The organism is Flavimarina sp. Hel_I_48, from assembly GCF_000733945.1.
Taxonomy (GTDB): Bacteria; Bacteroidota; Bacteroidia; order Flavobacteriales; family Flavobacteriaceae; genus Leeuwenhoekiella.
Window position 1 is genome coordinate 3,592,539 of sequence record NZ_JPOL01000002.1, and the last position, 57,671, is coordinate 3,650,209.

At 37.1% G+C, this 57,671-nt stretch carries 49 protein-coding genes (2 of these 49 cut by a window edge); 27 read left to right on the plus strand and 22 right to left on the minus strand.

Annotated elements, in window-relative coordinates; genetic code table 11:
- Positions 1 to 1,186 carry the 5' portion of an endonuclease MutS2 gene (locus P162_RS15570; protein WP_031428675.1) on the minus strand. Its footprint begins 989 nt before the window's first position, so only the first 1,186 of its 2,175 coding nucleotides appear in the window; the start codon lies at positions 1,184 to 1,186; its stop codon lies beyond the left edge, outside the window.
- Positions 1,187 to 1,247: 61 nt separating this feature from the next.
- On the opposite strand from P162_RS15570, the gene ung reads away from it, so the two are divergent.
- Positions 1,248 to 1,913: a uracil-DNA glycosylase gene (gene ung / locus P162_RS15575; protein WP_031428676.1), complete on the plus strand. Its 666-nt coding sequence runs from the start codon at positions 1,248 to 1,250 to the stop codon at positions 1,911 to 1,913.
- A gap of 153 nt (positions 1,914 to 2,066) precedes the next feature.
- On the opposite strand, the gene P162_RS15580 is transcribed toward ung, so the two are convergent.
- The 6 genes from P162_RS15580 to P162_RS15605 all read right to left on the minus strand — a co-directional run bounded on the left by P162_RS15580 (position 2,067) and on the right by P162_RS15605 (position 8,166).
- On the minus strand, positions 2,067 to 2,924 hold the full coding sequence (locus tag P162_RS15580; protein WP_031428677.1) for a substrate-binding domain-containing protein: 858 nt from the start codon (positions 2,922 to 2,924) through the stop codon (positions 2,067 to 2,069).
- 3 nt (positions 2,925 to 2,927) lie between these two features.
- Positions 2,928 to 4,973, minus strand: a complete 2,046-nt coding sequence (ppk1, locus tag P162_RS15585; protein ID WP_031428679.1) for a polyphosphate kinase 1 — start codon at positions 4,971 to 4,973, stop codon at positions 2,928 to 2,930.
- 71 nt (positions 4,974 to 5,044) lie between these two features.
- Complete coding sequence (locus P162_RS15590; RefSeq protein WP_031428681.1) at positions 5,045 to 5,917, minus strand: nucleoside phosphorylase; 873 nt, start codon at positions 5,915 to 5,917, stop codon at positions 5,045 to 5,047.
- Positions 5,918 to 5,922: 5 nt separating this feature from the next.
- A complete protein-coding gene (locus tag P162_RS15595) occupies positions 5,923 to 6,855 on the minus strand; it encodes a DUF1835 domain-containing protein (RefSeq protein ID WP_031428683.1) in 933 nt (310 codons plus the stop codon).
- A gap of 13 nt (positions 6,856 to 6,868) precedes the next feature.
- Entirely contained in the window at positions 6,869 to 7,201 is a 333-nt protein-coding gene (locus P162_RS15600; RefSeq protein WP_031428685.1) for a translation initiation factor, read from the minus strand.
- An 8-nt stretch (positions 7,202 to 7,209) separates the two neighbouring features.
- Positions 7,210 to 8,166: an isopenicillin N synthase family dioxygenase gene (locus tag P162_RS15605; RefSeq protein WP_031428687.1), complete on the minus strand. Its 957-nt coding sequence runs from the start codon at positions 8,164 to 8,166 to the stop codon at positions 7,210 to 7,212.
- Positions 8,167 to 8,306: 140 nt separating this feature from the next.
- On the opposite strand from P162_RS15605, the gene P162_RS15610 reads away from it, so the two are divergent.
- The 4 genes from P162_RS15610 (at position 8,307) to P162_RS15625 (ending at position 11,966) form a co-directional block, all read left to right on the plus strand.
- Complete coding sequence (locus P162_RS15610) at positions 8,307 to 10,313, plus strand: thiamine pyrophosphate-dependent enzyme (protein ID WP_031428688.1); 2,007 nt, start codon at positions 8,307 to 8,309, stop codon at positions 10,311 to 10,313.
- A 250-nt stretch (positions 10,314 to 10,563) separates the two neighbouring features.
- Entirely contained in the window at positions 10,564 to 10,725 is a 162-nt protein-coding gene (locus tag P162_RS15615; protein WP_031428689.1) for a DUF1328 family protein, read from the plus strand.
- A gap of 36 nt (positions 10,726 to 10,761) precedes the next feature.
- Positions 10,762 to 11,244, plus strand: coding sequence for a lipocalin family protein (locus P162_RS15620; RefSeq protein WP_031428690.1), 483 nt, complete (start codon positions 10,762 to 10,764; stop codon positions 11,242 to 11,244).
- 20 nt (positions 11,245 to 11,264) lie between these two features.
- Positions 11,265 to 11,966, plus strand: a complete 702-nt coding sequence (locus P162_RS15625; protein WP_031428692.1) for an OmpA family protein — start codon at positions 11,265 to 11,267, stop codon at positions 11,964 to 11,966.
- Positions 11,967 to 12,049: 83 nt separating this feature from the next.
- On the opposite strand, the gene P162_RS15630 is transcribed toward P162_RS15625, so the two are convergent.
- The 8 genes from P162_RS15630 to P162_RS15665 all read right to left on the minus strand — a co-directional run bounded on the left by P162_RS15630 (position 12,050) and on the right by P162_RS15665 (position 20,294).
- Complete coding sequence (locus tag P162_RS15630; RefSeq protein WP_031428695.1) at positions 12,050 to 12,685, minus strand: acetyltransferase; 636 nt, start codon at positions 12,683 to 12,685, stop codon at positions 12,050 to 12,052.
- A 187-nt stretch (positions 12,686 to 12,872) separates the two neighbouring features.
- On the minus strand, positions 12,873 to 13,901 hold the full coding sequence (locus tag P162_RS15635) for a sugar-transfer associated ATP-grasp domain-containing protein (RefSeq protein ID WP_031428696.1): 1,029 nt from the start codon (positions 13,899 to 13,901) through the stop codon (positions 12,873 to 12,875).
- A 54-nt stretch (positions 13,902 to 13,955) separates the two neighbouring features.
- Positions 13,956 to 14,981, minus strand: coding sequence for a sugar-transfer associated ATP-grasp domain-containing protein (locus P162_RS15640; protein WP_031428698.1), 1,026 nt, complete (start codon positions 14,979 to 14,981; stop codon positions 13,956 to 13,958).
- Complete coding sequence (locus tag P162_RS15645) at positions 14,978 to 16,024, minus strand: sugar-transfer associated ATP-grasp domain-containing protein (protein ID WP_051907963.1); 1,047 nt, start codon at positions 16,022 to 16,024, stop codon at positions 14,978 to 14,980. The genes P162_RS15640 and P162_RS15645 overlap by 4 nt, the downstream gene beginning before the upstream one ends.
- Before the next feature lie 44 nt (positions 16,025 to 16,068).
- Entirely contained in the window at positions 16,069 to 17,172 is a 1,104-nt protein-coding gene (locus P162_RS15650) for a sugar-transfer associated ATP-grasp domain-containing protein (protein WP_051907965.1), read from the minus strand.
- 17 nt (positions 17,173 to 17,189) lie between these two features.
- Complete coding sequence (locus tag P162_RS15655) at positions 17,190 to 18,236, minus strand: sugar-transfer associated ATP-grasp domain-containing protein (RefSeq protein ID WP_035917134.1); 1,047 nt, start codon at positions 18,234 to 18,236, stop codon at positions 17,190 to 17,192.
- Between the two features lie 242 nt (positions 18,237 to 18,478).
- Positions 18,479 to 19,093: a sugar transferase gene (locus P162_RS15660; protein WP_031428706.1), complete on the minus strand. Its 615-nt coding sequence runs from the start codon at positions 19,091 to 19,093 to the stop codon at positions 18,479 to 18,481.
- Between the two features lie 40 nt (positions 19,094 to 19,133).
- Complete coding sequence (locus P162_RS15665) at positions 19,134 to 20,294, minus strand: glycosyltransferase family 4 protein (RefSeq protein ID WP_031428708.1); 1,161 nt, start codon at positions 20,292 to 20,294, stop codon at positions 19,134 to 19,136.
- Between the two features lie 366 nt (positions 20,295 to 20,660).
- Between P162_RS15665 and P162_RS15670 the strand changes: the two genes are divergently transcribed.
- The 7 genes from P162_RS15670 to P162_RS15700 all read left to right on the plus strand — a co-directional run bounded on the left by P162_RS15670 (position 20,661) and on the right by P162_RS15700 (position 27,827).
- Positions 20,661 to 21,782, plus strand: coding sequence for an NAD(P)/FAD-dependent oxidoreductase (locus P162_RS15670; RefSeq protein WP_031428710.1), 1,122 nt, complete (start codon positions 20,661 to 20,663; stop codon positions 21,780 to 21,782).
- A complete protein-coding gene (locus P162_RS15675) occupies positions 21,779 to 22,480 on the plus strand; it encodes a methyltransferase domain-containing protein (protein WP_031428712.1) in 702 nt (233 codons plus the stop codon). The genes P162_RS15670 and P162_RS15675 overlap by 4 nt, the downstream gene beginning before the upstream one ends.
- Entirely contained in the window at positions 22,456 to 23,529 is a 1,074-nt protein-coding gene (locus P162_RS15680; protein WP_031428713.1) for a type III polyketide synthase, read from the plus strand. The genes P162_RS15675 and P162_RS15680 overlap by 25 nt, the downstream gene beginning before the upstream one ends.
- Positions 23,530 to 23,584: 55 nt before the next feature.
- Complete coding sequence (locus P162_RS15685) at positions 23,585 to 24,391, plus strand: enoyl-ACP reductase (RefSeq protein WP_031428714.1); 807 nt, start codon at positions 23,585 to 23,587, stop codon at positions 24,389 to 24,391.
- 122 nt (positions 24,392 to 24,513) lie between these two features.
- The gene (locus P162_RS15690) at positions 24,514 to 25,548 is read left to right on the plus strand and encodes a threonine aldolase family protein (RefSeq protein WP_031428715.1); all 1,035 of its coding nucleotides are present in this window, start codon (positions 24,514 to 24,516) and stop codon (positions 25,546 to 25,548) included.
- A gap of 30 nt (positions 25,549 to 25,578) precedes the next feature.
- Positions 25,579 to 26,451 carry a retropepsin-like aspartic protease gene (locus P162_RS15695; RefSeq protein WP_031428716.1) on the plus strand — a complete coding sequence of 291 codons (873 nt, stop codon included), beginning with the start codon at positions 25,579 to 25,581 and terminating at the stop codon, positions 26,449 to 26,451.
- 23 nt (positions 26,452 to 26,474) lie between these two features.
- Positions 26,475 to 27,827 (plus strand): Gfo/Idh/MocA family protein, encoded by a 1,353-nt coding sequence (locus tag P162_RS15700; RefSeq protein ID WP_031428717.1) that lies wholly within the window; start codon positions 26,475 to 26,477, stop codon positions 27,825 to 27,827.
- A gap of 285 nt (positions 27,828 to 28,112) precedes the next feature.
- On the opposite strand, the gene P162_RS15705 is transcribed toward P162_RS15700, so the two are convergent.
- Positions 28,113 to 31,433 (minus strand): malectin domain-containing carbohydrate-binding protein, encoded by a 3,321-nt coding sequence (locus P162_RS15705; protein WP_031428719.1) that lies wholly within the window; start codon positions 31,431 to 31,433, stop codon positions 28,113 to 28,115.
- Between the two features lie 370 nt (positions 31,434 to 31,803).
- Here P162_RS15705 and P162_RS15710 point away from each other — a divergent pair, with 370 nt between their 5' ends.
- The 9 genes from P162_RS15710 (at position 31,804) to P162_RS15750 (ending at position 42,729) form a co-directional block, all read left to right on the plus strand.
- Positions 31,804 to 32,811, plus strand: coding sequence for an SDR family oxidoreductase (locus P162_RS15710; RefSeq protein WP_031428720.1), 1,008 nt, complete (start codon positions 31,804 to 31,806; stop codon positions 32,809 to 32,811).
- Positions 32,812 to 32,843: 32 nt separating this feature from the next.
- The gene (locus tag P162_RS15715) at positions 32,844 to 34,124 is read left to right on the plus strand and encodes a nucleotide sugar dehydrogenase (RefSeq protein ID WP_031428722.1); all 1,281 of its coding nucleotides are present in this window, start codon (positions 32,844 to 32,846) and stop codon (positions 34,122 to 34,124) included.
- Positions 34,125 to 34,470: 346 nt separating this feature from the next.
- Positions 34,471 to 35,994, plus strand: coding sequence for a lipopolysaccharide biosynthesis protein (locus P162_RS15720; protein WP_035917141.1), 1,524 nt, complete (start codon positions 34,471 to 34,473; stop codon positions 35,992 to 35,994).
- A 3-nt stretch (positions 35,995 to 35,997) separates the two neighbouring features.
- Positions 35,998 to 37,275 (plus strand): hypothetical protein, encoded by a 1,278-nt coding sequence (locus P162_RS15725; protein ID WP_031428725.1) that lies wholly within the window; start codon positions 35,998 to 36,000, stop codon positions 37,273 to 37,275.
- 11 nt (positions 37,276 to 37,286) lie between these two features.
- Positions 37,287 to 38,270 (plus strand): polysaccharide pyruvyl transferase family protein, encoded by a 984-nt coding sequence (locus tag P162_RS15730; protein WP_031428726.1) that lies wholly within the window; start codon positions 37,287 to 37,289, stop codon positions 38,268 to 38,270.
- A 6-nt stretch (positions 38,271 to 38,276) separates the two neighbouring features.
- Positions 38,277 to 39,383, plus strand: coding sequence for a glycosyltransferase family 4 protein (locus P162_RS15735; protein ID WP_031428727.1), 1,107 nt, complete (start codon positions 38,277 to 38,279; stop codon positions 39,381 to 39,383).
- A complete protein-coding gene (locus P162_RS15740; RefSeq protein ID WP_031428728.1) occupies positions 39,373 to 40,602 on the plus strand; it encodes a glycosyltransferase in 1,230 nt (409 codons plus the stop codon). Before P162_RS15735 ends, P162_RS15740 begins: the two co-directional genes overlap by 11 nt.
- A 34-nt stretch (positions 40,603 to 40,636) precedes the next feature.
- Positions 40,637 to 41,716, plus strand: a complete 1,080-nt coding sequence (locus P162_RS15745; protein ID WP_031428729.1) for an EpsG family protein — start codon at positions 40,637 to 40,639, stop codon at positions 41,714 to 41,716.
- An 11-nt stretch (positions 41,717 to 41,727) separates the two neighbouring features.
- A complete protein-coding gene (locus P162_RS15750; RefSeq protein WP_081868447.1) occupies positions 41,728 to 42,729 on the plus strand; it encodes a glycosyltransferase in 1,002 nt (333 codons plus the stop codon).
- Between the two features lie 4 nt (positions 42,730 to 42,733).
- On the opposite strand, the gene P162_RS15755 is transcribed toward P162_RS15750, so the two are convergent.
- The 3 genes from P162_RS15755 to P162_RS15765 form a co-directional block, all read right to left on the minus strand.
- The gene (locus P162_RS15755; RefSeq protein WP_031428733.1) at positions 42,734 to 44,107 is read right to left on the minus strand and encodes a phenylacetate--CoA ligase family protein; all 1,374 of its coding nucleotides are present in this window, start codon (positions 44,105 to 44,107) and stop codon (positions 42,734 to 42,736) included.
- Positions 44,108 to 44,323: 216 nt separating this feature from the next.
- A complete protein-coding gene (locus tag P162_RS15760; protein WP_031428734.1) occupies positions 44,324 to 46,261 on the minus strand; it encodes a right-handed parallel beta-helix repeat-containing protein in 1,938 nt (645 codons plus the stop codon).
- A 284-nt stretch (positions 46,262 to 46,545) separates the two neighbouring features.
- Positions 46,546 to 48,327, minus strand: a complete 1,782-nt coding sequence (locus P162_RS15765; protein ID WP_031428735.1) for a right-handed parallel beta-helix repeat-containing protein — start codon at positions 48,325 to 48,327, stop codon at positions 46,546 to 46,548.
- An 810-nt stretch (positions 48,328 to 49,137) separates the two neighbouring features.
- Here P162_RS15765 and P162_RS15770 point away from each other — a divergent pair.
- The 3 genes from P162_RS15770 (at position 49,138) to P162_RS15780 (ending at position 52,386) form a co-directional block, all read left to right on the plus strand.
- Positions 49,138 to 50,157 carry a glycosyltransferase gene (locus P162_RS15770; RefSeq protein ID WP_031428736.1) on the plus strand — a complete coding sequence of 340 codons (1,020 nt, stop codon included), beginning with the start codon at positions 49,138 to 49,140 and terminating at the stop codon, positions 50,155 to 50,157.
- Between the two features lie 5 nt (positions 50,158 to 50,162).
- Positions 50,163 to 51,191: a glycosyltransferase gene (locus tag P162_RS15775; RefSeq protein WP_031428737.1), complete on the plus strand. Its 1,029-nt coding sequence runs from the start codon at positions 50,163 to 50,165 to the stop codon at positions 51,189 to 51,191.
- Between the two features lie 184 nt (positions 51,192 to 51,375).
- Positions 51,376 to 52,386 carry a glycosyltransferase gene (locus P162_RS15780; protein ID WP_031428738.1) on the plus strand — a complete coding sequence of 337 codons (1,011 nt, stop codon included), beginning with the start codon at positions 51,376 to 51,378 and terminating at the stop codon, positions 52,384 to 52,386.
- Positions 52,387 to 52,491: 105 nt separating this feature from the next.
- Here the strand turns inward: P162_RS15780 and P162_RS15785 are convergent, their stop codons facing one another.
- Positions 52,492 to 53,166 carry a ZIP family metal transporter gene (locus P162_RS15785; protein ID WP_316931613.1) on the minus strand — a complete coding sequence of 225 codons (675 nt, stop codon included), beginning with the start codon at positions 53,164 to 53,166 and terminating at the stop codon, positions 52,492 to 52,494.
- Between the two features lie 163 nt (positions 53,167 to 53,329).
- Between P162_RS15785 and P162_RS15790 the strand changes: the two genes are divergently transcribed.
- From P162_RS15790 to P162_RS15800, 3 genes are all read left to right on the plus strand, one after another.
- Positions 53,330 to 54,481 carry a class I SAM-dependent RNA methyltransferase gene (locus tag P162_RS15790; protein ID WP_031428740.1) on the plus strand — a complete coding sequence of 384 codons (1,152 nt, stop codon included), beginning with the start codon at positions 53,330 to 53,332 and terminating at the stop codon, positions 54,479 to 54,481.
- A gap of 142 nt (positions 54,482 to 54,623) precedes the next feature.
- Positions 54,624 to 56,417 carry a translational GTPase TypA gene (typA, locus tag P162_RS15795; RefSeq protein ID WP_031428741.1) on the plus strand — a complete coding sequence of 598 codons (1,794 nt, stop codon included), beginning with the start codon at positions 54,624 to 54,626 and terminating at the stop codon, positions 56,415 to 56,417.
- A 245-nt stretch (positions 56,418 to 56,662) separates the two neighbouring features.
- Positions 56,663 to 57,022 (plus strand): hypothetical protein, encoded by a 360-nt coding sequence (locus P162_RS15800; RefSeq protein WP_031428742.1) that lies wholly within the window; start codon positions 56,663 to 56,665, stop codon positions 57,020 to 57,022.
- 77 nt (positions 57,023 to 57,099) lie between these two features.
- Here the strand turns inward: P162_RS15800 and P162_RS15805 are convergent, their stop codons facing one another.
- The gene (locus P162_RS15805) at positions 57,100 to 57,519 is read right to left on the minus strand and encodes an OsmC family protein (protein ID WP_031428743.1); all 420 of its coding nucleotides are present in this window, start codon (positions 57,517 to 57,519) and stop codon (positions 57,100 to 57,102) included.
- Positions 57,520 to 57,651: 132 nt separating this feature from the next.
- Positions 57,652 to 57,671 carry the final stretch of an amidohydrolase gene (locus P162_RS15810; RefSeq protein WP_031428744.1) on the minus strand. It continues 1,606 nt past the right edge of the window, so the window shows 20 of its 1,626 coding nt (coding positions 1,607-1,626); the start codon falls outside the window, past its right edge — the gene reads right to left on this strand; the stop codon is at positions 57,652 to 57,654.

Sequence of the window (57,671 nt, forward strand, 5' to 3'; positions counted from 1 at the left end):
GGTGGTTTTCTATACTTTGATTATCACCTATATCCGTCAATATTTTATCGAAAAAGCAAAAACGGGAATATTCATGAACAGGGATGAGCAAACCGCTTTGCAGCATTACCTGTAGCAACCCAACGGTCTTTAAGGTAATACTTTTACCGCCCGCATTGGGACCGCTTATGACAATTATACGGTGCTTATCATCCAGACTTATATCCTGTGGAAACGTTTGCTCGCCCCTCTTTTGATTATTGAGCCAGAGTAGGGGATGGTAGGCATCCTTGAGGTGCAACTCGCGGTCTTCACTTATTTTTGGTAAGGTCGCATTGAGTTTTTTGGCATATTTGGCTTTAGCCGAAATCACATCAATGGTGCTCAGCAATCGCTGATATTCTTCCAATAACTCCTGAAAAGGGCCAATAAATGCCGTTAATTCCTTTAAAATCCGCTTGATTTCCTCATTTTCTTCATACTGAAGATTGTTGAGTTCGCGCTGGTGCTGCATGGTCGCTTCCGGCTGAATGTAAACAATGCTGCCCGTTTTGGAATTCCCCAATATCGACCCTTTTACCTTACGCCTGTGCATGGCGGTAACTGCCAAAACCCGAACATTATCTACTATAGATTCGCGTATTTCATCAAGATACCCATACCCCGAATATTGAGAAAGTGCAGCAGAAAAACTGGAATTTATCTTGCCCCGAGTATGGTTTATCGCTGTACGGGTCTGTTGCAAAAGGGGGGAAGCGTCGTCGCGTATCTCACCAAAACGGTCAACCACTTTATTGATCTCGTCTGTGATCACAGTGGTGTATTCTGTATCGCGAACCGTATTAAAGAGCGTAGGATAGATTTCCCTGAACTTCTTAAAGAAAGCAAGATGTTCATTTGCGGTAGCAGAAAGACCAGCTATTTTCCTGAAACTGCCCAGTTCTAAGGTAAAATCTTCAATTTGAAGCATTTTTAGCTCATGATCTATGGCATCAAAACCATGATTGGGAATGGGCTGCTCCTCGTATTGTGACTTTATGTATTCCTGCGTTTGATTCAGCGCAAAATGCGTTTTTGCCACAGTACGCTGAGGGGCAAGTTTTAAGGCTTTGTTTTTGCCCTTATCTGTAGTGCACAAGTCACTAACATGTGCGCAGATTGTGGGAAACTCGAGGTCTGAAAGTGTTTTTGAATGTATTTTTATCATAGCAATTGCCTAATTTTAAGGCTTAGAATCTAAATAAGATCTTTGCAAATTTACTATTTATATGAACGTTGACATACATCCAAGTTGGAAAGCCGCCCTTGAGCAGGAATTTGATAAACCTTACTTTAAATTACTTACTGATTATGTGAAGAAAGAATATACAGAGCACAAGTGTTTTCCTCCCGGAAAAAAGATATTTAGGGCTTTTGAGCTTTGTCCATTAGATGATGTGAACGTGGTTATTCTGGGTCAGGATCCTTATCATGGCGTGGGTCAGGCGAATGGTCTGTGTTTTTCGGTTGGCGAGAATGTAGCCATGCCCCCTTCTTTAATAAATATTTTCAAAGAGTTGGAAACTGATCTCAATAAACCTATACCGGCCAACGGGAGCCTGGCGCACTGGGCAAAGCAAGGCGTATTGCTACTCAATGCCACGCTGACAGTAAGAGCGCATCAGGCAGGCTCGCATCAGGGCAAGGGTTGGGAGACTTTCACAGATCATGTAATAGAGACAGTATCCAAAGAACGGGAAGATGTGGTTTTTATACTTTGGGGCGGGTATGCCAAAAAGAAACAGCGCCTCATTGATTCCAATAAGCATAAAATATTGACCAGCGGTCATCCTTCACCATTGAGTGCAAATAGGGGATATTGGTTCGGGAACAAGCATTTTTCAACTACAAATACCTTTCTAAGCTCAAAAGGTAAAGAAGAAATTAAATGGTAATTGTATGGAGATAAGATAAGTGTCTAAAATTTAAGACAGAAACATTTTTAAACGCTTTGTAGATATTGTTTACGATGGACTTTTTGACCTACGTAAACAATATCGATACAATGCTTCTAATCTTAACTATACTCACTTACTCTAGACGTAATTTTAAATAGATTTCAGGAAGAAATCTTTCTCACAGATGTTATCAACCATTTTAAGATCTAAAAGGCGCTCCTGTACTATTTTTAGTTCTTTTTCCTTTAATTGATCCTGAGACCATTCTGTTAGGGAAATCCACTTTTGAACATCCTCTAATTGCTGATCGTAGTTTTTTGCTATGGTTTTTTCGATGTCCTTTACACTTTTAAATTGTGCAGTCACAGCATTTAAAACTTTTAAAAATGTAGCTAAGTGCTGATTGTTATTTTCAATACATTCATCTGTGGCCGCAACCACAAAACTGGACCATGGCGTTGGGAAATCCCCAACTCGCTTGAAGATGCCTTTATCTACCAATGGTTTGGTAGTAAAATGTTCCCACATGAAATAATCCGCCTTTTCTTCGGCAAGTGCTTCGATTGCTTTATCTACGGTGCCTATTTCCACAAGCTCGAAAGCAGAGGTATCCCAGCCCTTTTCATGAGCCTGAACATAGGCCATAACGTGAGAACCCGAGCCTATTCGGCTTATGGCAACACGTTTTCCTTCCAGATCGTCAATGTTTTCAAAGGAGCTTTTAGCATCTACATGAATTCCCCATCGTAGGGGCGAAGACACATAATTCTGTATGATCTTTGAGGGATTGCCATTTGCGATATCCCTAATTATACCTTCCGTAAGGATAATGGCCATATCAATTTTCCCTTCCCAAAGCGCCTTGTTCATTGCACCCGTTCCATCAGGGAATTCTACCCATTGCACATCAATACCTTTCGCGCTAAAAAGTCCCTGCTCTATGGCGAGGTGAATGGGCATATTGAAATGCTCTGGCACACCTCCTAGTTTTAAAGTTTTGCTTTTCATAAGTTAGGATTGTTTTTCTTTCAAATAATCGTAGATGGCATATTGTGATCGTACTGCCGGTTCTCCCACACGCTCAGAAATATATGTATTGGTTTCTTCTTGATCCTGAATACGTGCTTTCCTGTTATCCTGTAATTGTATATTTAGTATGTCTTTCAATTCTTCAAAAAGATCAGTATCATAAATAGGCGTCAACACTTCTATACGCCTGTCTAAATTGCGGGTCATAAGATCGGCGGAGCCTATGTACAATTGCTCATCGCCACCATTGTGAAACAAATAAATACGGCCGTGTTCCAGATAACGGTCTACAATACTGGTAATAAATATATTGTCACTAACACCTTCAATCCCGGGCACCAGGCAGCTAAAACCCCTTACAATAAGCCTGATCTCAACACCGGCTTGACTAGCTGTGTATAAGAGCTCTATCATTTCTGGATCTTCAAGACTGTTCATTTTAGCCGTAATGGCTGCTTTTTTACCTCTGCGCGCATTGTCTATTTCGGTACGAATTAGCTTTTCAAAATTACGACGCGTTGTAAATGGAGATATGAGCAGGTGTTTGTTCCTAGGTATGATAAGTTCACCCTCTAGTACCTCAAAAACCCGTGAAAGTTCTTTTGTTATCTTTTTGTTTGCGGTAAAAAGGCCATGGTCTGCATAGATTTTTGAAGTTTCCCCATTAAAATTTCCAGTACCTATATAGACATAGCGTGTGATGCTACCATCCTCTTTTCGGTTGACCATTAAAATTTTTGAGTGCACTTTAATACGCGGATAGCTATAGGTGACGTTTGCTCCCGCTACTTCAAATTTTCGGCCCCAGTCAATATTGTTCTCTTCGTCAAAGCGCGCTTTTGCTTCAATAAAAATGCTTACTTTTTTACCGTTTTTTAAAGCTGTAAGCAGTGCACTGGTCAATGCAGATTCTTCCGCAACGCGGTATAACGAGATTTTAATTTCTGTGACCGCTTCATCATTTGCTGCCTCTTCCACAAATTGTTCTACATAGGAGAAAGACATGAACGGAAAATGAAGCAGATAATCTTTTTCGGCTATAGCCTGAAATAAAGAAGTTGCAGAATCTAAATCCTTGTGCGGTATAGGTGCTTTTTCCTCGTAATGTAATTTTGGGTTATTGGTGGGATCGGGGAATTTGAAAAAATCATTGAAATTGTGATAGCGACCGCCGGGCATCATGTCAATTTTGCCCAAACCAAGCAATTTCCGTAGTTTTTTTGCCTCTGGCCTTGGCATATCAGCATCATATAGCAAACGTGTAGGCTGGCCTTTTTGACGTTGCTCAAGCGATTTATAAATACGCTCTGCAAGGATACCCTCGAGCTCATCGTCAAGATAAAGTTCTGCATCACGGGAGACTTTGATCTCATAGATCCCGGTAATTTCTTCAGAAGTGAAAAAGCTGTCTTTTTTATAGCGGATGATATCATCAACAAACGTAATGAAATGGACGCCATTTCTGCTTCCCAAAGAAATAAACCTGCCAGTAGAAGCGGTAGGGATCTCAATGAAACCGATATGCTGGGAATTTTTAAAGGTAAGGCAATAATAAAGTCCCCGATCTTCCAGAAAGGGTTTCTCATCCTTTTTGAGATCAATGTTTACCACCTCAATTTCTTTTTCCAAGTGGGTCTTGAACCAAATATCCGCCAGTTTTTGCTGGGTTTCATCAAAATCTTCTGCTTGTAAAAGCAAGATGTTATTCTCCCTCAGTTCCGGAAGGATTTCCTTTTTGAATATCTGACCAAAAAGGTCTTGTTGTTCATGAACCTCTGCCAGTATTTTTTTGACCGTTTTGTTAGGGTGCAGGGCAAGTTTTTTACGAATGCTTTTCTCTACGCGTTTCATCTGTCGCAACTGAGATACACGTACCCTAAAATATTCATCTAGATTTGACGAATAAATAGCAAGAAATTTCATGCGCTCGTAGAGCGGATTGAAGGTTTTATCTTCGGCCTCTTGTAATACCCGTGCATTAAAACTGAGCCAGTTTAAATCGCGGTGCTTGAAAGGTTTTTCGGTCATGGGTAGATTTTAATCTGACCAAAAATACAAAAGCCGCTTACATCCAAAATTAAGCTTTTGTTAAAAGAAAGTTAGAGCGATTTTATACGCTCTAAGGCCGATTTTATCATAAAATCGACTGTTTTATCAGCATTTCTGCTGAAAGTTCCCAAAGTTCTATTCGCAAGAATTGCATTAATGGATATAGCGTGGTGACCCAATAGCCTTGACAAGCCATAAATACCGGAAGTTTCCATTTCCAGATTTGTGATTTTGAGCCCCTCGTACCTGAAAGAAGCAATTTTAGAATTGAGTGTGTCGTCCTGAAGTTTAGCCCGTAACATTCTGCCCTGTGGTGCGTAAAAACCAACATTCGTTGCCGTAAAGCCTATATGGTAATTCGTTTCCGTAAAATGTGTTAGTAAATTTTCATCGGCGGTAATCACATACGGCTGACTTTTTTCTACAGCCCATTTACTGTGTTCGATAAACGCGTTCTGTATTTTAGTGTTTTGAATATGTTTGCTATCATAAAACTGAAGTAAACTGTCAAAACCTATAGCAAACTGGCTAATTAGTATCGAATCAATTTCGATTTCTGGTTGTATGGCACCACTTGTACCAAGTCTAATGATTTTTAGCGACTGTAAATTCTCTTTCACACTTCGCGTATTGAAATCTATATTTACAAGGGCATCGAGCTCATTAAGGACAATGTCTATATTATCTGTACCTATGCCCGTTGAGATAACCGTAATTTCCTTGCCTTTATACGTACCGGTTTGAGCTTTAAATTCTCTTTTCTGTTTTTTTACGCGTATTGTATCAAAATGCTTCGTAACGTGTTCTACGCGATCAGGATCGCCCACGGTAATCACAATGGGTGCAAGATCTTGTGGTAAAAGATTTAAATGATAAATACTCCCATCCGCATTAAGGATGAGCTCAGAAGGAGAAAAGGGCATGTTGATTAAAGCTTGAGTAGTTGGTGGTTTTCTGGGCTATATAAGAAGTCGTACTTGTTAGTGCCTCCGTAGGTTTCATTATTTTTTAGTTCCCGGTAAAAATTATGAGTGCCATCCAGTACAAACTTACCGTTCATGTTAAGTTCTAGACCTTCCTGACCAATTTGAAAGAAGGGTCGCAATCTATCTATGACTTTGAGAATCATACTATCGCTATATCCATAATATCCCTGATAGCTAAGGGCATAACCACATAATTGATGTTCTGAAGTGATGTGTTCACGTTCTATTAAACGCAAAATATTGGTTTCCAAGGTATTTAAACCTGTATCTACATTAGGATAACGCTCTATGTGCGCTCGTATACAGCTGGAAAGATATTTGAAATTGGAACTTTTCCGAATTTCCGGCTTCAATTTACTGGGATTATTGCCGCAGTATAATTGCCAGATAAAATGCGCCATATCCAGGTCATCTTCAGAAAGTCTTATTTTATTTTTATAGTGACTTAGCAATTGTTTTTCGCTGAGGTCTGCAAGGCCGGTAAGGTCTTTTTCTCCTGGGACGCGACCGCTGCATACCAGGTACAAATTTTCTTTCTTTTTCTGTTGAATAAGATAACTGATTGCTGCAAGCATATTGATATGACAGAACAAATCAAATTCAAACCACAGGATGATTTCGTCATAGTGGTTAATAGCATCTAGCTTTTTTAATTGGCTTAAAAATTCCTGTTCGTACAACGTACTACTAACACCGTACTCTTCTTGAAGAAACTTTTTTCGCAGGGAAATAAACGTATCATTGCCCACTTGAGAAACTGTGGGACCTTCACATAACATCTCACGCCAAACTACAATTTCGCCATCCAGATGAATGTTTTCCAGACTTTCTTTCAGGCTATCACCGTTGATAATGTGAAGAATTTTATTGCTCATAATCAGAAAATTATTATCCGCCCACGCGTTTGACCTTAAACCCTTTATCCTTCAAAAATTTCATGATTTGATCGCGGTAATCGCCCTGGATTAAGATTTGCTCTTTCTTAAAACTGCCACCCACACCTAACATCGTTTTGAGTTCTTTAGCAAGGATCTTAAAATCTTCATCAGCGCCATTATACCCTTTGATAATCGTTACAGGTTTGCCTTTGCGTTTTTCATAAACACAATGTAGCGGCTCGTCCTGCATCCATATATCAAGTTTGTTTTCGTTCGTCTCATTCGTTTCTTCCGGAATTTCATGATCCGGAAAAAGATTTTTAAGTTGGTCTTTTAAATCCATTACTAGTATTACTTTTTCTCTTTTATCAGGCCTATATCCACTAGCCGCTGATGTAAAAACGCTCCCGCAGTGATATCTTCATACGCCTTAGGATGTTCTTCGTTAACGCACAGGTCTAAGCAATTTAAAGGCATCTCACTACGCGGGTGCATGAAGAATGGTATTGAATATCGTGGTGAGCTCCATTGAACTTTCGGTGGGTTTGCCACTCGATGAATGGTAGAACGAAGTTTATTATTCGTCAAACGTTCAAGCATATCGCCCACGTTGATTACCAGTTCATCATCCTGGGGAATGGCATCGATCCACTCGCCATCTTTCCGCAGTACTTGAAGTCCACCGGCAGAAGCGCCCATAAGCAGGGTAATTAGATTAATATCACCGTGTGCCCCGGCACGCACGGCACCTTTAGGCTCATCTGTAATGGGAGGGTAGTGTATAGGGCGCAGGATACTGTTTCCGTTTTTGGCCCATTTATCGAAATAAAACTCATCAAGACCTATATATAGCGCAAGTGCCCGTAGTACGTAAATACCCGTTTTCTCGAGCATTTTATAGGCTTGCATACCGGTTTCATTAAAATCCTCAAGTTCTTTTACCTGTACATTGTCTGGATATTTCTCTTTAAGATCAGCATCTGCCTCAGGCTCCTGGCCAAAGTGCCAGAACTCTTTCAGATCCCCTTCTTTCTTTCCTTTTGCATGCTCTTTTCCGAAGGAAATATAGCCTCGCTGACCATGAAGTTCCTCTATCTCATAATTTGTCTTAGTCTCTTCGGGAAGGTCAAAAAAATCTTTGATCTCACTGTATAAATGTTCTACAAGTTGATCATCAAGAAAATGGTTTTTAAGCGAAACAAATCCTATATCTTCATAGGCACTTCCTAATTCATCTATAAATTTTTGCTTTCTCTCTGGGTCGTCGCTGGTAAAATCTTTAAGATCTACGCTGGGAATGGTGTTCATAAGTTGAATATACTTTTCTGATTCAAAGGTATTAAATTTAAAAGGTATTCTTTTTCGGTATAGAAAATTATAATTAAGTGTTTTATTGTATTCGTAAAATAAACGCTTAATTTTCAGCATTTGAATAACAAGATACGACTATGCGAGAACATTTTATAGAAGGAAATGAACTTTTTTTCGACCGCGAAAAGCTGTCAGATGAATGGCTTCTAAAGCTCTATAAAGGAATGTTAGAGCCCCGTCTCATAGAGGAAAAGATGCTGATTTTATTACGTCAGGGGAAAATTTCAAAATGGTTTAGCGGGATAGGTCAGGAGGCGATTTCCATAGGGGTGACGTCTGCATTGCATGAAGACGAATATATTTTACCCATGCACCGCAATCTAGGTGTATTTACGGCCAGGAATATTCCCCTTCATCGCATGTTTTCCCAGTGGCAGGGAACTACGGGCGGATTTACAAAGGGTCGTGACCGTAGTTTTCATTTTGGAACCCAGCGCTACAAAATCATTGGTATGATCTCGCATTTAGGTCCGCAGTTAGGCGTTGCCTGTGGGATTGCACTTGGTCATAAGTTGCGTAAAGAACAAAAAATAACCGCGGTTTTTACAGGTGAGGGCGGTACCAGTGAGGGGGATTTTCATGAGGCGCTCAATGTTGCTTCGGTGTGGGATCTGCCGGTTTTGTTTTGTATAGAAAATAATGGTTATGGGCTATCAACACCTACCAGGGAGCAGTACCGTTGTGAACATTTGATTGACCGTGCGGTAGGTTATGGTATGGAAGGCCACCAGATAAATGGCAATAACATCACTGAGGTTTTTAATCGCATTTCAGAAATCGCCCAGGGCATGCGCGAACATCCCAGACCTGTCCTGATTGAATTTGAAACTTTTAGGATGCGTGGCCACGAGGAAGCAAGTGGAGTGAAATATGTTCCTTTAGATTTGCTGCAACATTGGGAAAAAAGAGATCCTTTAATCAATTACAGAGCGTTTTTGATGAATAAAAATCTCCTCAATTTGGACAAAAATGACCTTTTAGAGCAGGAAATCAGGAAAAATATTGACCAAAATCTAGAAATAGCTTTTGCTGAGAATGCACCCAGTGTTTCTACAGATAACGAACTTCAGGACGTTTATGCACCTTTTAAATTTAAACTGGAAAGTCCGGGGAATAATTCCCGGGAAATTCGGTTTATTGATGCCATTGCGCAAGCCTTGAAAGAAGCAATGCACAGACATGATAATTGTGTTTTAATGGGACAGGACATTGCAGATTATGGAGGCGTTTTTAAGATCACGGAAGGTTTTGTAGACACCTTTGGCAAAGATCGCGTACGCAATACACCCATTTGTGAGTCAGCCATCATTGAAGCCGGTATGGGACTTTCTATCAATGGTTTTAAGGCAATTATTGAACTACAATTCGCCGATTTTGTATCCTCAGGATTCAATCCTATTGTAAACTACCTGGCAAAATCCCATTATCGCTGGGGGCAAGTGGCAGATGTTGTTTTGCGCATGCCGTGTGGTGCGGGAGTGGGAGCAGGGCCTTTTCATAGTCAGAGCAATGAAGCCTGGTTTACCCATACCCCAGGATTAAAAGTGGTATATCCCGCCTTTCCTGCGGATGCAAAAGGACTTTTGATTAGCGCCATTGAGGATCCCAATCCCGTACTTTTCTTTGAACATAAAGCTTTGTACCGCACGGTTCGCCAAGCGGTGCCGACAGGATATTATAACCTGCCCTTTGGTAAAGCAGCCTTGTTAAATGCGGGTACCCAGATTAGTATCATAACCTTTGGTGCACCTGTTCACTGGGCTCTTGAACTTATTGCAGACATGCTCGAAATCTCTATAGCGCTTATTGACTTACGTACGCTTGTACCCTTAGATTGGGATGCCATAAATGATACAGTTGTTCAAACCGGTAAAGTACTATTGCTTACCGAAGATAACCTAACCGGTAGTTTTATAACCAGTCTTGCGGCACGTATAGGCGATGAATGTTTTGAATATTTGGATGCCCCGGTGAAATGCCTGGCAAGTCTCGACACACCCATTCCTTTTGCGAAGGATCTAGAAAACAATTACCTCGCAAAAGACAGGTTGAAAAATGCCGTTAAAGAGCTTGTGGATTATTAATAAGGATTGACAAACCTTAAAATGGAATAGGATTCTGATAACTAATGGCTTTTGATTTTTGAGAAGTAAAATCTAATTGAGATAAAAAACAGGTGAAAAGCAATAAATTCGGTTGAAAAATACCAAAAAACCAATTTAAGTACTATTTTCGCTTAACTTATTTTAACAATTTAAAGTTAAACACTATTAACAAATTTAACTGATTTCCATCCTCATAATATTTTAGCAGCACTAATCAAAACTTGAAATTATGCTTCGTTGGACAATTATTTTTATCGTTATAGCGATAATCGCAGCCATTTTTGGATTTGGTGGAATAGCCTCCGGTGCTGAGGATATTGCCAAAATTCTCTTTTTTATCTTTATCGTACTTTTTCTAATTAGTCTACTTTCGAGACTTTTCAGAAAATAACAGACCAATTTATTCACCTCAATTCAATTGTATTTTATGAAAAAAATAATCTTTTTAATGTTGGCCTCCTTTCTGGTTCTTTCCTGTGGCACCAGCAAAGTAGTCAAAGAATCCAGAAAAACGCTCAAGGGAAATTGGACGTTGGATAATATTAATTATGGTGATGCCAATGGCGTTTATGAAGTCGAGCTTTTTGATGATGCTTCGTCTGAATGTTTTGTGGGCAGTACCTGGAGATTTATTCCAAACAATAATTTTGGTAACTATGAGATAAATGGCGCAAACTGTTCATCTGGCAAAAGATATTTCGTGTGGACAATCCCAGATGTCAAGAATGCATCAAGCTATGATATACTTTTAAAACCCACCGACGAGAAAATGAATTCTACCAGAAATAATAAGGGCTATAGGTTATCCCTGGATTATCTTTCTGATGATTCTTTGCGCTTTACGCAAACATTGCAGGTAGATGGTAAACCTTTTACGATCTATATGAACTTCACTAAAATTTCAGATTAATAACTTTATATTTTTATATTATGAAAAGAATATTCAAAACAATAGTACCTTTTATGCTTGCGCTGGCTTTAATGACAGGCTGTGAAGCAGTAAAGAATGCCAATAATCAGCAAAAAGGGACCGTAATAGGGTCTGCCGGTGGAGCAATACTTGGTGCCGTAATAGGTAACAATGTAGGCGGCGGAGGCAACAGTGAACTTGGCGCGGTCATAGGTGGTGTTGTAGGTGGTGCGGCCGGTAACATTATTGGTAATAAAATGGACAAGCAGGCACAACGGATTGAAGAAGAAATACCGGGTGCTGAGGTAGAGCGTATTGATGATGGTATAGTCGTTAATTTTGATGAAAAAAGTGGCGTTTATTTTGCCACTAACAAATACACTATCAATAATGCTTCGGAAGAGACTTTGAATGGATTGTCCAAGGTTATGAAAGAATATCCCCAGACAAACATACTTGTTGTGGGTCATACGGATAACACCGGTGATGCCAATTACAATATGACACTTTCTAAGAACAGGGCAGAGGCTGTGACGAATTATCTGGAGCAGCAGGGACTCTCTGCGGGACGGTTTACAACCCAATGGTACGGTGAAGAGCAACCTAAATATGACAATAGTACAGCAGACGGCCGTTCAAAAAATCGTAGGGTAACCTTGGCTATTGTGCCTAATCAAGAAATGAAGGAGGAAGCTAAACAACAAGCTGGTGAAGGTCAATAAGATCTTATAAATACAATTAGAAAAAAAGGCTGACATATTCATGTCAGCCTTTTTTTATGCACTAGTTTCCCAAAGAGAAAATTCTATAAATATTTGAGCACTTTTCCGGGATTTCCAACAATCACAGCCTTTTCTGGAACGTCACGTATAACTACTGCGCCAACTCCTATAATAGAATTTGCGCCAATACTTTCCACACCTGTCATTACAGATGCAGCCATACCAAAATAGGCCCTCAAACCTATGGCAATAGAAGCACCAATATTACATCCTTGAGAAAAAAAGCAACCTTCTGCGATAACAACGTGATGGGCAATGTTCACGCCCATACTTATCATAGTATAATCTCCTATGCTGGTAAAAGGCATTACATTAGTTGATGGTAAAATATAGACAGACTTCCCTATGAAAACGTTATCGTGTAAATAAACGCTATCGTGTATAAAAGAAGGGAGGTCATACCCCAATTCTTCATAATACCTTAATAATTCTACCCTACGTTCATTATTACCCAAAGGTATAAAAATGGCGGTGCCTTTCTGATGCTCCATATATTCGGGTAAAGACTCCACAGAACCTATCACGGGATAGTTGTTTATTTTTTTATTGAGAAGATCAGGATTACTGTCAAAAAAGCCCTGAACGTCATAAATTTCACTAAGGTAGTTGACATATACTTGACCATATGTACCCGCTCCTACAATGACACATTTCTTCATTATAATTTTTAGTTTTCTAAATGCTGAATTGCGACCCGAAGATGCTCAATCCAAAATTTGTTTTTAAAAGTCTTGTTAGTTGGTTAAGAAATTATAAATGTTGGTAAAATATAATTCTTAAAAATCTTTTATCATTATAAAATCCCTAAATTTAAAGATACCATTTGAAATTAATTACGTCTAATTGTTACTTTATTGACGTTATAACCGGTTTTAAGCCTTCCTGATGCGTTTTTTCATAAAGGGTTTTATCCCAGTTATCATTACCTTCCAGGAGACTGGGGCCGTCTTTTGTTATAAGTACATCCCATCCCACAGTTCTTACTTCAGGCACAACTAAAGCAGCTTGTTCAATCATAGGCATAACAAGTTCCCAATGAGGTATTTTAAAACCTATAAGTGTTTTACCGGTAACCGGATGCTGCGTTTCTGTTTTCGATTTCCTTGGATCTTTAAAAAAAACCGGTGCCAGAATATTGCCTGTTTCAGGATCTATTGCCATGGCAATGCCACCTTGATGGAAGTTATCTACAAAACTGTCGTTGCTCATACGCACTAACGGCTTAAGGATCTTGACAGGGTTCGATTTATCTACAATACTTACTATACGAAGTGTACTCAGGGCATTCGGTGAAATTTCCTGCAGTAGAGGATGTTGCTCTATAAAAGTATCTATAAGGTCATATTTTTTATTGAGTGCATAACTGTAAAAGGTATTGAGATCTTTACCACCCACTAAGAAGTCGTCCTTATTTGATCTTGTTACCTCAAATTTTTCCAATCCTGATCCTGCCTGACCGTTACTTTGTTTGGCCATCAGGGCATTTGGATTATTTTCTATCAACCAGATTTTAAAATCTTCAACGTTCTTATCATCAGTAATGAAGTAGTTGTGCTTGATAAACTTGTCAAATTTCTTATAGAATGCCTTCTTATTTCTAAAGAATGCAATGCTTTCTTTACTGTTGAGCCTACTTTGAAATTTATACATAAGCAACGTGCTCGCATGGTTGCTCCTTTCCACTTCTGGCCTGTTGTAAAATTCGAGGTAAAAGTAATCTGAAAAAGAAATATTATGTTTCCAGAAAGCCTTTAGCATATCAGTGATAACAGCTACTTTCGACTTGTTCATAACCTTGGCAACATAGCTTATAAAAGCTTGAAGCTTACCAAAATCTGTTACTTTGAATTGATAGAAAAAATAAAGAATTTTCATTTAGACGGTTTTCTTATTATAAATGCCATTCATGTTAATACTGTTGAACAGAAGTTAGGCATCTTCAAAAACTTTTTTCATAAGAGGGTTTTGAAGCAGGCCACCGTGTGCAATATCAACACCAAACCAGGAGTTATTATCATTACCCTCAATAAGGGTTGGACCATCTTCAGCTATTGCGATATCCCATCCTACGATACGCTCAGGAATAGAATCATTGACCTGATCAATTAATGTACAGGCTTGCTTAAAGTAGGGTATTTTAAATCCATCCAACATAAAATCAGTTTCAGGATGTTTTTCGAAAACCAGACCACCAAATTTCATTGCCTGATTTCCCACACCTTTTAAGCGGCCACTATCCAGATCTATATTTACATAAAACCCACCAGAACTTGAATTGTCTACCACACTGCCATTGTTGCCAAAACGCATCATTGCAGATAATATATGGTTCTTGTTCTCACTATCCCTAAAAGTGGTAAAACGTATGCTATTGATACTTTTTGAATAAATTTTATTCACTTCTGTATGTTGGCTGATCACTTCTTGAAATATCGCATTTCCGGCCATAAGCTGTAGGCCATGGGAACTGATCATTGCCTTGAGATTTTCAAGATTTAGAAGATAACAATCTTTGCCTCCCTTCTCATCCAGTGGCTTTACAAAAAGGCCTTTTGAATTTGAATTTTTCAGGTAATCTGATAAAAAAGCTTCCAATTCTATATTAGATTGAATTTCAACCTTATTTGAATTGAAGACAAAATTATTCCCGAAATTATATCCATGAAGTTTTGGAGTAGGGAGTTTATTATATTCCAAGTGATAGGCAAAAAATAGCTTATTGCGTAAAATACCGGCATAAATAGGCTTATGTAAGACTTTTGAGTTACTGATCTTATCAATTTCTTTACTGCTGAGATAATCGAGATAATTAGTAATCTCTTTACGATATAGGCGCTTGCCTATATAAACTTTGGGCAGCTCTTTTTTAACCAAAGAAAAACGCCCCATTTCATAGAGCATTTTGAAGAAGCCTTTTTTGTTTTTATCTTTTAAAAATATACTTACCCTACTCATTTTGAATATATTTCATTTAGTATTTCTCGTCCTATAGCACTGCTCTTGAAACCGTGCGGGCTTTCTCTCAAACGGGGGGAACCATTACCTTCTATTAGAACGGGACCATTTGCTGCTATGGCAACATCCCAGCCTATATAGCGATCTGGCACGAATTTCATACAATCAAAAACCAATTGTTTTGCTGCTTCAAAATGGGGGATTATAAATCCTTCAAATGGATGTTCACTGTTGGGATGCTCTAAATATATATTGGCCATATTGAGACCACTTGCCCGCTTAAATCCTTTTTCATAAAGTTGTCCGGTCTCAATATTTACAGGTACGCCTATCCCGCCAGCTGAACTATTATCAATCACACTACCATTTGCACCAAAGCGGATATAGCATGTTCTGATATGCTTTTTATTATCACGATCTATATAGGTTTCAAACCTCATTGTATTTAAACTATGCCCATAGATTTTATTGAGTTCGGCATGTTGAAGAACTGTTTCCTGATGGATGAACGAGCCATTTAACAGTATAGGTTCTATTTCCTCCAGTTTTGCCTCTAGATCGCCAAGTTTTAATAGGAAACAATCCGCACCTCCATGTGCTCCATGATCCTTAAGAAATAGACTGTCTTTTTGAGATTCCTGCATTACCTTTCTAAAAAATTGAATAAGATCAGCTGTAGTTTCCAATCGTTCGAATTTGCTTTTATGGAAAAATAGTTTTTCAACATTATAGCTGGGCATTTCGGGTATGGATAGACCACATTTCTCAAAATACAAGGCAGAGGCCAGTTTGTTTTTTAAAAGTGTGGTATACTCAAGTCTGTGCAGTTTTGGTGAAGAGTTTATGGCAATGATCTCATCAAGCGTAAGAAAGTCTTTATAGTTGCCCGAAGATTCCAGGTACATGAATGTTTTTACGTAATACGTAGGTATTCTTTTATTTTGAATACTCAAGGTGATTACCTCTTTGATAATTTTGCTCCAACTTTTTTTTGGATTATTATCTTCTCGAATTTGATTGAACCTTGCCAGAAAGAACTTCATGGGGCGTGTATAAATTTGTTATCAGAATAGAATAAGGTTTCAGCTTAATCAATATTCTTGAAATACATGATTTTGTCTCTATGAATACCAGTTTTATAAGCTTCATCTAATATTTCTGAATAGAGCGGATGCTTTTTGTAGCCACCATATGCGATATCAGCCACCATAATGTGGGGCGCGGCATTACCTTCAACGATTATAGGCCCGTCTGATGAGATTGCAATATCCCAACCTATATAGCGTTCTGGGACAAATTCCATAGCTTTTAAAACAAGATCACAAGCTTCCTTGTATAAGGGTATTTCTGCATTTTCCAGCTCAAACTGGGTGCTGGGATGATGCGTAAAAGTTTTTGCACCACTATTGGCCGCAAGTTTTTGATATCCCTTGCCTTGAAGTCTTCCTGTTTCCTGATTAATGGAAACAAAAAATCCGCCGGCTCCAGCATTATCTACCACATTGTCACCTACTCCAAAACGGATATAACTGGAAACTATATGTGACTTTTTTTCTTTGTCAATATAGGTTTCAAACCGTATCGTGTTGAGGCAACTGGAGTTGATTGCGTTGAGACTATCATGCTGCTTTATCGTTTCCTGATAAATGAATGACCTTTTTAAGAGTCTAGGACCAATTTTCTCAAGCTGATCCCGAAGACCTTCTTTTTTGATTAGATAACATCCCGCTCCACCACTTTCTGCAAACTCTTTTACAAAAAGACTCTCATGGTTTTCATCTTCAAAAACGCCTGACAAAAGGGAATAAAGATCATCTAGAGTATGAATTTCGATTGTTTTTTCCTTTGTAAAGAAAACCTGTTCTACGTTGTAAAGTGGCATTTTTGGAATAGGAAGTCCACATTCTTCAAAATAAAGAGCACTTGATAATTTATTTTTTAAAAGCGTATGATAGCCTATAGAATGTAGATTTTTTGAGAAACGTACCTGTACTTCCTCTTCAAGTGTCAAATAATTAGCATAATCACCAGAGTCTGATCGGTACAAGAATTTGGAGGCGTAATGAAAAGGGAATTTTTTTTCTGAAAGAATACTTTTAGTTAATTCCCGACTAATTTTTAAGGCACTTTTCTTCTTGCTATCATCTTTTATGATCATACGCAACCTACCGGTGTAATTGTTTAAACTCATTGTAGAAGTTTTGGGTTTTATTTCTGGCTGTGAATGTCATTCATGATTCTCCGCATTACAGGATTTTTCAAAAGTCCACCGTAGGCAATATCAGCAGTTTGCATACCGGGATTTTCATTGCCTTCTATAAGTAGCGGACCAGTGGGTGTAATGGCAATATCCCAACCTGTAAACCCATCCGGGATATAGCTTAATGCATCAAAAACCATTGCACAAGCTTCCTGAAAATAAGGAATTTTAAAATCTTTGAAGATAAAGTTGGTATCGGGATGTTGAAAGTATAAATTTCCCCCGGCTTTCATAGACTGGTGTGCATCCTCTTTAAGCATTCCTTTCTCCATGTCAACTGCTACATACATACCACCGCCACTGGCATTGTCTACAATATTTCCACCTCTACCAAAACGCATAAATGCTGAGATTATATGAGATTTACCTTCTTGGTCTATATGTGAAATGAAACGTATCGTATTTATGCTATGTGGATAAATTTCACTTATTGCAGGATGCTGTTTTGCGATTTCCTGATGTACAAAGCTACGAAGATAAAAATTTTGGTTCCTGATGGATTCCTCGAGGTTTTGTAGTGTTAATAAATAACAACCTTTTCCCCCATGGGCAGCAATTTCTTTTATAAAAACACCTTTTTCGCCTGTTTTTTCCAGGACATTTCTATAGAATTCTATTACCTTTTCATCATTATCTAAATGACGAATCTGATTGTTAAATACAAAAGATCTGTTTAAATTATAACTGATTAATCTGGGGACAGTAAGCGCGTTGTTCTCACAGTAAAGAGCAAAACTTAATTTGTTTTTTAGTAAAGATGAAGTTTCAAAATTGTGTAAAAATTTTGCGCTTTTTAACAGATAGAATTCTTTTATGCTAAGATAATCTTTGTAGTTTTTTCTATCAGCTCTATATAAATATTTCCCGCCGTAATAGAAGGCAAGTTCCTTTTTTGCCAGACTAAGCACTAAAACCTCTTTTGCTATTTTAAAGAGGCTTTTTTTCTTGCTTTTATCCTTCAGTATTAGTTTTACCTGGTTGAAATTAAGTGTCATGCGTAATAATGTCAGAATTGTAATTTTTTGGGTCAGCAAATCTACTTTAGCGTGTTTTTATAAAGACAACATTGAAAGGAATATGCTCAACTTAAATATTATAGTAGCAGTTGAATACTATCGTTTGCGTGAATGTAAACATCTATAAAATAAAAGATTAAATTGTAGGTAGTAGTATATTATAGTTGTTAAGCATATTTATCCCGATTATCAGCCTCATAGTTTACAAATGAGTCTTTTTTTTAAGAATTCTTCGCTGTTCCCATAAATTCTTCCATAGTTACTTCTTCCGAAGCGGAGATACCTTCTGATTTAAATACTTTAATAACTGTTTTGAATAATATCTGTAAATCTAGCATAAAGCCTATATTATTCACGTACCAGACATCGTATTTAAATTTTTCCTCCCAGGAGATGGTATTCCTCCCATTGATCTGTGCCCAACCCGTAATACCTGGACGCACATCGTGCCTATGTTGTTGTTGTTCATTGTAACGCGTTAAATAGGCGACACGTAAAGGTCGTGGTCCCACGATACTCATCTGCCCTTTTATAACATTGAGTAGCTGGGGGATCTCATCAAGCGAGGATTTGCGTACAAAAGCACCAAGTTTTGTAATACGCAAATGGTCAGGAAGTAAGTTACCATTGGCATCCTTTTTATCGTTCATTGATTTGAACTTGATAATATTAAATACCTTACCGTTCAATCCCGGTCTAGGTTGATAGAAGAAAGGTTTCCCTTCATTACTTCTATAAAGAAGTACACATACAACAAGGAAAATAGGGGATAAGAGAATAAAGGCAATGCTTGCGCACAATATATCTAAAGCCGGCTTTATTAATTTTACGTACATAAGGATTTATATATAGAATTGAAAGAAAGATTACGTTAGATTACGCATCCTCTTTTTCCAGATTTTTGTATTCCTGTAAAATCGCTTCCCAAACCTTTTTTTGGTCAAAAAGCCTTACAATACGTTCTCTGGCAACGTTTTTCATTTGTGTGGTTATCTCAGGGTTCTCTATCATTTTTTCAATAGCAGCTTCAATGGCAGAAGCATCTTTAACAGGAATGATCGTACCATTGATACCTTCTTCAATAATCTCATTGCAGCCGTTGATATCACTTACTATGCTAGCTAGGCTCATCGCACCGGCCTGCAGCACAACATTGGGAAAACCTTCGCGGTAACTAGGGAAAACCAGCACATCGCTCACTGCAAAAAAGGGTCTCACATCATCCTGCCAACCTAAAGAAATAATAGCTTTGTTAGTGGCTATTTCTTCTTCGGCTTCTGGACTGATGGGGTCAAGGTCCTTTTCATAGGGCCCTACCATGAGCAATTTAAGGTGATCATACTTTTTGCTCAATTTATGAAAAGCTTCCATAAGTTCATTGATCCCTTTGTCACGCACAATCCTACCCACAAAAACCAAAATGAGATCGTTTGGTTTAATGCCCAATTTATTTTTTAATTGCTCCTTTTCTTCCGTCGTACTTACATCTGGGCTGAAAATGCTGGTGTTTATACCATTTGAACTTCCATTCGCCAGTACCTTAAGTTTTTCAGGTTTAGTGAATTTGTGTTCCAATATTATGTCTTCAAGGCCTTTTGAGTTGGGGTACACTTTTGTGGCACAGGCATAGGTAAGGCGTTCCACTTGATTTAGGATAGTGCGTTTAGTACCTGTCGCTTCAACAAGTGGTAATCCTGCAACCGTATGTAACCTGTGCTTTACGCCAGCCATTTTTGCTGCCATCATACCCACAATACCCGCTTTTGGGGTATGGGTATGTACAATAAATGGTTTTTCACGTTTTAATACTTTGTATAACTTGAAAAGGGAGGAGAGGTCCTGGACAGGTGTTATTACGCGGGTCATTTCCAGATCAATGGTGTCTATCCCTTCATTATCGCGTACTTTTTGCATATTTTCCTTAGCCCCGGCAATACCAATAACGTGATAGAACTGATTCATAAATCGCAATTGTCCCTTTAACAAGATCCATAGGGATCCTGAAACGGTAGTAATTCTAATCAATTTCTTTTTCATGGGCCTTAACTGATTTGGATTTGCAAATATGCAAGAATTAATTAAAACTGTCTAATAGCTTATTGGCTTTCACTTTTATTTTTAAAAAACATTGAAACATTTGATTATCAAAATATTGTCTGCTTTGTATAATATGATAATACTGGTTCAGTGTAATAAACTTTTTGAATTCCCTTATCGCATTTAAAAAAAATGCAAAATAGGTTGGTTGAAACTGTAGCTTCAAATATTAAAACCGAAATTCTTTAGCACCGGTCATAGAAATCATAAGAACATATTCATCCTGCTATTTCACAATTGATTTATTACATTTTTGATGGTTCTATTGCGATGTTGTTTTATATATAAACGCTAACTTTCCACATAATGGAATCACAAGAAGTTCATATAGTGGGTGGCGGTCTCTCCGGCCTCATAACGGCGATGCACCTTTTAAAAAATGGTTTTGAGGTGACCGTATATGAGCGTAACCCATACCCCAAGCATAAGGTTTGCGGGGAGTATATTTCAAATGAAGTCCTTCCCTATCTTAAAAGTCTTGGTATTGACCCACAGCGTCATGGTGCGGTAACACTAAAAAAATTGCAGTGTAGTAGCGCAAAGGGCAGGGGGGTGGTCGTTGATCTTCCTCTGGGAGGTTTTGGGCTTAGCCGTTATACTCTAGATCATATTATTTACAAAGAGGTACTTCTGGCCGGCGGAAAAGTTTTAAAGGAACAGGTGGAAAATATTCTGTTTTATGACCATACGTTTGAGATCAAAACATATTCTGGCAAAACATTTAAAGCGGATATTGTTGTGGGAGCTTACGGGAAACGTGCCAACCTTGATATCACGCTTTCGCGGAAATTTATTCAGCAGAAATCACCCTGGATGGCCGTAAAATCGCATTATAAGGCTGATTTTCAGTCAGATTTGGTGGGTTTGCATAACTTTGATGGTGGTTATTGCGGTATTTCAAATGTGGAACACGGCCTCGTCAATGTATGCTATCTTGCACAGTTGAATTCCTTTCAGCAGTATAAAGACCTTACTATTTACCAGGAGCAAGTACTTCGGAAAAATAAATATTTAAATGATTTTTTCAAAAATGCGATTTCCGTTTTTGAAAAACCATTAACCATAAGTCAGATTTCCTTTGATCGCAAAGAACGGGTTGCAAATCACATTTTGATGTGTGGCGATAGCGCAAGTTTAATTCATCCGCTTTGTGGTAATGGTATGGCCATGGCAATCATGGGGGCACGCATTCTAAGTACCTGCATCATAAAAAACCGACAAAATAGAGGTACCCGCCAGGAGCTAGAAAATGCATATACCCAGCAGTGGGAAAACGAATTTAGAGCACGGTTGCAATGGGGCAGAGGGCTACAGCGCATCCTGATAAAGCCAATGGCGGCAAATCTGGGTATAGCCACCATGCAACATACGCCCCGGCTTTTTAAAAAGCTAATAGAACAAACCCACGGAAAAATGGAAAGCGTATGAAAACCCGTATTCTAAAACCAGAACTGATGGATGATCCACAGTTGGAAGAGTCAAAGCTTCATGCGGCTTTACAGGATGTGACCCTGGTCAATAAATGGTTGGGTGGTCAGCAAATTACCTTAGACGGAATAGACTATTTTTTCAAGAAATACCCTCAAAAATCCTATACGATTGCTGATTTGGGCTGCGGAGATGGCGAAATACTTCGGAAAATGGCCGTTTTTTGCCAAAAAAAAGGTATAAATGCGAGTTTTGTAGGTTTTGACCTTAATGCGAAAAGTATCGTCCTTGCCCAAAAGCGGTCTATAGAGTTTCCTGAGATCAGTTTTAGGCAACAGGACATCCTAAAACTTGGCGAGAAAGAGGAAGTTTTTGATATCATGACAAGTACCTTAACCATGCACCATTTTACAGATGAAGAAATCCTGAATTTCCTTCGCTTTTTTGAACAACGTTCCACTTTGGGATGGGTAATCAATGATTTACAGCGAAGCCGGACGGCTGCGGTGCTTTTCCGCGCATTTAGCGGTGTATTTATGAAAACGAAAATTGCACGTTACGATGGCCTTGTTTCCATAGGGCGCGCATTCACAAAAAAAGAATTGATAATTTTCGCCACTAAGCTCGGTTTAGAGCATTATAAACTGAAATGGCGATGGGCTTTTAGATATTTATGGATAGTAGACAGCAAAGCGTAAAAATTGTAGGGGTAACTAAAGAACTACCTCAATTTTCCCGGGAAACACCAGATATAATGCCGTTATTGGACGGTTGGTTGGTAAATAAAGACGAGCGTTTCAAACGAAAAGTAAAAAAGATTTTTGGCAATGCAGCGGTAGATAAGCGCTATAGTATCATGTCACCAGAGGAGGTTTTTTCTGCTACTTCTTTTGAGGAAAAGAATGACATTTATATACGAGAAGTCATAAAACTAGGGGAAAAGGTACTTGACAAAGCCCTAAAAAAAGTACAATGGAACGCTACGGATCTTGACTATATCATCACGGTGAGCTGCACTGGCATAATGATCCCTTCACTTGACGCTTATCTTATCAACAGCTTACAACTGCGTCAGGATGTGGTACGCTTGCCGGTAACTGAAATGGGTTGTGCAGCCGGAATTTCTGCAATGGTATATGCTAATGAGTTTTTAAAGGCCAATCCGGGTAAACGCGCTGCGATCATTGCTGTTGAAAGCCCCACCGCAACGTTTCAGCTTGATGATTATTCCATGGCAAATGTGGTGAGTGCGGCTATCTTTGGAGATGGTGCTGCCTGTGCCTTACTTTCTTCTCACGAGGAAGATCACGGCCCACAGATTGTTGATACTGGGATGTATCATTTTTATGATGCGGAGCAGATGATGGGATTCAGTCTTACGAATATGGGACTTAAAATGATACTTGATCCTGCTGTTCCCGATACTATTGCTGAACATTTCCCTATGATTATCCATCCGTTTTTAGAGAAAAACGCACTAAAAATTGAAGATATTGACCATTTAATTTTTCATCCTGGCGGAAAAAAAATTGTGCAAACGGTGGAAGCGCTTTTCGGTGAAATGGGTAAAAATATAGATAACACTAAAGAGGTTCTTCGCCTGTACGGCAATATGAGCAGCGTTACCGTTTTGTACGTTTTAGAACGTTTTATGGAACGCGGCATGCAGCCGGGCGACCACGGACTTATGTTGAGTTTTGGCCCTGGCTTTTCCGCGCAGCGGGTTTTACTGAAATCCCCTGATTGAAAAAAGACGATTATAGGCTGTTTCTTATTACTTATCATTTTATGGATTACTATTTATGAGCACCAGAAATTTCAATACAGAAGAAAAAAATAATTACTGGGCACTTATTCTGGGAGGAAGTTCAGGATTGGGTCTTGCCTCTGCAAAAAAATTAGCTGCTCACGGTATGCATATTTGCATAGTACATAGAACACGGCGCAGCAAATTGGCCGTCTTTGAAGCAGAAAAACAAAGTATACGTTCTTATGGAAATCAGGTGACTGATTTTAACTGTGACGCCCTTGATCCTGTAGCGCGCGAGAAAATACTTGATTTTTTAAAAAAGGAAAAAGCACGGGTTTATGTTTTATTGCACAGTATAGCAAAGGGAAATCTTAAACCAATATATTCAGAGGAAAAGGTTGAAAATACGCTTAATGGGAAGGATTTTTCATTAACGGTAGATGCAATGGCGATAAGTCTATATGACTGGAGCAATGTTTTGAGGAATGCCGGGCTATTTTCTGATAAAGCCCGCATACTTTCATTTACCAGTATGGGCAGTCGCAAACCGCTTCCCAACTATGCCGCGGTTTCCACTGCAAAAGCTGCCCTGGAGGCGATCACGCGAAGTCTCGCTTACGAGTTGGCACCACTGGGCATAACCGCAAACTGCATACAGGCCGGCGTAACAGATACCGAAAGTTTGCGTCTAATTCCCGGTAACGAACGTTTAAAGCAGGAAGCCCTAAAATTAAATCCAAATAACCGCCTTACCACGCCAGAAGATGTTGCCGCGGTAGTGTATTTATTATCCCTGCCAGAGGCGCGGTGGATCAATGGGGCTATCATCCCGGTAGATGGTGGGGAGCACTTATTGTAGATTACCTTCCCTATGGACAAATAATTTTACAAATAGCATTGTAATTTTCAGTCTTGTGTTAAGTGTTTAAGCGAAATTTTCTATTTTATATACCAATAGATAACCAGAATAATAAATGAATAATGAGAATAGATTTAAGAAGTGATACCCTGACCCGTCCTACGCCAGCAATGCTAGATGCTATGATGACCGCAAAAGTGGGGGATGATGTATATAAGGAAGATCCCACGGTAAATGCACTTGAAGAAAAAATAGCAGATCTTTTTGGCATGGATTCCGCTTTATATTTTCCTACCGGAAGTATGACCAATCAAGCGGCTATTAAAATGCACACCCAGCCCGGTGAAGAACTTATTGCCGATAAATATGCCCATATTTATAATTATGAAGGGGGCGGTATCTCCTTTAACAGTGGAGTTTCCTGTAGGCTAGCCGATGGAAAGCGTGGAATGATCACTGCAGATCAGGTGAAAACGTGTATAAATCCGCCAGATTTCTATCATAGTCCGCTTACTTCCCTGGTCTGTCTTGAGAATACGACCAATAAAGGTGGCGGAGCATGTTATGATTTCAGTGAAATTTTAGAAATTAGAAAAGTGTGCGACGATCATGGCCTGGGCCTTCACCTTGACGGTGCGCGGCTTTGGAATGCGCTGGTAGCCACGGATGAATCTCCTAAAGACTATGGGAAAGTTTTTGATACCATCTCGGTATGTCTTTCCAAAGGCTTGGGAGCTCCCATGGGTTCGGTTCTCGTAGGAAAGAAGGAACTAATGAAAAAAGCGATGCGAGTACGCAAAGTCCTGGGTGGTGGTATGCGACAAGGTGGTTATATGGCCGCTGCCGGTATTTATGCAATTGATAACCACTGGCAGCGTATGGAGGAAGATCATCAACGCGCTAAAGAACTTTCTGAGCTATTGAATAAACATGAAGCGGTCGCTAGTGTTGATCCCGTGGAAACAAATATCCTTATATTCAATTTAAAGCAGGGTGTTGATGAAAGTTCTTTTTTAGAATCTTTAAAGAAAAATGATATTTATATCAGTAATCTTGGTCCTGGCAAACTACGTATCGTGACACATTATGATTATACTCAGGAAATGCATGAAAAACTGCTTGATTTCTTTAAAAATCAAACGATTTTCGCTCAATAAATACTGTTTATTTACCTAAAAAGCCATTTTATGAGATTAAATATATCCCTACTACTTTTATTAATAGGTCCATTGATATATGCACAACAACTGGAAGAGCCCGTGATTGTTCCGTTTCAATTATCACCTAACGGACATATTATGATAAGTGCAAAAATAAATGGTGTGGAAGGCAATTTTATTTTTGATACAGGAGCCGGGTTACATTTATTGACCAAAAAATTTGCGGATAAGGTTAAAAATTTAAATAAAACCCAACATTTTTATACAGGTCACCGCGCCACCGGTGAAGCATTGGAAATTGATTTATGGAAAGCCGAAAGTTTAACTATAGAAACATTGAACTTAAAGAATCAGATTGTTGCTGTATATGATATTGATTTTCCACTGGATGGATTAATTTCCCTCACGTCATTTAAAGAGCGTGCGGTAACGATAGATTATAAGGAGAAACATCTTGTTTTAGAAACACAGAATTCGCTTGATAAACGCGAAAAAAAATCCGCTTTTCAAATGCCTTTGCAGATTACTAATGTTCGGGATATCGAGATAGGTATTTCAACAGCAGTTGTGGTCAATGATAGTTTGGTACTTGATGTGGGATTAGATAGTGGTGCAGGCAATGATGTATATCGCTTTAACGCGCGTTATATGCCGATTTTAGGAGTTGATTCCACTACGATAGATAATCAGTTTAGGCCCAGTTATTTCAACCCTGAAGAGGGAAATATGTATTATACAACAACACTATCAAACCTGAGCAATTCTGGCAAAAATGTGGATAAAAAACAATTTAAAGCTACCTTTATACAAGGATTGCTTTATGAGGGGATTATGAGTATTAACTGGATAGGTGAAGTACTTACCATTGATATCGCAAACAAAAGATTACTTGTTCAATAAATCAATTATTAAAATTTCAAATTATGGTCAATAATAGACGTCATTTTATTAAAAAAAGCGCTGCTGGGGTATTGGGCGGCAGCCTTTCTTTCTTTTTTCCAATGGAACTTATAGCCGCAATGCGGAAAAATGTAAGTCCTAATGATCGTATACAGGTTGGTTTAATAGGATGTAAAGGTATGGGTTTTTCTGATTTAAGTTCTATGCTGAAAATCAACGAAATCGATGTCGTTGCGCTTTGTGACATAGACGATAGTGTACTTGCAGAACGAACTAAGGATCTTGAAAAAGCAGGCATAAAACCGCCTAAAAAGTATAAAGATTACCGAAAATTATTAGAAGATCAAGATATTGATGTTGTCATCATTGGTACTCCAGACCATTGGCATTGTTTGCAGCTTATGGATGCCCTTGAAGCAGGTAAAGATGTGTATTGTGAGAAACCCATCGCAAATACCATTGAAGAAAGTATGCTCATGCGGCAAAAAGTCAATGGTAGTGATAAAATCGTGCAAATAGGGCAGTGGCAAAGGAGCCAGCCCCATTTTAGGGAAGCTATAGATTACGTCCATTCGGGAAAATTGGGGAATATTCGGTTGGCAAAAGCATGGGCGTATCAAGGTTGGATGCAATCCATTCCTGTACTTCCAGATGCGCCCGTTCCTCAAGGGGTAGACTACGATATGTGGCTTGGTCCCGCTCAGCAGCGTCCATTTAATCCCAACAGATTTCATTTTAACTTTAGATGGTTTTGGGACTATGCCGGTGGTCTCATGACAGATTGGGGCGTCCATCTGCTTGATTATGCGCTATATGGTATGAAGGCCGGAACGCCAAAATCTGTTATGGCCATGGGAGGTAAATTCGCGTACCCAGATGATGCCGCTCAAACCCCAGATAGTTTGCAGACTGTTTTTGAATATGATGATTTTTCTATTTTATGGGAGCATGCCACGGGTATAGATAACGGTAATTATGGGCGTGATCACGGGATTTCATTTATTGGCAACAATGGTACTTTAGTTTTAGATAGGAACGGTTGGGAAGTAATCCCAGAAGTAGGTCACGATAGTTGGAACAAATTAAAAGATCAACCAAAACTAGAGCGTATTCCTCTTCAAAAAAGTTCGGCCAGCGGGCTTGACTTGCATACAGTAAACTTTATTGATGCAGTTCAAAGTAGAGATGCTTCTAGCCTCAACGCACCTATTCAAGTAGGTTATGACGCAGCACTCATAAGCCACTTTGGCAATGTTGCCTATAGGACAGGAGATAGATTGTACTGGGATACGGCCAAGAAGCGTTTCACTGACAACGAGGCCAATAAATATGTCAAAGCCAAGTACCATAATGGATGGGAGTTACCTAAAATTTAAATAATTCGCTTATTCCGTCAAAAATCAGGAATTATATATAGCAAAATAAAGAAGACTTATTCCTTTTCTCACGTATGTGTTGAGAGTATATGTCTTAAATAATATAGATGTACTGCTAAGGCGCTATAGTTTGCTTGCGGTATAGTGTTATACCTATATTATAGAAATTGGGACGCTTCGGTTTTGTTCCGTAAACTTCTAAATAATAGAATCCCGGATTAAAACATTTGTTTTAATCCGGGATTCTATTATAAAAATATTTCCGTTTAACGGAAACCCTGACTATTAGTTTTTAATAAACTTGATTACTTTCTTAGAAGATGCATCTTTTACAATCTCAACAAAATAAATACCCGTCTGTAGAGAACTCGTTTCAAGAGTATATGAGGTATCAAAGGCGTTATATTTTTTAGAAATCAATGTTGCCCCGTTTATATTTTTGACAGCTATCTCTAGGGAACGCTCCGTATCACCAATTCCTGTAAGGGTAATATTATCTTTAGTGGGATTTGGATATACTGTAATGGATTCCCCAAAACGATCTCCATTAGAAAGATTTGCATCTTCTTCAATAGTACTTAGCGTTGTTTCTGGCTCTATGCGCAAGAAGCGTGTATTATCCCTTAGATCTGATTCGCTATAACCACCATTTGCTACTATTAATTTATCATCAAAAATTCCCGCTACAGGAGCCAATAGTCGTTCTGGGAGTTCGCAACGCTGCGTCCATTGATCAATAGCTGGATCGTATTCTGTAATATCATCGAAAAAGAAAATACCGCGACGACCTCCTATAATTATAATTTTACCATTATGGACAAGGGTACACGGTTCAAAATGAGAACGGTCTGCGAATAAATTTCGTTTCCGTGTCCAGGTATCAGTTGCAGGATCATAAACATGAAGGTAGCGCAAGTACTGTTTTTCATAATCGTGGCCGTATTGACCACCAATTGCATAAATAAGACCATTAACAGTAGCCGCGCTCAAGTGGTTTCGTCCATAAGGTAATGGAGCAGCAGGAATCCAACCTGCGGCAAGATTTTCGGGGTCTAGTACGTAGTGTTCATCAACATCTGTGGTACGATCTGGTAAAAGGCCACCAAAGAAATGGATTTTACCATTTGCATATGCTGCAGCACCTGATCCACGCGGTGCGGGTAGGGATGGTCCTGCCCTCCAGGAATCCGTTGAGGTACTGTAGATTTGAACCTTAGCTGTTGCGACACCTGGATTGTTACCAATAAAACCGCCTATAAGCCAAACATCGTCATTAACTTGGGCTTTCCCCATATGAGTTGCGGGAAATGGCATAGGAGCACCTGTAGTCCAAGTATTATTTTTCACATCGTAAATTTCAGTCACACCCGTAATAATAAAATTATCGAGAAAACCTGCAAACGAGTATAATTTATCTCCTACAGTAGCAGATTGTGCTTCAAGCTTTTTTAGTTTACTGGGAGCTAATTCTGTCCATGCACAAGGATCTTGTCCCTCTTCACCAAGTTCACCATTGCCGTATAACTGAATACCGCAAAGTTGGGGTCTGTTTACAGTGGCGCCAAAATTTAAATTGAGTTCGCCATCGCTTACATTGACAGTATATGTTCGCGTGAGGGCAGTTCCCGTGCCCACTTCTTTGGTAATATCAAAACCTTCAATTGCACTCTCGTTCTCTAGTTTGTAATTGAAAACACGTTTTCCTATTCCGCCTGGCCCACTTTTAGGAGCACCAAACCACAATTCAGCGAAATGCAATTTGACCTGATAGGTACCATTAGTTACTGGAAATGCATAGCTAAAATTGCCCTGATCATTGTTTGTGCTACGTTCAGATTTATAAAGTGCCTGTATATTCGTGTTTTTGATTTCGTTAAAGGTAGTAGTGCTGGTTTTGGAAGAGCCCGTAGTGTATGCATCCTTCTGAAATACAGTACCGTTTAGGGTTAAGCTAGGACCCCCTACATTAAAGCTAGCCATTAGTGGAAATTCATCTTCCTTACGCTCATTTTCTTTGAAAACTTCGATCGCCGCAATTTTTGGACGATCTTTAGAGGCACTAAAGTCAATGTTTAGAATCCCGTCTTTAACAGATGTACTATATGTTTTTATTGAAGCTGTCATAGTACCCAACTCCTTGATCATATCTAAATCTACCAGTTTAGCTTTATTTTCAACATTTACACTGAAGATGCGTTTGTTTACGCCTCCTGAGCCACCACCCGGAACACCCCAGTAGATTTCGGCAAAATGGAGCGCAACACGATATTCTCCATTTTTTACCGGTATGGCGTAGCCAAAACTTCCCTTATCAACACCTGCTGAACGCTCAGATTTGTAAAGTTCGTCTTCCGTAGTATTTTTGATATCTTCAATTTGTTGATTTTCAAATACTGAGGTTTTCCCCGTAAAGTAAGTATCGGCAAGAAAATTTTTTCCATTTACAACGAGGGCAGAGCTTCCGGCATTTATACGAGTTACCGCTGTATCATCAACCGGATCTACTTTGATGATCTCGATGGCAGAAATTTTAGGTTCGTCTTTTGTGGATGTGAGATCTATGTTTAACTTACCATCTCTAACATTTACGCTATAAGATTTGATTAGAGCGGTTTCTGAACCCACTTCTCTTATAATATCCAGGTCTGACAACCTCTTTTGATTTTCAATGGAAATATTGATGAGCCGTTTTCCTTTGCCTCCTGAGCCACCTCCCGTTGCGCCCCAGTAAATTTCGGCAAAATGGCATTTAACTTTATAGTTGCCATTTTCAACAGGGATAGTATAGGAAAATCCACCACTGCCGGTACCTGTAGATCGCTCTGACCTGTAGATTGCATCTTTCTCAGTATCATGTATGGCAGGAATACCATAATTTGTATACTTTCTTCCACCATTAAAATAGCTATCTGCACTAAAGCTCATACCATCAATTTCGATTTGCGGTCCGCCCGTATTGATACGTATTGCTTCTGGTTCATTAGCCTCTGGTTCTTCAATAATTTCCAGTGCAGAAAGTTTAGGTTGGTCTTTAGAGCCGATAAAATCTATATTGAGGATACCATCTCGTACAGTGACCAAATATTCTTTTTGCAGGGCATTCATAGTTCCCACTTCTTTAATGATATCAAGACTGTTGAGAACTTTTTGGTTTTCTAAGGTTGCGCTAAAAACACGTTTGCCATTGCCACCAGAACCGCCGTTTGTGGATCCCCAATAAATTTCAGCGAAATGAAGTTTAACCTTAAATGTTCCATTTGGAACGGGTATGGCATAATTAAAGGTATTTTTATTGGCAATCGTACTGCGTTCAGTCAAATAAAGGTCATCGCGAGTGGTATTCCCTATATCCTTGATATGGTCATTTTTAAAAGTTTTACCATCACCCTTGTAGTAATTATCTTTGATGAAATGTTCATTCCCATACCGTATCTCATCACCACCACTATTAATCCGTAACACAAAAGGATCATCCTTAATCTCTGAAGTAGTATCAGATGTGTCATTTGTAGAAGGGTTATTGGATATGTTAGAGAAAGACGTCACTGAAGTGAAGGAGGTGACCGTAATGGTAAATAAAAGAATGTAATTTGAAAAAAATCTCATTTTTTGGGGGTGTAATAGTTTTGAATATAATAAATGCTTAGAATACTTCGTTTTCTATTTTCAGTAAAAACAGTGCGAAGATAACTGAAAAATTTTCCTACAAATATTTTTTAGCTAAAACGCACATTTCTTTGATTAAGTGATAATTTTAAGCTATAAAATTTTAGAATGTCAGCAAAGTGTCTTATGTACAGAGTAAAGAAAAGCATTTTCAATTTGTTTTGAATTAATAAAAATTGACTGCTATCAAAGGTTTGTTATAGGTATATATCCCTTGATTTTACGAAAAATGTAAAAAGGAAATGAATTAGCGTAGGGCTTATTTCAAATTTATTATTCATCTTTGCGCCGTATTTGAAAAATAAATTCAATGAATGTTAACTCTTTTAAAGAGCTTGAAAGCAAGCATGTTCTGGTTACAGGTGGTGCAGGCTTTATAGGTTCCAATCTGGCTGAAAAGCTAATAGATTTAGGTGCTCATGTCGTATGTCTTGATAATTTTGCTACAGGTCATCGTAGAAATTTAAACAGACTTATTAATAATGAGCGTTTTAAGCTTATTGAAGGAGATATACGCGATCTTGAAACTTGTAAAAAAGCCTGTGAGGGGATTGACTTTGTTTTGCATGAAGCAGCTCTGGGCTCTGTTCCTCGTTCACTTAAAGATCCTATTACAAGCAATGATGTAAATGTGGGAGGTTTTCTAAATATGCTAGTGGCCGCAAAAGAGGCAAATGTTAAACGTTTTGTTTATGCGGCAAGTTCATCAACGTATGGCGATTCTAAAGCATTGCCAAAAGAAGAAGATAATATAGGTAAACCGTTATCCCCTTACGCGATTACAAAATATGTCAATGAACTATATGCTGATATTTTTCATAATGCCTATGATTTAGACACTGTAGGATTGCGTTATTTCAATGTTTTTGGAAGAAAACAAGATCCTAATGGAGCCTACGCGGCTGTTATCCCTAAATTTGTTATGCAGCTAATGGCGCATGAATCACCGGTTATAAATGGAGATGGAAACTTTTCAAGGGATTTTACTTACATTGATAACGTGGTGCAGATGAATTTGCTTGCACTTACTGTTAAAGATTCAAAAGCACTAAATCAGATATACAATACTGCATTTGGAGAGCGAACGACCCTTAATGAGCTCGTTGTTGCCTTAAAGAAAAACCTATGCAAGTTTGATACAAAGATTGCTGATATTGACCCGACTTATGGTGAGAACCGGGCAGGGGACATACCACATTCCCTTGCGTCTGTGGACAAAGCCAAGAGGTTATTAGGTTATGCGCCAGAATATGACATCCAAGAAGGACTGCAGGAGGCTGTTACCTGGTACTGGGAAAATTTAAGTGATAAAAAATAATACCCCATTTTTATAAATTTGAATATTACAAAATGAAAGAAATTAAAATCGCTATTATAGGTCTGGGCTACGTGGGACTTCCTCTCGCACGATTATTTGCTACTAAGTATGCAGTTGTTGGCTTCGATATTAATCAAAAAAGGATTGCATCGTTACAAAAAGGGCACGATGATACTCTAGAAGTTGAAGATGATGTGCTACAGGGTGTAATGAAGAAAGGGTCTGACGACAAAAATGGCCTTTATTGTTCTGCACAGCTTGAGGATATTGAGGATTGTAACTATTATATTGTTACTGTCCCTACTCCAGTAGATAAAAATAACAGACCAGACCTCACTCCCCTTTACAAAGCCAGTGAAACAGTAGGCAAAGTGCTTAGCAAAGGTGACATTGTTATCTATGAATCCACGGTTTATCCAGGAGTTACGGAAGAAGATTGCGTTCCTGTTCTTGAACGCCAAAGTGGATTGAAGTACAATACTGATTTTTTTGCTGGTTATTCCCCAGAACGTATAAATCCAGGTGATAAAGAACATACAGTTGATAAGATACTTAAGGTAACATCAGGATCAACACCTGAGGTTGCTGAGAAAGTAAATGCATTGTATGCAACGGTCATTACAGGAGGGACATATCTTGCAGCATCAATAAAAGTTGCGGAGGCCGCGAAAGTAATAGAAAATTCACAACGCGATATTAATATCGCTTTCGTAAATGAACTTGCTAAAATCTTCAATCTTATGAAGATAGATACTTCCGAAGTTCTTGCAGCGGCTGGTACAAAATGGAATTTCCTGCCTTTTAAGCCTGGTCTAGTGGGTGGGCATTGTATAGGTGTAGATCCCTACTATTTAGCACAGAAAGCTCAGGAATTTGGTTACCATCCAGAGATTATTTTAGCCGGAAGACGTCTTAATGATAGTATGGGACAATATGTAGCTTCTGAAATAATTAAACTAATGGTGCAGAAGGATATTAAAATAAAGGCTTCTAAAGTATTGATTTTAGGTTTTACATTTAAAGAAAATTGTCCTGATGTTCGCAATACACGTGTAGTTGATGTGGTTGAAAGTTTGAAAGAATTCGGGGTTGATATTACTATTTTTGACCCTTGGGCAAGTTCAGAAGATGTACATCATGAATATGGTCTTACAACAACCAAGCAAAAACCTACAGATAAATTCGATGCAGTTGTTCTTACAGTCGCGCACAACGAATTCCTAGCAATGGACCTGAAAGATTTTATGAAGGATGAAGCAGTCCTTTACGATGTAAAATCTATTTTGACAGAGCCTGTTAGTGGACGTCTATAAATCTAGTAAAGAAATAATATATTAATTTAAATTGATTAAGCACTATTTTGTTTACTGACTTATCTTTTGTTTATTTATGCTGTTTGCGTATTGTCTATGTTTGGTGTGAACCGTTAAATAAGAATAAATAAAGATTTATGTGATCTTTTTCAAAAGATAATAAACGGGAAGTCTGCACATCTAATACACTTGCTTTCAAGTTTAAGTAGGAGGGTTCTGAGGTTAACTTTATCATTCTAATATAAGCTTCAAATTGCAACGATATGTATCTTTGAAAATTATCGTTACTTTTAAACCCCGCAAATCATACTATGAATATTGACGATTATAAATTTACTACAACGCTTTGAGTCAAATTAAAAAGGGCGCTGCGCTCAATTACATAAATATTGTTTTGACCAACATCGTTGGTCTGGTTCTTACTCCCTTCATAATTTCCCAACTGGGACAATCTGAATATGGATTGTACATTATGGTGGGTGCACTGGTCAGTGGTTTATCTGTTTTAGACATTGGTATTGGTAATGCTGTGGTGCGTTTTACTGCTAAGTATAGAGCTGAGGAAGATAAAAAAGGTGAAGAGAACTTCTTAGCCACTGTCTTTTACATATATACCGCGATTTCTTTAATCATCTCCATCGCAGGTATCGTACTCTATTTCAATCTGGATTTGCTATATGATCAGACCTTCACCTCGGAAGAGTTAAGGAAGACAAAAATCATGTTTGCTATACTTATATTCAACCTTGCACTAACCTTACCTGGAAGTGTTTTTGGTGCATATTGCTCAGCCTATGAGCAATTTGTATATCCTAAAACGGTTAAAATAACGAGGTATATAATTCGTTCGCTACTTGTAGTGGGTATCTTAATGTATGGTGCCGGCGCTATTAGTCTTGTAATAGTTGATACTTTAATGGGAATTAGCGTAGTGGTTGCAAATGCCAATTATTGCTTTAAGAAACTTGATATAAAGATTAAATTACATAGTCTTCAAAAATCCCTTATTTTCAGTATTTTTTCATATTCGATTTGGATATTCGTTTTTGCAATCGTGAGTCGCTTACAGTGGCAGGCGGGTCAAATAGTGCTAGGTACTGTAGATAGCCCTGCGGTGGTAGGTATATTTTCGGTAGGTGTGACCTTAGGTACATATTACGGGGCCTTTTCAACAGCTATCTCAAGTGTGTTTTTACCTCGTGCCACAAAAATGTTTGTAAAGAGTGCTAGTGGTGAGGAGCTTACAGATATGATGATCAAAATAGGTAGGATTTCATTATTGGTTTTGTTCTACATTCTTATCGCATTTTTCCTCTATGGAGAGCAATTTGTATATTTATGGGTGGGATCTACCTATACTGATACTTTTTCCGAAATTTATTGGATCGCTGTATTGATCATGCTAGCTTATACAATACCATTAGTACAAAATTTTGGAAACGCAACACTTGAAGCTCAGAATAAATTACGTTTTAAGGCTATATTATATCTTGTATTTGCAGTACTAGGCGCTGGATTTGGATATTACTTAGCACAGTCTTACGGTGCAATAGGTATGATCTGTGGTACTATTAGTGGATGGGTCGTTGTTCAAATAGTAATGAATTTTTATTATCATAATGTTATTAATCTTAATATTATAAGGTTTTTTAAAGAATTAGCCCATAAAATTTTGCCAAGTGCACTTGTTGCATTGGCCTTAGGTTATGCTATACGCTATATACCGGGCGAAGGATGGTTGAATTTTGTGTTAAAGGCCGTTTTATTTAGTATTTGCTATATGGGCATTATTTATAAGTTTGGTACTATTCCCTACGAAAAGAACCTCTTTCAAAATTCTTTTAATACGCTAAGAAAAAATAAATTTTAAAAAGTGGAAAGTTTTAAATTATTAAATATCTCTTTTAGTCTTGAAGGTCGAAAGATTAATTACGAGTATGAATATAGTAAAGGACTATCTTTTTACTTTGTAGATAAACATAGATATTATACTACCTACGATACTGATATTTCAGACACACCACGTTCCTTAGCTATAATTCCATTGTTGGCTAATATAATGCCCATTTCTTGGTTGGTAGGATTTGATGTGTATGTGGATGAAATTGATGAAAATTTTGAATCCTCTTTAAATGTTCTAAAAGAGCAATTTAAAGGATTTCACCCTGATAAGGAACTCGGTGGGAAATTGCATTATAATAAAAAAGTAAAAAATGTCATCAATAATGATGGTGTTGCTCAGCTTTTTAGTGGAGGTTTGGATTCTTGGGATACTTTTACGCGTAATTATGATAAAGATCCATTTCTTATCTCTATTCACGGCGCAGATGTTCCTATAAAGGATACGGCAACATGGGAAAAGTTTAAGCGTTTTAATTCTCAGGAACCTATAGTAAATCAGGACAAGCTACATTATATCGAAACCAATTTACGGGACTTTTACACCTATAAATTGGATGTTTTGGCAGATCTTGGCTGGTGGGGAACTGTACAACATGGCATGGCCCTTATAGGGGTCTTAGCACCACTAAGCTACAAATTTGGCTTTAGGTTTATAAATATTGCAGCTTCGGCAACCTCGGAAGTTACTTATACCTGGGGATCTTCTCCAAAGATTGATGAAAATATGCTCTGGGCAAACACGGTGGTATATCATGAAGGGTATCACCTAAACAGAACCCAAAAGGTTGAAAATGTTGTTGATTTTGTTAAAAGTCAGAATGTTCCACTCAAATTGAGAGTTTGCTATTCAGACTTACGGGATGGCTATAATTGTAATATTTGTGCCAAATGTCAACGTACCATTCTAACCCTCATATTGCTTAATGAAGATCCTAAAAAATACGGTTTTCATATCGTTAAAGATTTCTATAAAAGACTTATGGATAATTTTAACGATGAAACTGTAATGACAGAGGGTGTCAAATATCAATGGCAATGTCTTCAGGACATGGCAAAAAAATCAACTGATTTTTTTGTAGCCTATGATCAGGAAAAAGAGGCTAAAGGTATTGCAGATTTTGCTGCGATAGATCTTGATGAAGTAGTAAATAAGAATGCTAGTAGCGTAAATAGAAAAAAACATTTAAAGTTTATTCTGCGTAAGAAATTCTCAGGCCTTTATAATATATATCAAAGATTAAAAAAGTAAAGTCATAACTTATGAAATACGGTTTATTAACATACACGGGACAGCATACTTATAATGTAGGTGATTATGTTCAAAGCCTTGCTGCAAGACAGTATTTGCCAAAGGTAGATCTACTTATGAATCGCGAAAAACTAGGGGAGTATAAAGGCGATCCTATTAAGCTTATAGCAAATGGATGGTGGACCCACAATATTCATCACTGGGTACCTAGTGAAGCTATAGATCCATTATTTGTATCTTTTCATATGAATAATACTGCCGCTCCATTTATGTTAAGCGAAAAGGGTATTGCATATCTTAAAAAACACGCTCCAATAGGTTGTAGAGATAAATTTACAGCACAGATTTTGAATGAAAAGGGTATTGAAGCTTATTTTACCGGCTGCCTAACCCTGACACTTGATAATTACAAAGTGGATGATTCGCTTAGAGGTGACGATATCTATATTGTAGATCCTTTCTATAACTATCCTAACAGCTCAGATATCACGGCAAACTTGAAGAATGCTGCACGCGGTGTAGTGAGTGGCGATATATTTAATCTTGGGAAGATCAACAAGACTTTAAAAAAAATCATAGATCCTGAGCTTTTAAAATCCGCCAATTATGTAACTCAGGTATTGCCAGAAGGAAAGCAAACTGATGAAGAAAAATTCGCTTACGCTGAGGACTGTCTTAAAAAATATGCTAAAGCTAAACTTGTAATCACTTCACGTATACATGCTGCTTTACCATGTCTTGCAATGGGAACTCCAGTAATATTTATGAATGCCTTCAACTCTTTTGTTGACACTTGCAGATTTGATGGAATTTTGGAATTATTCAATCGTGTTGACGTTGCTGATGATGGTAGCTGGACGACTAATTTTGATCTAAAGGGCAAAATTAACAAGGATACCATGGTAACCAATTATGGATTACACACAAAACTTGCAGAACCTTTAAAAGAGAAGTGTCGTGCCTTTATTGCTTCCGAAAAAAATGCCGAGAAATAAAAATCTATGCGTTTACTTTATATAACCAATCAAATCTGTGGTTCTGGCGGTCTTGAGAGAGTACTTTCAATAAAAGCCAGTTATTTAGCTGATGTTTTAGGTTATGAGGTTCATCTTATCACATTAAATCAAGGGAAAGCATCACTTTTCTATAAGTTTAGTGAGAAATTGCAATACCATGACATAAGTGTAAAGGGAAATGCGCTAAGTTATACATATAGGTATGTATCAAAAATCAACCAAAGTATAAAGGAAATCGAACCAGACATAATTTCGGTTTGTGATGATGGTTTAAAGGGAATGCTGCTGCCCTTGGTAGTAAACAAGGATATAGCTAAAATCTATGAAAGGCATGTTTCAAAAAATATTGAGATAAAAAGCGAAACCCCAACCTTATTTCAGCGTCTTAAAACGCGTCTGGTATTCTCCTTGATGCATTATGGAGCTAAAAAGTTTGATCGCTTTATCGTATTGACTAAAGGGAACGCCAAAGAGTGGAAACTATCCAATATTCAGGTAATTTCTAACCCTCTTTCCTTTTATCCCGAGCTGCCCTCAAATTTAGAAGGGAAAAAAGTACTCGCCGTGGGTAGGCATGCATTTCAAAAAGGTTATGACAGGCTCTTACAGAGTTGGAGTCTTGTAAATAATTCTGGAATAGGGAATTGGAATCTGAATGTTTATGGGAAAATTGACAACGCATTAGGGTATATTAAGCAGGCACAGGAAATGGATATAGAAGATTCTGTTTCCTTTCATAATCCTGTTAAAAATATAGAAGAAAAATATCTTGAATCATCCATTTATGTTATGTCCTCCCGTTACGAAGGATTTGGGATGGTTCTCATAGAGGCAATGGCTTATGGTATACCTTGTATTTCTTATGATTGTCCGTATGGTCCAAGTGATATTATAACAGACGGTAAGGATGGTTTTTTAGTTCCAAACGGGGATATTGAAGTTTTCTCTGAAAAATTGATTCTTTTAATGAACAATGAGTCTCTAAGGAAAACAATGGGAGAGAAAGCCAGAAGCAAAGCATTAAATTATTCTCCAGATCAAATTATGCCTATTTGGGATAATTTATTTAAAAATCTTATACATGTATCCTGAAGTAGTTAATAAGAGAATTCTTTTAATACTTCCTTACGGTAGTGTAGGGGGTATGGAGCGTCTTGCACTAACGTTTTATGAATATTACAAATCCTTGGGTTTTGTGGTAAAAGCAGTTAAATTTATAAAACTGGAGAGTGATATTATAAATTTTTATGAGGATGAAATTTTCCTCAGTTCTAAAGATTTTAGTGATATGTCCTCCTTTGAACGCTACGCATTTTATTTAAAAAGCCCTATTGCCCTTAGAAAAGTTATTAAGAATAATGCCATCACTCATTCGATTGCATTTGGGGATATGGCTAATTTATTCAGTTCACTTACTTTTACAAAAGAATTTAAGATAGGGAGCATACATGCATTAAAAAGTGTAGAGTTATCAAGTTCAACTCCTTTTAACCATTTAATAAAGATGGGGTACAAATCGAGTTATAAGCATTTAAATAAACTGGTATGCATAAGCAAATCCATTAATAAGGATTTAGTCGAAAATTGTGGATATCGATTTAAAAATATTGAGGTTATATATAACCCTCATGACATAAAGAAAATAGTTACGCTTAGTGAAGAAGCAATAGATGATAGTCAGGAGTTTGAGCTATTTAGTAAAGCTTCAATACTATTTCTGGGTAGGCTTTCGGTACAAAAGGCTCCCTGGCATTTGATCAATTCCTTTAAGTTAGTTGTGAAATCGCATCCTGACGCTAATCTTGTTTTCATAGGGGACGGGGATTATCAGGTTTCAAACTATATAAAAAAGCTTGCAAAATTTTTAGAAGTAGATAATAAGATATTCTTTTTAGGAAGAAAGAAAAATCCATACAAATATCTTAAAAAGGCAAGTTGCCTGGCTCTTACATCTAATTATGAAGGAACGCCAAATGTTATTGTAGAGTCTATCGCCTTAGGAACTCCTGTAATATCCTCTTTTTGTACAACGGGTATACTGGAATTAATGGCTATTGATGACACCCTCACGTACAACAATGAAGGAATTTTAAGGACAGATGCCGGAACGATAACTCCTAATTTTTATGAAGGTACACTAGAAGTTCCTCAGTCATTACCAGATCATCCTTCCAAAAAGGAAATATTATTTGCAGAAGGCTTGAAAGAAATTTTAAGTGCTCAGGAGATTGAAAATACAGCGGTTAAACAGCAACAACAACTTTTAAATAAATTTAATCTTGAAATTATTGCACAGCAATATCTCAATTAATTTATCTCAAGTTAACTGGTTATAATTATAATTCATGATTGATTTTATACCTCTTGAGTATTACTCTAAAATTTATATTAACTTCTGTTTGCTATTGGTCGTATTAACAGTAGTTCATGCTTACCTGCTTGACCTTGATGATAAAAGAAATCTAGTTTATTTAAATATCACAGGCTATACCTTACTTGTATTTATTGTTATTTACATGGGTTGGCGTCCTGTAAGTGGTAAGTATTTTATAGATATGAGTACTTATGCGCATCATTACCGTTATTATCAAGCCGGTAATCCCATCATTTCGCAGAAGGATGTCTTTTTCCATATTTTTATGTTGACCTGCTCTAAGATCATGACGGTCAACAATTTCTTTTTGGTTTGCGCTATGGTCTATATCTTACCCATGTATAGGGTGTCAAAAAAGCTCTTCAAGGAATATTGGTTTTATGCATTTTTGGTTTTTATCGTCTCCTTTCAATTTTGGCCATACGGAGTAAATGGAATTAGAAACGGAATGGGAACATCGCTGTTTTTGTTGGGTGTCTCTTTTTATGATAAGAAATTTTGGATGGGCATAGCATTATTATTTGCTGTTCTCGTGCATCAGAGTTTATTGCTTCCCGTTCTGGCGTTTCTCGGGACTTTCATTTATAATAAGCCTAAATCTTTCTTGATAGGTTGGCTTATAACCATTCCCTTATCTCTAGGGGCTGGAAGTGTTTTTGAAACCATATTCACGGCTATGGGATTTGCCGAAGATCGCCTGGGTGCCTATCTCAATGGGGAAGAGTCTTCTGGGGGTTTCCGTTTTGATTTCCTTCTTTATAGTGCCTCGGCTGTTTTTACAGGTTGGTACTTTATTTTTAAAAGAGATTTTAATGATAAAGTGTACAATCATATATTCAATACCTATTTATTGATAAATGCCTTTTGGATTTTAGTCATAAGGGCCAATTTTTCTAACCGTTTTGCATATTTGTCTTGGTTTATGATTGGCCTGGTAATTATATATCCATTCTTAAAAGAGCGATTCTATATTTATCAGCATGTCGTCATAGGTAGGGTATTGCTTCTTTATTTTGGTTTCACGTATTTCATGTATACCATCTATTACTAAAATTCATTACCATGCTACAAGTAAGTATTATCATACCCATGTATAATGTGTCTCATTTTCTAAAAACATGCGTGGAATCTGTATTAGATCAACATATGGATGATAACGCATTTGAGGTTCTAATGATTGATGATGGCTCCCCGGATGATAGCAAAATAGTTGCAGAGAAACTTGCTGAAAAACATGCATTTATAAATGTTTTTTCTCAGGAAAATAAAGGTTTGGGAGGTGCCCGAAATACGGGAATAAAAAATGCCAGTGGTAAATATCTCGTTTTTTTGGATGCAGATGATATTTTGATCTCTGATCAATTATTAGATATTATTCAAATAGCACAGGTGAATGCGTTGGATATCCTTGAATTCGGTGCGCAGCATATCAATGAAAGTGGAGAAGTTCTAACGACCATTGCAATAGATGGTAAAGGAGAGGTATTGTCAGGCATGAATTATTATAATGCTACTAAATACATGAATTCAGCCTGTAACAAGCTATACAGGACAGAATTCATGCGTAATAATAACCTACTGTTTCTGGAACAGATTTATGCCGAAGATTTTGAATTTAATACAAGATCTTTATTCTTTGCCGAAAGGGTTATGGCAACTAACACTATTGCAGCGCAATTTTTGCAGTCTACGGGTTCCATAACAAGAAATAGGGATAAGGATAAAAAAGACAAATATGTAGAGGATCTACAAACCATATTGACAAAAATTGATAGTTTCAGGCAGGATCAGAAGAGCAATACTTCCGTAGATAAAAAGCTAATGGATAACTACTTTATGGAGCGAATATCTATGGGTAACCTGGGTCTTTTCTTTTTTCTTTTCAAAAACAACTACTCTTATAAAGAAATAAAAGAAATTCGTAAAAATTTAATAGAAAAGAATTTGTATCAAAATTCCTACAAAGTCTCAGATAAAAATCGGGATCTATTTAGAAGAGTATTACTAAAAAATTTCTTCTTATTTAGATTCATACAGCCACTCAAAAAAGCTATTGGTCAATAGGCCGTTATCCTATAAGATGCTTTACTGAATTTTTTACTAATCTAAATTTCCCACTTTTTTCTACATCTATGGTATCCACCTCAGAAATGGTTATCTGCATTTTTCTACCTACGCGTAATTTTATATTCTCAATCAGCTTACCCTCTTCCTTTTTATTGTAAATGATGGGATTCGTCTCAATTTTGACAATGATCGCATTTAATTCATCCTGTATGATTTGCATTCTGTGAACGCCTTCAATATCCTTCAATACGTTAGAAATGTTTCCTAGATTTATTTTTCCATTCTCTGGAGAATATATAAAGTCATCAATTCTTCCCAGTATTTTTTCTACTAATGGATTATTATTGCCACAAGAACAGGTGTTTTGAGAAAGTTTTATTCTATCACCTACATCGTAGCGAAGTAGGGGAGTACCATAAGAAGTAAAGGATGTTACAATGAGTCTACCTTCCTGTGCATCATTATCATTGTTATCTAAAACTTCAAGAATCCCACTTTGCATCTCAATATGTAGGTTGTGGTTTTTACATTCAAAAATAAAAGGGGCGCCTTCAGAGGCAGAATATTGATCATACAAATTGGTATTAAAAAAGCGTTCAATATTTTGTCGTATCTGCGGTGTTACCGTTTCTGAAGTCGTAAAAACAGCTTTGATCGTATTTTCAGGAAAATCCAGGTTGTTTTTAAGACCATAGAGGGCAATTTCTGCAATAGAACTGGGAAAACCTGAAATATACTCTGGCTTAAACTTTTTAAGATTTTCTATATAATATTTTAAATACTCATTCTTAATATGGAATGTGGAGTAGTAGCGTACATTGTGGTAATGGTCTGTTTTCCAAAAACGATCCTTTTTGAGATCATTTTCCGTTAGAATGTCCTTACCTGAAAACCAGGCGGTTTTTTTTCCCAGTTCGTAACCATACCAGGACCTAAAATAATCCAGTAAAGCAAAACGTTCTTCAATATTTTCATGCGTATAATAAACTTTTAGGGATTTTCCCGTTGTGCCACCGGTCTGAGAAGTTATTCCTTCTTTGTTTATCGTATTAAGAGTGTCAATATTTCTAATAAGTTCCTGCTTAGTCAGTATGGGCAGTTTTTTTAGGTTACTAATTTTATTAGCTTTAGGTATAGCCTTTAAAATAGGATTAAAATACTCACTGTTTTTACTAACATAGTCTATAAAGGCAGTATATTTTTTAGATTGATTGCTTTTTAATTGCTCTAATGAACTGTGGCGATTGGCTTCAAATTCTGCTTTGAACTCCTTGTATTTCCCTCCAAAACGCGCCTTATTTGCTTTTAAATTGTAAAGAGTTATAAGTAGGTCCTGAATAAAATAAGGTGCTTTTTTATATATAGAATATTTCATAGTAGTGAATGAAGAAGCAAACCAGGTTTAACAAATGGATATAGTTGCTTCAGTAATAAATAGCCAGCAAAATTAAATCTTATAGTACAAACAAACTGAAAAATTTGATCAATAAATCATCTCATTCTTAAATATTGAGAAGGAGCTCAGATACTTAAATCTAAACTCCTTTTCAAAATGAAAATTAATAGTCCAGTACATTACTGGAGGTCTTTATTAAAGACATTCATTGTTTTGTTCCTCAATATCCTCCCATTTAGTGCTTTCCTGTACTCTTATACATTGTTTGTTAGAAGGTACTGCAATAGCATTGTTCAGAAGTGCAATATCTTTGTTTTCATTTATGAGGTATATACCATCTCTATTCTCTGAGGAAATAAAGTTGTCCTCAATTATCGAATTTTTAGAATCCCAAATTTGTATTCCGGTATTCACGGTGTTTTTCATCAAGGAAACTCCATTACTGTTAGATATTAAGCCGTGGTATGAGGAATTAAACTCATTGTCTACTAGGTGCGTGCAAAATTTTTCTTGCCCTTCTTTCAAATTAATTAAATCAAATCTGAAAGGGTTATTAACAACATCTATAGTATTGTTCTTGAAGAGTACACGGTTAACCGAAGTATAATGTATAAAGATACCACGACTCTTAGGATCTGTACTTGTGATGGTGTTATTAATGATTTTTGTATTAGAGAAATCCTTACCACTTATTCCTGTCCCGCAATTTTTTATGGTATTATTAGAAACCATGTGATCGTCTCCATATATCGACATGGCAACATTAAAGCCTTCAATATAATTACCGGTAACAGTGTTGTTAGAAATCGTGCGAGAGTCTCTCATTCCCAGTCCCATAGCAAGTTCACTTTCTTTGCGGGCTACCATTCTATTATTTCTTATGATCGAATTGTTGGTATATTTATAGCCTATACCATCTTCTACGTCATTGTTTTCAATTGTTATGTTATCGCCCACAGCAATTAGAAAACCACCTCTTGCACCTTCACGCTCAATATTGTTTCTCAATATGACATTTTTAATTTTTTCATAAGGTACTATTTTTCCATTTTCGCGTTTTCTATAAGCTTCAATATCGATAGCAAATTTTGGGTTAGTTCCTTTTGATTTAGGAGTATCAACCCCAGATCTATAGAACTCACTGTCTTCTACAATAATATTGTAACCATCAGTAATGGCCAGATTATTACGTCTACTAGAATCAAATACACAATTTTTGATCACAATATCGTGAGCGGGTATATAATTGGATTTAAAAGCAAATCCTAAACTGTGAACAACTAGACCATCTCCGGTTGCATTAATCATTTTTACACCATCCACAACCGCAAAAGTAGCAGAATGTAAATCTAAAAGATGTCCCCATTCATGGCTGCCGTATCCTACATACTCGTGTTCATCACGATCTCCATGTAACACACCACCCTTAATAGTAGCATTTGAGACATTTCTAATAGCTAATAAGCTAGTTTTTTTGGAACTATTTGGAAATGTCCTTAAGTGCGTATTATCGGTCATTTCCAATGTAAAATCACCTGGAACATTAATAGCCTCTACGGAAGGGTAGAAATTGGGGTTTGTAGGATGCGTAACTTCTGTAATTTCAAAATAGGCATCAAATTCATCAATTTTAAAAGTGTGTGCTCCCATACCTTTTACTATTTTCATCAATTCTTCTAAACGGATGCGGTTGTGAAGTGCATTTCTAAAAGTTGTCCTTCCTTGAGTAAGGTCCCAGCGATCAGCTTCAAAATTGAAGACAGGTTGGATCAGATCTGCGCTTCCTTCAATTTCTAAATCCTTATTTAATAATTGGCCATCTATTTTACCGTTATCAAAGACTAAAACACCATTTACGATATCACCTCCATCGTATGTCAAGGTTACATTCTTCTTCAACTGTATAGTTTTGCCATCCAGATCAATGATACAGTTTATGGCTTTTTCAGTTCCCTCTTTGATATTGGAAAGTTCAAAATCGCAGTTCTGTACGGTACCAGATTTTTTTTCATGAAGTTCTGCAGTGATTGCGTTTAATTCTTCGTTTGTTAGATCTACAATAGACTCTTCTGCACATGATGCTAGAAATAAGGAGCTTAATGTTAAAATGAAGTAATACTTAAAATTGCTCATAAGACTTGGGGTTAAGAGTAAATATTAATTTATACGACAATAGTACAACTAATATCGTTTAAAAGCAAATACATCTTAATAAAATCTTAAATTTTAACATAATTTAATATTAACGTCTATAAATTAGTGTTAACGATATTCTTAATATTAACAAAAAAATTAACAGGTATACAATTTTATTATTCGTTTTTTGAATGGTCTGCAGTTATTTCAGAAAAAACTGTTTAAACAAAAAAAAGCGGGATATCTGATGATATCCCGCTTTGACTTTAAAAAGATTAATCTTATCTATTCATATACCTCCAGGTGTTGCCCCGTTCTGTAATTTCACCGTCATCTTGTGAAGAGTCTTCAACGGTACCTTTATTGGTTCTATGAGCAATAATAGTATTGTAGAATACTTCTATATTCGTACTGTTTCCTCTAAAATGCAGTGTAGGATAGTTATCACTGCTGCCATCTATTTCATTTCTTTTAAAAGATACATTTCCTGCATCTTGAATACGTACTGAAGTACTTATCTCATTGTTTTCGAACGTTAGATTGTGCGCATTGAAAATCTGGGAATAATACCAAGCAGAGGTGAAACTGTTGTCTTTAACAAGGATGTTGTAGTTTTTCTCCTTTGATGTTCTATTCACATAGGTGAAATTGAATGGTGCTCCTAATACGTCAATTTCGTTAGAATTGAATTCGCTATCCTCAATAGTCGTAAAGTGTGCGAAAATACCCCTGCTTCCATTAATATCACTTTTAACAACATTACCATTGATCTTGTTGAATTTAATATCCTTGACAAAGATACCTTCATTACAGTTGATTATTTTATTGTCATAAACTGTATTCTCTCTACCATAAAGGATAATTCCAAGATCATAATCTTCCATGGTATTCCCATAGATTTTGTTGTTGCTGATAGTTTCAGTACCGCTAATACCACCTCTAATAGCGTTTAGGTTGCCTTTCTTTTTAGCTTTAAAAGTATTGTTTCGAATTATGGTTCCTTTAGAATACTTATAAGATATGGATTGTTCCATCTGATTTCCTTCAAAAACCACATTGTCACCAATAGATACTAAGAAACCACCACGCTGACTTCCTGATTCTACATTGTTTCTTATTATCAATCCATCTACTCTTTCGTAGTATTTGATTTTACCGTTTACGCGCTCTCTGTGAGCCTCTACGTCAATACCAAATCTCGGATTTGTTCCTTTAGATTTATCGGTGTCAACACCAGCATCTTTAAAGGTGCTGTTCTCCACGATCAAATTCTGACCGTCTGTTATGGAAAGATTGTTGCGTCGGTTTGTATCAAATAAACAGCCGTCAATCGTTATATTTTTTGCTGGTTGGTAATCATCCTGCCACGTGAATTTTAGACTGTGAATGGTCATACCATCACCAGCCGCTTCGCTCATACTAACGTTTTGTACTGTAGAATTTTGCGCACCTTCAATTTCAAAAAGAATACCCCACTCATGGCTACCGCCTCCGTAGGTATGGCTATCCCTATCACCGTGTAAGTGACCTCCTTCTACTTTAGCATTAGTAACGCCTCTCATACCTAGTAAAGCATAACGCTCGTGGTTATTTGGATATACACGTAAATGAGTATTGTCACTCATCTTAAGGGTAAAATTCGAAGGTATTGATACCCCTTCTTCAGCAGAATACCAGTTGGGATTGTCATATTCATTACCAACGTAAAGGTAAGCGTCCATTGTGCCAATTTCTAGAGTGTTTCCACCTAGCTCTTTTACTTGATCAATAGCTTCACGTATCGCTAGTTTATTTTCCTTGGCATTATTTCGACTCGTCCATCCTTGAACGATTCCCCATTGTGAAGGATTGAATTGTACTGTATTATTAGATAACTGAACATTGCCTGTTATTTTAAGTCCTTTACTCAACAAACGACCATCTATAGTACCACCATCAAAATTTAATATTCCATTGGAAAGGCTACCACCATCGTATTTGAGATTAGCTCCTTTTGGAAGATTTATAGTTTTACCACCTAGATCAGATAAACAATCTAAATCTAAAGTAGTGTTACTTACCATTGCTAAGAGGTTTTCTCCACAAGGGCTTGATGAGCGATTTTTTTCTAGAGATAAGTCTGCAGTTTGTATTGCCAACTCATCACTAGCTAAATCGTCAGACGAGCAAGATGATAGTGCGAACACGATAAGAGTGGCGAATAATGATGTGAGATTTTTTCTCATGTTTTAAATTAATTAAGGTTTTAGTTTGATTTTTACATTCTATTACCAATAATTTAAATGCTATACATTTAAAAATTATGGGGTTACTAAAAATGAGATATTATAATTATATCTTAATAAGTCATTTGATGGATTAGAAGTGAAAACCGTACCATTAGAACAAATTTCCGGTAATTTATATAAGTATTTGATATACAGGTATTTATAAATTAATTTAAAAAAAGTTATATATGTGTATATTGATGATTTGTGTGGAATTTGATCTATATGTGTAGAAATAGACCACACTGTGTGAAGAAAATGGATTATATGTAAATGCACATAAACCTAATAATATGTCATTTTGTCGATATTATTTATAGATTTTTGTCGGTACATCTAATGATTATAACTAGTGATCCTTATATTTGGCACCTAAGGATCGTAAGAATTTTCTTTGATGTAGTATTTGAGGTTATTTATATTTAGTAATGACTGTTGATCATTAAAAATAGGCTATTATTAAGAATCTCTGAGGTGATCCAATTTTCTAAATATCATTTTAGGTAGTATGTTTGTTGACTTGAAATAAAAACTATATCAAATCCTTGAGCAGTGAGTTTTAAATAATAAGACACGCAGAGCTTTAATAAAAATTAACCGCCTTTCATGAAGTTAAGTATATTGATACCTGTATATAATGCTGAGCTATATATAGGGCGTTGTTTAGATAGCTTGCTAGATCAAAATATACCTTATAAGGATTATGAGATTCTATTGAGGGATGATGGTTCGACTGATAAAAGTATAGAGGTTATAGAATCTTACGTAAGGAAGACATCTAATATAAAACTGGTAAAAGATACTAATAAGGGCGCTTATGTACAGCGTAACTTGCTTATAGAGCAAGCCGAAGGGGACTATATATATCTTATGGATGCGGATGATTATTTATTGCGCAATAGTCTTAAGGTGGTTTTGGACATGGCGCTTAAGTATGATTTAGATCTTTCCTGTTTTGATATGAAATTAGCATCTTGGGATGATGCTGTAGATCCTCAGTTACAGCAGGATGATCTTATAAATTTTAAAGAGGAAATTATTTCAGGCGCAACCTTTTTAGAGGAGAATCCAGTTATGCGCTATGAGATCTGGTGGTATATTATAAGGAAAGAGTTTTTAAAGGATACTGGCATAGTGTTCAATGAAAATAGATATCACCAGGATGTTCTATTTACCATAAACCTGCTATTAAAAGCAGAAAAAATAGTATTTGTACCTATCGTAATATACTATTACTTTCAGTCTACTGGTTCAATCATGCGCACCCAAAGTCGAGAACATGCTAACCGATTGATTGATGCGAGTAAAAGATTGATTTTTGATCTCAATGAGTTGATAAAAAAATCAAGGGACGATTATCAGAGAAAATCCCTCACACAGAGTTTGATGGCTACGCGTGATAAATTTTCTTTTTATCTACTTGTTAAATTAATTAAAGCAGGATATAAACTGAAAGATATAGATAAACTCTCTAGTTATCTTCAGACTGTTGATAGCTATCCCATAAAATACTATAATGGTGCGGATATGAGTTCGAAAAAATTCAAAAAACTGAATTTACTAATTCATAATAGATTTTTATTGCAAATATATTTGTCTGTAATGAAAACTGGTTTGATAAAATAATCGCGATGACCTTAAGCATAATTATACCTGTATACAACTCGGAGAAATTCATAGAACGCGCAGTTGCCAGCTTAATGAGACAAAATTTAAATGAAGATCAATTTGAAATTCTCCTTGTAAATGATGGTTCAAAAGACGATTCTTTAAAAATTTGTAAACATTTAGAGCATAACCACACTAACATACACGCTTATACCAAAGAAAATGGAGGTACAGGGGATACTCGTAATTTTGGTTTAGATAGGGCATCTGGTAAATACATCTATTTTCTAGATGTAGATGATTATCTGGCAGATGATACCCTGCCGAAGGTTCTAAAAAACTTAGAAGAGAATGAACTTGATATTATAACCTTTCAGTCTATTAAAACAACCTCAATAGATCGCAATAAATCACAACCAATTAATCCTATTGAAGGTAATTCAAACGTCATGGACGGAATTTGCTATTTGGCTAAGAATAGTTTTGATTTTGAGGTATGGCGTTTTATTACAAATAGGAAATTCCTTATAAAGACTGATCTCCGTTTCGAGTCTGATCGATTATTGGAAGATGCGTATTTTACCATTAGGCTTTATATGGCTGCCAGACGTGCTATGAAGCTACCCCTAGACGTACATCGCTATGTGCAGGAATCTACTTCTGCGTTACATCGTACTGGTGAGGAACAAAATAATAGAATTATAAACGACCTCGTTGTAATTGCCAGTCAATATGAGAATTTAATCAATGAGTATAAAAATATCGATCACATTTGTAAGAGCGGCTTTCTGGAAGTTTTAGAAAGGAAAAAACAGTTTTTCATATATTATAGTGTTGTGCGTGCTTATAGCGGAAATGTACCTTTTGAGAGGGTCTGGTCAATGTTACAACAAATGAAAAAAATTGACGCATATCCATTTGATAAGATAGAAACCATGGACGATCCCCTTGCAAAAAAGCTTCAATATATATTCAATCGAAAAGCACTTTTATATATATTATTTAATGGGTTTAGGCCCGTTTTAAACCTCAAAAAGAAACTTCGTGGTTAATAATTCGAGATATTTTTATCTGTAATTTTTGATTTCAATTCTTTTACAAAGCATTTGAAAATAATTATAACAAGGATGATCGTATAAATTATGGTGACCTTTTACTTCTTCTTTGTTTATAATTTATGTTTGCAGTTATAGCCTACACCTAGTGTGTTTTTTAATCCTTTATCCTAATTAAATTATGTTATTAAGTATTGTGGTTCCAGTATATAATGGAGAAAAATATCTTGGCCGTTGTGTAGATAGTCTGCTTGATCAAAACATTGATGCAAAGGATTTTGAAATAATACTTATCAATGATGGCTCTAAAGACAATTCCTTACAAATAGCCAGGGAATATGAAAAGAAACATGATCAAATAAGAGTAATTGATCAAACGAATATTGGCCTTGGGGCGACCCGCAACGTAGGGATTAAACAAGCTGCGGGTATATATCTTTATTTTATAGATGTTGACGATTATCTGGCTGCTGGCATGCTCAAAACAGTCTTGGATCAGGCAATTAAGAATAAGCTTGAAATTATAACTTTTAAGACCTTAATGGTTACCGCAGATTCCTATCACCCTAAATCTCAAAATTCAGGAAATCGATCCCCAGAGCTTACAGTGACAGATGGTATGACATATATAGGTGATTTAAGCTATAAAAATGAAGCCTGGTGGTATATGGTGAAACGTGATTTTATTCTTGATACAGGACTTTCTTTTGTAGAGGGTAAATGGATGGAGGATGCTGTGTATACTACAAGTCTCTTTATGGAGGCAAAACGTATGGCGCATATCCCCTTTGATGTGCACAGATATGTGAAAGCCCCCAATTCTATTTTAACTAACAAAGAGCCTTCTCACTATATAAAGGTGATTTACGATACGGAGTACGTGATTAAGGAATTTGGTCGGCTAATTGAGCAAGCCAAAAAACATCCTAAACAACAAAAATGCATCAATAGACTGCAGACACGTCAGGATTCATTTGTCTTCTTTGTAATTATTCGCGTTTTAAAGTCGCAACTTACTTTTAAAGAGCTTTGGGAAATGTTGATGCGAATAAAACAAGTTGGGGGATACCCAATAAAACATTTTATAGGAGAAGAATACAATAAACCTGTCTATAAAGTTCTTACCCCGCTTTTCAATAATAAAATCACGCTTAAAGCGCTTTTCCATTCCTTCCGACTTGCAAAGCGTTGATTTTTTAAACAAAGTTATTTGGAAAATTCAATAGAAAATTCTTCTTTTCTGAATATAGTGATTTAAAATTTATATAGGTACTTTTTCTATAAGTTATCAGTAGTTTTACAACAAATAAGCAAGGCCTATTCCTACCAGTATGGCGGCAAACTTTGAAGTGTTAAATTGATGGTTTTTAGAGCTTTCAAAAAGAATAGTAGTTGAAATATGTAGTAGTACACCCACAACCATGGCACTTATCCTAATTTTCCACAACGTGCTCCATATTGATAATGTTGCCAGATAACTTCCCAATGGTGTCATTAATGCAAAAACAATCAGAAAAAATGCGATCTGCGTCTTGCTTATATTTGAAAGCAATAAAAAGGAACTGATTATTACCGCAATAGGTATTTTGTGTATGACAATACCGTAAAGTAAATCTGTATTGTCTGTAAGCGGAAATCCTTCCAATAGACTGTGAAGGCTAAGGCTTAATAAAAGCAGCCAGGGTATCGTGGTTCTGCTGGCATCTGCATGCATATGGCCGTGTTCTGCCCCATGGGAAAGAAATTCAAGCAATAATTGCAATACAAGGCCCAGCATTATAAAAATCCCCACATCTTCTATACCAGAGCTATACAGTTCTGGTAAAAATTCAAAAATCGTAATGGATAGTAAAAATGCACCACTAAAGGATAATAGTAATTTTACTCCCTTAGAAACACTGGGTTTGAAAATTAAAGTAATGGCAAAGCCAGCAACAACTGCAATAATGGGCAGGATAAAGGTCAAATTCAATTTGAAATTTTCTTTTTTACGCTTGATTGATTTAAAATATCAACCTTAGCAGCATTGTTTAAACGGTGAATGAAGTAAGTTATTTCAAGTCTGCAACATTACAATTGCTGCAAGCCCTGTAAGCATACAAAATTAACCTATTTTTGCAACCTAAATTTTTATAATGGAAGCAAACTTTAACATGCTGGCCAAAACGCTTTTCGGTTTTGAAGATCTTTTGGCGGGAGAGCTACGCCAGTTAGGCGCAAGTAATATTGAAACAGGCGTGCGCAGCGTTAGTTTTAGTGGAGACAAAGGGTTTATGTACAAAGCAAACCTTTGTTGCCGCACCGCTATAAAAATTTTAAAACCTATTGCCAACTTTACGGTCCGTAATGAAGAGGATCTTTATAAAGCGGTAAAAAGTATTGACTGGAGCGAGTATATGGCCCTTGATGATACCTTTGCAATAAACGGTACTGTTAACGGCCCTCATTTTACCCATAGCCAATACGTTGCGCTCAAGGCGAAAGATGCGCTGGTAGATCAATTTAGGGAGCGTTCTGGAGCGCGGCCTAATGTAGATCTCAAATTTCCTGATCTCAGTATTGATATCCATATCAATTACAATAGCTGTACGATTTCACTTGATAGTTCTGGTGTTTCCCTGCATCAGAGAGGTTACCGTCTTGCAACTAATATTGCCCCTATCAACGAAGTTCTGGCAGCGGGATTACTTATGATGAGTGGCTGGAAAGGGCAAACGGATTTTCTGGACCCCATGTGTGGTAGCGGTACCATGCTTATAGAAGCAGCAATGATCGCATGTAATGTTCCGCCTAATTTAAACCGAAAGCAATTTGGTTTTGAAAACTGGAACGATTGGGATCCAGACCTATTTGATACTATTGAAGAAGCCGCACTTCAAAAAATCCGTGAATTTCATTTTACCATAAAAGGATATGATAAAGCTCCTTCTGCAATAGAAAAAGCCCGCGAAAACATAAAAAATGCAGAGCTTGAAGAATTTATTACCGTAGAACACGAAGATTTTTTCAAGACTGAAAAAACTACGGAGCGTAGGCTTCAAATGGTCTTTAACCCTCCTTATGGAGAAAGACTTGCCATTGAGATGGAATCCTTTTATAAAGAGATAGGGGATACCTTGAAGCAGAATTATCCCGGTACACAGGCTTGGTTCATTACCTCTAACCTTGAAGCTTTAAAGCATGTAGGTTTACGAACCTCTAAAAAAATCAAAGTTTATAATGGCAAACTGGAATCTCGTTTGGTTAAATACGATATTTATGAAGGGACTAAAAAAGATAGGGAGTAGAAGAACTACAGATCATATCTACAGCTAGTATTTAGACAGAAGTATCTATCTGCTTTTTGTTCCAATTAATTATTGCTAATTGTTTTAGTGCGATAATCAACAAATTACCACTATATTTGCGCCCTCAAAAAAGGCCATCCTTATGAATATCAAAAATGTAGCGATTATTGCCCACGTTGACCACGGTAAAACCACACTGGTGGACAAAATAATGTACCATTGTCAACTTTTTCGTGAAAACGAAAATACCGGTGATCTTATCCTCGATAACAATGATCTGGAACGCGAACGTGGTATTACCATCACCTCAAAAAACGTTTCGGTAATCTATAAAGACACAAAAATTAATATTATTGATACCCCTGGTCACGCCGACTTTGGCGGGGAAGTTGAAAGGGTATTGAACATGGCAGACGGTGTTTTGCTGCTAGTGGATGCCTTTGAAGGACCCATGCCGCAGACACGTTTTGTACTACAAAAAGCGATTGACCTTGGTTTAAAACCTTGCGTTGTCGTAAATAAAGTTGATAAGGAAAATTGTACTCCGGAAGAAGTTCATGAGAAGGTTTTTGACCTTATGTTTGAATTGGGTGCTGAAGAGTGGCAGCTTGATTTTCCAACCGTTTATGGTTCGGCCAAAAACAACTGGATGAGTGAGGACTGGGAAAAACCAACCGACAATATCGAGCCTCTTCTTGATATGGTTATTGAGCATATACCGGCACCTACTATTAAGGAAGGTACAACGCAAATGCTCATTACTTCTTTAGACTTTTCTTCGTTTACCGGTCGTATTGCCATAGGTCGTTTACAGCGAGGCGCTTTAAAAGAGGGGATGAATATATCACTCGTTAAGCGTGATGGTACCATTAAGAAATCAAGAATTAAAGAGTTACACACTTTTGAAGGTCTGGGCCGTTTAAAAGTTGAAGAGGTACAGGCAGGAGATATTTGTGCACTTGTGGGCCTTGAAGGTTTTGAGATAGGCGATACCGTTGCCGATGCTGAAAATCCCGAAGCCTTGCAAACTATTGCTATTGACGAGCCTACTATGAGTATGCTTTTCACCATCAATGATTCACCGTTCTTTGGTAAAGATGGTAAATTCGTGACATCACGTCATATCAAAGACCGTCTGGCAAAAGAACTTGAAAAAAACCTTGCACTTCGTGTTGAAGAAACCAATAGTGCAGATAAATTTATGGTTTTTGGACGTGGGGTATTGCACCTTTCTGTCTTGATCGAAACCATGCGTAGGGAAGGTTATGAACTTCAGATAGGTCAGCCACAGGTAATTATCAAAGAAATTGACGGTGTTAAATGTGAGCCTATTGAAGAGTTGACTATAGATTTACCGGAGAATGTTTCTGGTAAAGCGGTTGAGTTCGTTTCTATCCGTAAGGGTGAAATGATCAGTATGGAAGCTAAAGGTGATCGTATGGTCTGCCAGTTTTTAATCCCTTCCCGTGGTATTATCGGTTTGCGTAATCAATTGCTTACCGCAACTGCCGGTGAAGCGATCATGGCGCACCGTTATAAAGAATACCAACCATTAAAAGGTGATATTCCTGGACGTAACAACGGTTCATTGGTTTCTATGGAAAAAGGTCAGGCGATTCCTTATTCAATTGATAAACTGCAGGACCGTGGTAAATTTTTCGTTGATCCAGGTGAAGATATCTACGAAGGTCAGGTGATAGGTGAAAACAGCCGTCAGGATGATATGGCCGTAAATATTACCAAAACCAAAAAACTTTCTAACGTACGTTCTTCGGGAGCTGATGACAAAGCGAAGATCGTTCCTGCAATTAAATTTTCTTTAGAAGAAGCTTTGGAATATATTCAAAAAGATGAATATGTTGAAGTAACACCTAATCACTTAAGGTTACGTAAAATTTACTTAACGGAAAACGATAGAAAACGTAATAAAATCTAGTATTATTATTTAATAATCAGTCATTTATATATAGAAAAAGCACCCCTTAGGGTGCTTTTTTTTGTTATAGGCTGCCCATTTTGATTTGTCAATATTCTGACCTTAAAGGCGATTTATAGCCTGTTTTCACTACTTTTTCGATCAAGTTCTGGGCTATAATAATTAGATGGAACTTGTTCAAAAATATTTTACATAAATTGATGCAACTTTTTAAGGATTTGAACATCTATTAATAAATACATTATATGAAAAAAACATATACAAGTATACGTATTGCTTTATTTGCAATAGTTGTCTTTAGTTGTTCTGATGACGACGACAGTTCTTATCCCGTATACGATCGCGAGGTTACCGTAGCGCAAAATGACAGTATTCTTGTAGATCTTGGAGCCTATCCCATTGAAGGTGGAAGAGAAATTAGTGAGGAAGCACGCCATGCAAAAACAAGTGAACTCCGCGCAGGAAACTATTTCTATAAACCCGAAATAGACTTTATGTGTGAAGATCAAGTGGAAATCACAAGTTATGGTTCTACAGGGGGGAATGATATTTTTCCAACGGGCGTAGTGCGAATAACGTTACTTGTGAGTGTAGCAACCGATTAATAAATTAAAGTAGAGAACATAAAAAAAGCCCTTTTGCAATATGCAAAAGGGCTTTTTTGAAGTATATATTCTAAATACTAGGACTTAAAAGTTACTTTTAAGCTTATGTCTGCATTGAAAAGTTTTGATACAGGACATACTTTCTTAGCCTTTTCAGCATATTCTGTAAATTTTGCTTCATCTATACCAGATACTTTACCGGTAACGTCCAGTTCGATTTTAGTGATTTCACCATCCTCAAAGGTTACATGCGCTTTAGTATCTAAGCTATCAGCCTTGATATCATCTTCGGTCATTAGACCGCTCAATTGCATTGTATAGCAGCCCGCGTGTGCAGCACCTAACAATTCTTCTGGGTTTGTACCTGCGTCATCTTTAAAACGGGTTTTGTATTCATAACGGGCATCATTTAGCGCTCCACTTTCTGTAGATAAGCTGCCTGTTCCATCTTTTATCTTTCCTTCCCAGTGTGCTGATGCATTTCTTGTAAACTTCATACTATATTGTTTAAATTATTATCTATTTATTGATAACAAATTAGAGAAAACAAACTTCAATTTTATAAAATTGAAGTTAATTGAGATAGTATTAATATTTAACCTCACACGCATCACTGCAACAATCCAGAGTTAATGTACTTTCTTCCCAC

Coding starts and splice junctions, on each gene's coding strand:
- ung (WP_031428676.1), top strand. CDS start 1,248: ATGAACGTTGACATACATCCAAGTTGGAAAGCCGCCCTTGAGCAGGAA.
- P162_RS15580 (WP_031428677.1), bottom strand. CDS start 2,924: ATGAAAAGCAAAACTTTAAAACTAGGAGGTGTGCCAGAGCATTTCAAT.
- ppk1 (WP_031428679.1), bottom strand. CDS start 4,973: ATGACCGAAAAACCTTTCAAGCACCGCGATTTAAACTGGCTCAGTTTT.
- P162_RS15590 (WP_031428681.1), bottom strand. CDS start 5,917: ATGCCCTTTTCTCCTTCTGAGCTCATCCTTAATGCGGATGGGAGTATT.
- P162_RS15595 (WP_031428683.1), bottom strand. CDS start 6,855: ATGAGCAATAAAATTCTTCACATTATCAACGGTGATAGCCTGAAAGAA.
- P162_RS15600 (WP_031428685.1), bottom strand. CDS start 7,201: ATGGATTTAAAAGACCAACTTAAAAATCTTTTTCCGGATCATGAAATT.
- P162_RS15605 (WP_031428687.1), bottom strand. CDS start 8,166: ATGAACACCATTCCCAGCGTAGATCTTAAAGATTTTACCAGCGACGAC.
- P162_RS15610 (WP_031428688.1), top strand. CDS start 8,307: ATGCGAGAACATTTTATAGAAGGAAATGAACTTTTTTTCGACCGCGAA.
- P162_RS15615 (WP_031428689.1), top strand. CDS start 10,564: ATGCTTCGTTGGACAATTATTTTTATCGTTATAGCGATAATCGCAGCC.
- P162_RS15620 (WP_031428690.1), top strand. CDS start 10,762: ATGAAAAAAATAATCTTTTTAATGTTGGCCTCCTTTCTGGTTCTTTCC.
- P162_RS15625 (WP_031428692.1), top strand. CDS start 11,265: ATGAAAAGAATATTCAAAACAATAGTACCTTTTATGCTTGCGCTGGCT.
- P162_RS15630 (WP_031428695.1), bottom strand. CDS start 12,685: ATGAAGAAATGTGTCATTGTAGGAGCGGGTACATATGGTCAAGTATAT.
- P162_RS15635 (WP_031428696.1), bottom strand. CDS start 13,901: ATGAAAATTCTTTATTTTTTCTATCAATTCAAAGTAACAGATTTTGGT.
- P162_RS15640 (WP_031428698.1), bottom strand. CDS start 14,981: ATGAGTAGGGTAAGTATATTTTTAAAAGATAAAAACAAAAAAGGCTTC.
- P162_RS15645 (WP_051907963.1), bottom strand. CDS start 16,024: ATGAAGTTCTTTCTGGCAAGGTTCAATCAAATTCGAGAAGATAATAAT.
- P162_RS15650 (WP_051907965.1), bottom strand. CDS start 17,172: ATGAGTTTAAACAATTACACCGGTAGGTTGCGTATGATCATAAAAGAT.
- P162_RS15655 (WP_035917134.1), bottom strand. CDS start 18,236: ATGACACTTAATTTCAACCAGGTAAAACTAATACTGAAGGATAAAAGC.
- P162_RS15660 (WP_031428706.1), bottom strand. CDS start 19,093: ATGTACGTAAAATTAATAAAGCCGGCTTTAGATATATTGTGCGCAAGC.
- P162_RS15665 (WP_031428708.1), bottom strand. CDS start 20,294: ATGAAAAAGAAATTGATTAGAATTACTACCGTTTCAGGATCCCTATGG.
- P162_RS15670 (WP_031428710.1), top strand. CDS start 20,661: ATGGAATCACAAGAAGTTCATATAGTGGGTGGCGGTCTCTCCGGCCTC.
- P162_RS15675 (WP_031428712.1), top strand. CDS start 21,779: ATGAAAACCCGTATTCTAAAACCAGAACTGATGGATGATCCACAGTTG.
- P162_RS15680 (WP_031428713.1), top strand. CDS start 22,456: ATGGATAGTAGACAGCAAAGCGTAAAAATTGTAGGGGTAACTAAAGAA.
- P162_RS15685 (WP_031428714.1), top strand. CDS start 23,585: ATGAGCACCAGAAATTTCAATACAGAAGAAAAAAATAATTACTGGGCA.
- P162_RS15690 (WP_031428715.1), top strand. CDS start 24,514: ATGAGAATAGATTTAAGAAGTGATACCCTGACCCGTCCTACGCCAGCA.
- P162_RS15695 (WP_031428716.1), top strand. CDS start 25,579: ATGAGATTAAATATATCCCTACTACTTTTATTAATAGGTCCATTGATA.
- P162_RS15700 (WP_031428717.1), top strand. CDS start 26,475: ATGGTCAATAATAGACGTCATTTTATTAAAAAAAGCGCTGCTGGGGTA.
- P162_RS15705 (WP_031428719.1), bottom strand. CDS start 31,433: ATGAGATTTTTTTCAAATTACATTCTTTTATTTACCATTACGGTCACC.
- P162_RS15710 (WP_031428720.1), top strand. CDS start 31,804: ATGAATGTTAACTCTTTTAAAGAGCTTGAAAGCAAGCATGTTCTGGTT.
- P162_RS15715 (WP_031428722.1), top strand. CDS start 32,844: ATGAAAGAAATTAAAATCGCTATTATAGGTCTGGGCTACGTGGGACTT.
- P162_RS15730 (WP_031428726.1), top strand. CDS start 37,287: ATGAAATACGGTTTATTAACATACACGGGACAGCATACTTATAATGTA.
- P162_RS15735 (WP_031428727.1), top strand. CDS start 38,277: ATGCGTTTACTTTATATAACCAATCAAATCTGTGGTTCTGGCGGTCTT.
- P162_RS15740 (WP_031428728.1), top strand. CDS start 39,373: ATGTATCCTGAAGTAGTTAATAAGAGAATTCTTTTAATACTTCCTTAC.
- P162_RS15745 (WP_031428729.1), top strand. CDS start 40,637: ATGATTGATTTTATACCTCTTGAGTATTACTCTAAAATTTATATTAAC.
- P162_RS15750 (WP_081868447.1), top strand. CDS start 41,728: ATGCTACAAGTAAGTATTATCATACCCATGTATAATGTGTCTCATTTT.
- P162_RS15755 (WP_031428733.1), bottom strand. CDS start 44,107: ATGAAATATTCTATATATAAAAAAGCACCTTATTTTATTCAGGACCTA.
- P162_RS15760 (WP_031428734.1), bottom strand. CDS start 46,261: ATGAGCAATTTTAAGTATTACTTCATTTTAACATTAAGCTCCTTATTT.
- P162_RS15765 (WP_031428735.1), bottom strand. CDS start 48,327: ATGGTAAGTAACACTACTTTAGATTTAGATTGTTTATCTGATCTAGGT.
- P162_RS15770 (WP_031428736.1), top strand. CDS start 49,138: ATGAAGTTAAGTATATTGATACCTGTATATAATGCTGAGCTATATATA.
- P162_RS15775 (WP_031428737.1), top strand. CDS start 50,163: ATGACCTTAAGCATAATTATACCTGTATACAACTCGGAGAAATTCATA.
- P162_RS15780 (WP_031428738.1), top strand. CDS start 51,376: ATGTTATTAAGTATTGTGGTTCCAGTATATAATGGAGAAAAATATCTT.
- P162_RS15790 (WP_031428740.1), top strand. CDS start 53,330: ATGGAAGCAAACTTTAACATGCTGGCCAAAACGCTTTTCGGTTTTGAA.
- typA (WP_031428741.1), top strand. CDS start 54,624: ATGAATATCAAAAATGTAGCGATTATTGCCCACGTTGACCACGGTAAA.
- P162_RS15800 (WP_031428742.1), top strand. CDS start 56,663: ATGAAAAAAACATATACAAGTATACGTATTGCTTTATTTGCAATAGTT.
- P162_RS15805 (WP_031428743.1), bottom strand. CDS start 57,519: ATGAAGTTTACAAGAAATGCATCAGCACACTGGGAAGGAAAGATAAAA.